Origin of the sequence: Propionigenium maris DSM 9537 (assembly GCF_027925155.1) — a bacterium.
GTDB classification, from domain to species: Bacteria; Fusobacteriota; Fusobacteriia; order Fusobacteriales; family Fusobacteriaceae; genus Propionigenium; species Propionigenium maris.
In genome coordinates this window covers 1-57,671 of the sequence record NZ_BSDY01000005.1, presented here as the reverse complement: position 1 = coordinate 57,671, position 57,671 = coordinate 1, and the positions used below count along the sequence as shown (strand labels likewise).

Below are 57,671 nucleotides of genomic sequence, written 5' to 3'. Positions count from 1 at the left end.
TCCTACTGCTGCTGCAATTCCACTGATTCCCATAGCCTGCATTCCGTCTGCAAGTTTTACTGCGATTACAATTCCGATGTTTGACTTTCCAAATACATATACGAACTGTGCAGATACGAAGATGATTACAAGGATAGCTCCACAAGATGACATTGCCTTAGTCAGTGAAGTAATTACATCTCTGTGAGACTTGATAGTCTTTGCTCCGATACCAAATGCTAGACCTGGCACAAAGAAGAACAGCATTAGGATGTATACGATAGACTCACTGAAGAATGGTCTTAGTATCTCCATAGTTTCAGGTTTTCTTCCGTTAGCTTCTACGAAAGCTGCAATCTCTGCTGGTGTCCATCTTAGTAGTCCAGACTCAGGTACAGTCATTAGAGCTACTAGGGCTATAAATCCAACAAATGCCACACCTGCAAATCTCATTCCCTTCTTTTCAAGGTCTGTAAGCTCAGAACCAGAATCCATGTCTAGGCTAGGTCCCTCATACTTTCCAAGTCTTGGCTCTACAACCTTATCTGTGATGAAAGCTCCTACAACTGTTACAAGAACTGTAGAAACTACCATGAAGAAGAAGTTCGCTGTTGGTGTTACTGAATATCCAGGTAATACGATCTGGGCTGCTTGAGTAGTGATTCCTCCAAGTAGCGGATCTGTAGTACCAACAAGAAGGTTTGCTGAGAATCCTCCAGATACTCCTGCAAAGGCTGCTGCCAGACCTGCAAGAGGGTGTCTTCCAAATGAAGCAAATATTACTGCTCCAAGAGGAATAAGTACAACATATCCTGCATCTGAAGCGATATTTGACATAACTCCTGCAAATACAACTATTGCTGATACCATATTCTTAGGTGTTGAAAGAACAACCTTCTTAATTACTGCATTGATAAGTCCAGATCCCTCTGCAAGACCTACTCCTAACATTGCTACGATGATAGAACCAAGAGCTGCGTGGCCTGTAAAGTTCTTTACTCCAGAAGTAAATACTCCTCTAAGTCCTTCTGCTGTTAATAGGTTAACTACTCCAGTAGTTACATGAGTTACCTCTCCCCCTGATATTCTCTGGTAGGTTACCCCTACACCCATTGCCGATAGAATTGCCGATAGAATTAATGTCCCCACAAAGAATCCAAAAAACATTGCTACAGGGTGAGGCAGCTTATTTCCAGCTACTTCTACAAAAGTAAGAAACTTATCAAAAGCTCCTTTCTTCTCTCCCGTTTTTACACTCGTGCTAGTATTCATCTTTCCCTCCTTAACTTTCTATATACAAAATATATGAATGACCATAATTTCATATAATAGATTTCGACTACTGTTTTTTATTCGTCTTATATGTTTGTAATATTATCACAAAATTGAAAAGAACGTCAAGAGAGCTTTTTGTTCTTTTTATCCCTGTTTCACAAGTATAATTAGGCTTAAAATGAATAAAATGAATGTGCGTATCTTTTTAAACCCTTCTATTCTACCAAATATTAAAGTTTGATTAAAAAAAGAACCATTCATATAATGAATGGTTCTTCGGTGATATATTAGTTTTTTCTATTATATCTTTGTATAATTTTCTACTACTTTAACTATTACTTCTACTGATTTTTTCATAGACTGAACTGGGATATATTCGAACTTTCCGTGGAAGTTATGTCCTCCCGTAAAGATATTTGGACAAGGTAGTCCCATGTAGGAAAGTCTAGCTCCATCTGTTCCACCTCTGATTGGCTTTATTATAGGAGTCACTCCAGCTTCCTCCATAGACTTCTTAGCTATCTCCACAACCTCCATTACAGGCTCTATCTTCTCTCTCATATTAAAGTATGAGTCCTTGATCTCTAGCTCCACACATCCTGCTCCATACTTCTTGTTCAGGTATTCAGCAACATCTCCCATAAGTTCCTTTTTAACAGCAAACTTTTCCTTGTCGTGGTCTCTTATGATATATGTCATACTTGTATTTTCAACTGTTCCAGACATGTTGATAAGAAGGAAGAATCCCTCATACTTTTCAGTGTGCTCAGGTCTCTGATCCGATGGAAGCATAGCATTTAACTCCATACCTATTAACGCAGAATTAACCATCTTGTTCTTTGCAGTTCCAGGATGGATGTTTCTACCGTTTATCTTTATAGTTGCAGTTGCAGCATTGAAGTTTTCATACTCAAGCTCACCAATCTCTCCCCCATCTATTGTATAAGCATACTTAGCTCCAAACTTCTCTACATTAAATAAGTTAGCTCCTCTACCGATCTCCTCGTCTGGAGTAAATCCTACCTTTATCTCTCCGTGCTTTATCTCTGGGTGCTTTACAAGGTAGTCCATTGCTTCAAGTATCTCAGCTATTCCTGCCTTATTATCTGCTCCAAGAAGAGTTGTTCCGTCTGTTACTATAAGGTCCTGCCCCTTGTAGTTTGGAAGCTCAGGGAAATCCACTGGAGACATAACTGTATTGTCTGCTTCATTTAATACTATCTCTCCTCCGTCGTAGTTCTCAACTATTCTAGGCTTTACATCCTTTCCAGAGTAGTCTGGAGCAGTATCCATGTGAGCTATGAATCCAACTGTAGGAACCTCCTTATCTACATTTGAAGGAAGGGTTGCCATAATATAACCATTTTCATCCATGGATACATCCGACATTCCTATCTCCTTTAGATCCTCTATTATTACCTTTGCCAGGTCAAATTGCTTCTCCGTACTTGGACAAGTAGTGCTCTCCTCATTAGACTGAGTGTCTATCTTTACATACTTTAAGAATCTTTCTACCAACATCTGATACCTCCGCTTTTTCTAGTAAATTTCGTTAAATTTTTAAAGTTTATCTTGTATCCAAACAAAACTTTTTGAACATTAGCTGTATTATACCTATTTTTATGGTATTGTGCAATGAAAAAGGGTAGATTTTTTGTCTCCTCTATAATCTACGGAATAACCTCAACTCCAAAATTCTTATCACTCCTTCATGAGATGAACGCTGAAACCATAATCTATTAAAGGAGAACCTCTGAATAAGATTAAAGGTAAAAAACCTCCAGGTGGGTTGTTAAGTAACTATTCATTCTTCTGTATTATATCTTTCCTAGACGGGAGCTTAGACTGGATAAAAAAAGGAGAAGACCATCCACTGGCTTCTCCTATCTTTTTTATGCACCCTTCTTTATTATTCCTGCAAACTTATTTGCCCTTAGGGTAGTTCCATCGTTCAGGTGATAAATCCCCTCATCATAGGTTGCTGGAAGAAACTTTCCTTCCCTCAGCTCACAAATAAGCTCCTCCACGCTTGAAATCTTCCTTGAAAACTTAGTGGCATACCTTCCCACTTCGTGTTTGTAGTGAGCATCACTTGCTCCTACCCTTCCAACCTCCAACCTTCTGGTAAGGTTGTCCGCCTCTATATTTAGCTCTATGGGGGTATTTCCATTTAATACCTCTACCCCTGTAAGCCTCTCATAAACATCCTTTATACCCTCTCCCAGGCCTCTGTTGTTTCTTCTGAATGGGTGGGCCACTATAGCTGCTCCCCCTCTTTTTTCTACAAGGTCTAAGAGTTCCCCTACGTGAAGCATCTCCTCTGGAACCTCATCCAGACCAAAGACTACAACATCTCCCTGATATGTAAGTATCTCCACCCCCACAAAAATAGGGTATCCTGTTTTTCTGCTATATTCAGCAGCTCTCTCCCTGATCTCCAGGTTGTCATGATCTGTTACACAGATCCCGTCAAGTCCAAGCTCTCTTGCCTGGTCCACTGCATCTTCCAGTGTCATATGGCTATCTCTAGATGTAGGCCATATGTGCATGTGCATATCCAGTAACATTCTTCCCTCCCTTAAGTAAATCTCTTTAAATCAACAGAAAGCCCCCACTTTCTACGACCTCATTAAGGTTAGGGTTTTACCATTGGGAAACACTCTTCCCTGCCTCTACTTTACCTTCACCGAAGGTCGGTTCCAACTCCCTCATCCAGGGACGTTTGTCTAAATTCTACTCCTATTGTACCCCTTTTTTGCTCCTATGAAAAGTTTTTTTTGCAGAGCTCCTTCATGAGGTTCAGATACCTTTCTCCAACCCCCTCCCAGCTAAGCTCTGAAAGGGTTGGGGTGATCTGAGACCTCTCTCCCTCTATGACCTCCTCCAGCTTCTTTCTGAGCTCCTCCACATATCTCTCCCTGTGAAGAGGAGAGATCTTATCCACCCCCTCCAGTTCAGGCATAGGAAGGAAGTGTACTCTTCCGCTGTCAAGGACCCCTTCTCCAAGGCCCTCCCTTAAACCAGGAAGGTCATTTACCACTACCTCCATTCCACATGCCAGGGCTTCCACAACCACCATGGGAAACCCCTCATAGTAGGAGGGAAGAACCAGGATATGTCCCTTTCTTAGCCCCTTGGCCAGCTTCCTCTGCTCTACCTGGCCAAGGAGCTCCACCTCTTCTCCAAGTTCTTTTGCTTTCTTCTCCAGCGCTCTTCCCTCTTCTCCACCAATACCTCCTGCCAGCTTGAGCTTCACACCCTCTCTGCAGCCAAGTCTGTCATAGGCCTCTAGAAGCTCCTCTACTCCTTTGGCCCGGGAGATCTTTCCCACATACCAGACCTCTATATCCTTCCCCTTGCTTCCCTGGAAGTTAAAGAGGTTTTTATCATACCCGAGGCCCATAATCTCTATCCTCTTCTCATCTATGGAGAAGACCTCGCCTATCCTTCTCCTCTGCTCCCTGTGAAGAGCCAGAATCCTGTCCACTTTGGGTATCTGCTCCCCTATATACTCCCTTTCCAGATCGTGGGAGTGGAGCTGCCTAAGATCCGTTGCATGACACACCCCTATCACCTTGGAATCTGAAAAGATCTCCCTCACCATGGATGTGAGGAGGTAGAGGTGGTGGCTCACCACGATATCCGGTTTAAACTCCTCCCTTACCTCAAGGAGCTTTTTTCTATAGACCCTCTTCCACGCCTCCAGCCTTTCTCCCCTTAGCTCCCTATAGGTTGTGCTCTCATAGGGCATCCTGTCGGACATCCCTACCACTGGAAACTCCAGCTCTCCCCTCCTGAACAATACAGGGTAAAAGGGGATATCTGAATGAATCTCATCCTCCGCGTCTATTCCAGCTATGAGAGCCTGGTCGAATCCCTTAAGGTGCTGGATGAGGTTTTTTACATATACCCCGCTCCCTGTATCCTGGGGTTTTTGTGCTATTACATGCAGTATCTTCATACTTTAATCTCCCTTTATTAAACCATACCTTTGAAATACAGAAAATCCCCGAACCTGTCGGGGATTTCTATCTTAAGAAAGTTTCTTTATCAGTAGTTCAGTTACGATAGTTGGATTTGCCTTTCCCTTAGAGGCTTTCATTACCTGCCCCATAAGTCCCTTCATAACTCTTGGTTTTCTTCCCTCATCTGCTTCCTTATAGTCCTCTATAAGCTTAGGGTTGTTAGCCAGCACCTCATCTACCATTGCCTCAATAGCTCCAGTATCTGCTACCTGTGCCATCCCCTCTGCCTCTACTATCTCTGCAGGGGTTCTCTCATCTGTTAACTTTATCTCAAATAACTTCTTAGCTATCTTACTTGAGATCTTTCCACCATCGATAAGCTTTATGATCTCCCCTAAGTCCTCAGAGGTAATTGAGAACTCAGTGATATCCTTGTTCTCCTCCTTCAGCACTCTCAGTACCTCAGTCATTATCCAGTTAGCTGTAGTCTTAGGATTGTTAGATGCCTTAACTGCTGCCTCATAGTAGTCAGCAAGCTCCATCTCCTCACAAAGGATAGCAGCATCTGTAGTAGAAAGCTTGTAGTCTCTTGCGAATCTTGCCATCTTATCTACCTTGGACTCAGGCATAGTCTCTCTTATAGCTTCGATCTGCTCATCTGAGATAACAAGTCTTACAAGGTCTGGCTCTGGGAAGAATCTGTAGTCCATAGCCTCCTCCTTACTTCTCATTACTCTGGTAACCTGAACCTCATCATCCCAAAGTCTTGTCTCCTGATCGATACTACCGCCCTCTTCGATAGTTTCTATCTGTCTTCCAATCTCATAGTCGATGGCTCTTGCTACAGCCTTGAAGGAGTTCAGGTTTTTAACCTCTACCCTTGTTCCAAACTTCTCCTCTCCCTTAGGCCTTACAGAGATGTTTGCGTCACATCTAAGAGATCCAAGTTCCATGGATACATCTGAGATCTCAGTATACTTTATTGCATCCTTAAGAAGGTTAAGGTACTCATAGGCCTCCTCAGAGGATCTCATATCTGGTTCAGATACGATCTCAATTAGAGGCATAGAAGCTCTGTTGTAGTTGATAAAGGACTCATCCCCTGCATGCATGGATTTACCAGTATCCTCTTCTATCTGGATCTTAGTGATCCCAACCTTTCTTTCCTTTCCAGATTTAAGAGTTACATCTATATGACCGTGCTCAGCATATGGGTGATCAAACTGAGTAATCTGATACCCCTTTGTCAGGTCTGGATAGAAGTAGTTCTTTCTGTCAAATCTGCTTACCTTGTTTACATCACAGTTAAGGGCAAGGGCAGCTTTTATTGCATACTCTACAACCTTTTCATTTAACTTTGGTAGTGCTCCTGGGTGCCCAAGACATATAGGGCATGTATGTGTATTAATTGGTGAGTTGTCGTAGTCTGCACTACATCCACACCATACTTTAGTTCCTGTATTTAGCTGTAAGTGAACCTCTAGTCCAATTACCGATTCCCATTCTCTTGCCATTTTCTTCCTCCATTCCTCTCTTTAGTAAGTTTCTGGGAGCTTCCACTCTCCACGTACTCTTTCAAATGCATCTCCAGCTCTTAGTATGTCAGCTTCTCCAAAGGCTTTACCAATTAACTGTACCCCTACTGGCATACCCTCTGCAAGTCCTGCTGGTACAGAAATTCCTGGAAGTCCTGCAAGGTTTGCACTGATTGTGAAGATGTCCTCTAAGTATAGCTCGATTGGAGTCTTCTTGTCGTCTAGTCTGAAGGCAACACCTGGTGCTGTTGGTGCCAGGATCATATCAACCTGCTCAAAGGCCTTTTCAAAGTCTTCCTTGATAAGTCTTCTTACCTGCTGTGCTTTTCTATAATATGCATCGTAGAATCCTGCACTCAGTACATAGGTACCTATCATTATTCTTCTCTTTACTTCATCTCCAAAGCCTTCACTTCTGGATTTAATGTATAGGTCATCTACTCCATTAATATCTGCAGCTCTGTGACCGTATCTTACTCCGTCAAATCTTGCAAGGTTTGAACTTGCCTCTGCTGGTGCTAAGATATAGTATACAGATACTGCATACTTAGTGTGAGGAAGACTTATATCTACGATCTCCGCTCCCATCTCTCTATACTTCTCTATAGCATCATCTATTACCTTCTTTACCTCTGGCTTGATTCCCTCGATGAAGTACTCCTTAGGCACACCAATCTTCATACCCTTTACATCTCCAGTAAGAGCCTCTGTATAGTCAGGTACTTCTACGTCCTCTAAAGTTGAATCGTAGTCATCCATTCCTGCGATTACATTCATAGTAAGAGCTGCATCCTTTACAGTCTTTGTAAATGGTCCGATCTGGTCTAGAGATGAGGCAAAGGCCATGATCCCGTATCTGGATACCCTTCCATATGTAGGCTTAAGTCCAACTATACCACAGTATGAAGCGGGCTGTCTGATAGATCCCCCTGTATCCGATCCAAGAGCCATGAATGCCTGAGAAGCTGCCACTGCTGAAGCTGATCCTCCTGATGATCCTCCTGGTACTCTTGTAGTATCCCAAGGGTTTTTAGTCTCCTTGAAGCAAGATGTCTTTGTGGAAGATCCCATGGCAAACTCATCCATGTTAGTCTTACCTATGATGATAGCATCTGCTTCCTTTAGCTTTGTTACCACTGTAGCATCGTAGATCCCCTCATATCCCTCTAGGATCTTAGAGCAAGATGAAGATGGGTCTCCGTAGGATACCATGTTATCTTTAAGGGCTACTGGCACCCCTGCAAGGGCTCCTACCTTTTCTCCCTTGGCAATCTTTTCATCAACTGCTGCTGCTGCCTCAAGGGCTTTCTCCTTATTCAGAGATACAAAACTTCCTATCTTATCGTCTGTTGCTTCTATTCTATCGAAAATTGCCTTTACTACGTCCACTGATTTTACTTCACCAGCAAGAATCTTCTCTCTCACCTCAAAAGCAGTAAGGTCGTAAATCTTATCCATTTCTGTTCCTCCCACGCTTACTAGTTATTTTGTCTTTCTATCCAGCCTCTAAAATCGCCGGCACCTTTTTACCTCTAGGCTCCTACTCTCCCACTACCTTAGGTACGATTAGGGCACCATCAGCTGTTTCAGGAGCATTTTTCATAGCTTCCTCTACAGTTAGAGATTTTCTTACCTCATCTGCTCTAAGTCTGTTTATTCCGTCGTGTACAGAGATTAGAGGCTCTACCCCCTCTGTATCCACTTCATTTAACACTTCTACATATCCTAATATATCATTAAGTTGTTGTTGGAATTCACCAATCTCTTCCTCTTTAAACTTTAATCTTGCAAGTTCAGCTACCTTTAGTACTTCCTCTCTTGTTAAAGACATGTCTACCTCCTCTATGATTATCTATATAAAATATAATTTTTTCTTTCTCAGGTCTTTCTCCTACAGGCTGTAGAGGTATCTTACCTCTTCATCTGTAAGCTCTCTGTACTGACCCTCTGCAAGGTCTCTTATGCCTAACCTACCGATCTTTTCCCTCTTAAGGTCGTATACAGGGTGCCCCACAGCACTACACATCCTTCTGATCTGTCTGTTTCTTCCCTCTCTTATCTCAATAATAAGACTTGTGGATCTTGGGCTGCTTTTAACTAGCCTTACCTTAGCTGGAAGGGTTCTTCCGTCCTCTAGCTCCACTCCCTCTGCAAGTTTTTTGAGGGAGGTATCTTCCATCTCTCCCTTTACTACTACAAAGTAGGATTTATACACTGTGGATCTCGGGTGGATTATTCTGTTAAAGAGTTCCCCGTCGTTTGTCAGAAGGATTAGGCCAGTTGTGTCAAAGTCAAGCCTTCCAATGGGATAGATCCTCTGCTTGGTGTCTATCATATCCACCACAGTTCTTCTTCCTCTGTCATCCTTGGCTGCACTAATTACTCCCTTGGGCTTATTAAGAATATAGTAAACCTTCTTCTCCTGGGAGGTCTCTATAACCTTTCCCCTTACCTCTATCTCATCCTCAGATGATACCTTCATTCCGCTTGTAGCCGGCTCTCCATTTACCTTTATAAGGCCCTCATCTACAAGCCTGTCTACCTCTCTTCTGGATGCAACACCCAGGGAGGAGAGGTATTTATTTATCCTCATCTTTTCCGTCAATTCTATCTCTCACCTCTCTATAGTTGGGAAGTTCTTCCACACTCTCTATTCCCATATATGCAAGGAAGGTATCCGTTACCTCATATAGGTTTGGTCTTCCAATTCCCTCCCTCTTACCACATACGGCAATCAGCTTCTTCTCCTCTAGGGAGCTCATAACTCCGTCTACAGCTACTCCCCTTATATCCTCTACATCCCCCTTAGTTACAGGCTGCCTGTAAGCTATTATGGACAGGGTTTCCATGGCTGCTGCCGACAGTTTCTTAGGTCTGCTCTCCTGATTAAAGAAACAGTGTACCGTCTCGCCGCTCTTGGGATTGGTGGCCAGGTATACCCTGCCACCCTTTACATAGAGGTTTATTCCCCTGTCTCTCATCTCCTCCCTTATATCGAAGAGGATATCCTTAATGGTATCCATCCCCTTCTTAAAGTACTTGGAGAGCTCCTCTATCTGAAGATCGTCTCCAGAAAGGAGGAGTATAGCTTCTATATCTCTTTTCATTATCTCTCTATTTTTGACCGCCTTGGTCTCTGGAATCTCTATCTGCTCCAGATTTTCCAGCGGCTCAAAGGATCTGTCCTGTTCTATCATCTGCTACTCTATCCCCCTAAAGTAATTTGTTATTAAATAGGAGAATATCAAATCTCCGTATATCCCTGCCTCATTATTTTCATTGGGATACATCCGAGGGGTAATATAGTTGTTATTTTTATCTACCATCTCCCTCACCCTTGCAAATAGCATCTCTCCCCTCTGTTGAAAATCATTGTCAAGGAGGTGACGGGCAAAGGTCAGGTTGTAATCTGTATCCACAAAGTCATCCCCTGGAAACATTAGAAAACCTAATCTGCTGTTATAGTATTTCTTGTACTCCTCATCCAGAATAGCTCTTCTCACATCCTTGGGATAGAGGTTTATATAGGCTATATTCCTTGGGTTTGCCTCTAGAGAGCTTGGAGTATCCTTTAGACCGTCTGGGGTCATGTAGTTTTTTTCAACATTCTCCCTCAGAAGGACAAGTTTCCTCTCCACCGTCTCCTTAGGAAGATAGTCCACTGTCTGAATATCTTTCAGAACATCTTCCAGCACACTTATGAGGTAGAAGTAGGTTTCTATCCTCTCCTCCTCTACTTGGAACCTTCCCTCATCATCTATCCCAGCAAGTATCCTCTGGAATATAGGGTAGATTGTAGTTCTTATATAGGTCTCCCCCACCACATCCTTGGAGTACTCCCAGCTCTTCACCAGAGACATAAGAATAGCTACATCCTCAGGGGTGTTCTTCCTGCTGAACCTGTAATTTCTCAGGATAGCCAGAGCCTCCCTGTCCTTTCCGTAGTTGGCAAGGAGGGTGGACAGCTTCATATTTGTAGTCAGCTGCTGCTCACTGGCTGTATAGGAGATGGTTCTTGGAATTGGAAACCCCATGGTTATCATCTTCAGCTGGGTCAGCTGCTCCCTTACCTCCCTGGGATATCCCTGGAAGTCCCAGTTCCAATCCTTCCAGAAGGTATATTCTTCCTTTAATATTCCGGGATTCAGCTCTATCCTGTTCTCCCACTTCTCCTTCCCGAAGTTGAGGATGAGGATATCCGACCCCCTCTTACTATTACCCCTTATCTCTGAAGCTAAGAGCAGTTTCACATCCTGATACCTGATGGTTCTACGTCTTACCTCCTTAAACTTCAACTCCTCCATAAATTCCTGGTTGGAAAGATACATCCCCATGGGATTGTTTAGAGACTTCATTCTGAAGTCATCTAAAAAATAGTAGTCCTTGGGACTGTTATAATCTAAGATATTTATATTCCTGTAGGGGTATATCCTGTAGAGAAGCTTTACCGTGGTTTCCTCTCGAACCTTTCTCACTGCTGTAGTTATATACAGCTTGTCCCTCTCGATAACCGACGGAAAGATAAAGGTGGCAAACTTTACGTCTGCCACTTCACTGACAACCATTATTATGTTTGTATTGGATAATATTCTTGCCGACTTTATATGCTCATTTAACAGGTAGGGTTTATTGTCGATAAGGACTCCAACATCAAGGATGGATATATCCGGCTGTTCAAAGACAGATCCCTTGATACTGTGTATTCTCATCTCGCTTTCATCTAGGTAAAGTCCGATTTTACCGTTGGTAGTTACCAGATTGGCATACAGGTTGATACAGAGGGCTAGAAATATCAAAATTAATTTCATACCTTCCCCTCCTTCACTTGGAATTAGTAGTCTATTTCAGGAGAAATTATTACCTCTCTATACATTTCAAATCCTTTTAATAACTCCTCTATACCTCTTACCACAGCATTTAATGGTTCCTCTGTTATAGTTACATTTATATGAAGAGCATTGGCGATCTTTCTGTCAAGTCCCCTGATCATAGCTCCTCCCCCTGCAAGGACAAGCCCCTTTCTCTTGATATCTGCTGAAAGCTCAGGCGGGGTCTTTTCAAGGATTACCTTGATCTCCTCTATAATCTGGTGCATCAGTTCCTCCAGTGCTTCCCTTATCTCTGTGGATCTTATTACCACATTTTTAGGAAGACCGTTTAGTACATTTCTTCCGCTTATCTCAATGCTCAGCTCCTCTTCCAGTTCAATAGCTGTTCCCACATTTATCTTTATCTCCTCTGCGGTTCTGTCTCCGATAAGAAGGCTGTGCTTCTGTCTTACATACTGAACTATGGCATTGTCAAACTTGTCCCCTGCCACTCTTAGGGAGCTTGTCTTAACTATTCCTCCAAGAGATATTACAGCTATCTCTGTAGTACCTCCTCCGATATCTACAATAAGGTTCCCCTCTGGTTCAAAGATATCCAGACCTGCTCCTATTGCTGCCGCCATAGGTTCCTCTATAAGGTAGGCCTCTCTTGCCCCAGCTTCCCTTGTTACGTCTATTACAGCTCTCTTCTCTACCTGGGTAACTCCAGCTGGTACACATATTACCACCCTTGGGTTGGTAAGAAACTTCCTCTTGTGCACCTTCTTATAGAACTCACGAAGCATTTTTTCAGTTACCTCATAGTCTGCTATTACTCCGTTTTTAAGGGGTCTTATAGCTGAAATGGATGCCGGTGTTCTACCGATCATCTTCTTAGCCTGCTCCCCTACCTCATATATCTCCTTAGTTCTCTGTCTCACTGCTACTACCGAGGGTTCATTGAGCACTACCCCTTTATTCTTAACACATACCAGAGTATTAGCCGTTCCAAGGTCTATCCCTAAATCTTCAGAAAACATTCCGAAGACCTTATTCATCTTTTTCTTAAGCATCCTTTCACCTCTACATCATTCTTATATTACTTATATCCATCCCCAAAGATTTCAGGTCATCGTAAAACTTACTCAGAGGAAATCCCATTACATTGTAAAAATCCCCCTCTATCTTGTCCACAAGGATTGTTCCCTTTCCCTGTATTCCATAGGATCCCGCTTTATCCATGGGTTCCCCAGTTGCTACATACCATTCTATCTCTTCGTCGCTCAGTTCCTTAAAGTAGACCATAGTTGTATCGTAGTGGCTGTGCATAACCTCCTTAGATAGATTGAAGAGGGTATAGGCTGTTATTACCTCGTGTGCCCTCCCGGAAAGTTCCCTCAGGGTCCTCTTAGCTTCCTCTTCATCCCCTGGTTTTCCCAGTACTCTTCCATCTATTATTACGGCTGTATCTGCTGACACTACATATTTATCTGGATTTCTTTTGGCTACCTCCTGGGATTTCTTCCTGGAGATGTCCATGAGCTGATCCACAACTTCCTTCTCGTCGCTTACCTCTTCCACATCTACACTGTCTATCTCTATGTCAAATCCAAACTGGGAGAGGATCTCCCTTCTTCTAGGTGATTTAGATGCTAGTATCATTTCTTTCCCCCTTGTTATCGGTGTCTTCAGCGGCTGTAGTTCTATCCTCCAGCCTGTTGTCTTCATCCTTTTTTTCCTCTTGGCGGTGTTCCTTCTCTGAAGGGTCAACGTCTCTCTCTGCCTGATCCCTTTGCTCCTCTACAAGGTTCAATAGGTCATCTAGACTAAGAGTTTCACCTGCAGAACTTTCACAAGAAATCTCCTCTTTCAGAGGTTCTTCAACTGTCTCATCCTCTGCTGTTTCATCCCTTTGCATAAAAAGGTCCACTCTCTGCTGAATCTTCTCCTCCTGCTGCTGGAGACTCTTCTGCTTCTTGAGAGCCATCTTCTTGTCGATCTCTTCCTTTATAGTTATCTTTGCCTGAAGCTCCTCTTCCTTTCTTCTAAGCTCCCTTCTCTCCCTGCTTTTAGCAGCCATTCCCAGTATACTTCTTATACTCTCGGTAACTGCCTTTGCAAAAAGGATAAAGGCGGTGAAAGATATTCCCCCGATAACTGTTCTGTAGAGTATCTGGGTGTCCATATTAAAGTAGAGGAAGTGCATTATAGATGTAGAGACTCCTCCAAGGTTCATCTGGGTCCAAGCTACCTTTACAAGCTGCTGTTCAAGATCCCTTCCAGTAAGAACAGAGGTCTGAAGCTCACCCATAAGGATGTAAAATGTGCAAAAAAAGAAAAAAAGAATTCCTGAAAAAAGACGTATCTTTAAGACGCTCTCCTTTTTTTTGTTACCTATAAACAGGGAGGAGGTCAGGAGTAGGGGATACAGTATTAAAAAGTAATAGTATACTCCAAAAATCAGGTTTAGGTGATCGTAGAGATCACTTTCACCCAAAAGCCTTCCCTTTATAAAAAAATACAAAAAAAATAGAGATATGGTCAGAGCCTTTAATACAGGCCACCTGTATTCCTCTAATTTTTCCATCTTTCCTCCTATTAAGCTTTTGTCTTAATTTTATCATATCTGAGTGCCTGTTTTCAAGGATTAATAAGGACACTTTCCAAAAGAAATCCCATATGTTATAATCTATTCATTCAGCAACTTATGGTTTTTTATTCTGAATTTTTAAGGAGAAGGTTCGATGATAAATAAGGGAATTGTTAGAGAGGTTAAAGGGGATATTATCAAGGTTCACCTGTACAAGGAGAGTGCATGTGCCCACTGCTCTGGATGTGGTAACAAGGAGAAGATGGGAAGTACCTTTGAGTTTAAGTGCAGCGAGAAGGTAGAGGTGGGAAATGTCATCACCTTTGAAATAGAGGATAAATCCCTGTTAAATATTGCAGCCTTAGTTTACCTCCTTCCTATCCTGCTTATGATAGGGGGATACTTTTTAGGTGAATTCTTAGGATTTACAGAGGGGAAGAGGGTTCTTACAAGCTTCATGGGGCTCATACTATCCTTTGCTTTTATATATACCTTTGACAAGGTGAAGGGAAGCAAGATAATCGATCAGAAGATAAAGCTTGTGGGAATAGAGGAAGCTCCCTCAGAGGACGGTTCCTGCTCCATAGATAAATAGCAGCGTGACGTTGCATCCTAATAATTAATTGAAACACTAATTGCTTCAAGAGATTTTTTATAAGTTCTATACTTTTCTTAATAATAAAAAATGAGCCTTAACGGCTCATTTTTTATTTTAGTAGTTTTCCGGGAACATGATCTTCTCTACACCCTCGATTATAATGTGAAGGATCATCATGTGGATTTCCTGGATTCTGTCTGAAGTTGCTCCTGGGATTACGAATTCATAGTCGCACATCCCCTTAAGCTTTCCTCCGTCCTTTCCAAGAAGTACAATTGTTTTCATTCCAAGTTCCTTAGCTGCCTCTACAGCCTTTATCACGTTAGCTGAGTTTCCGCTTGTAGAAAGACCTATAAAGAAGTCTCCCTCCTTACCATATGCCTCGACTCCCCTTGAAAAGATGTAATCAAATCCAAAATCGTTTCCCACACAAGTAATGTGAGAGGAATCCGACAGTGATATTGCCGGAAGGGCTCTTCTGTTTCCTCTGAATCTTCCAGTAAACTCCTCTGAAAAGTGAAGGGCGTCACAGTTACTTCCACCGTTACCGGCAATAAGCACCTTGTTCCCTGCCTGGAATGCTGCTGCCATATCCACAGCTATCTTCTCAGTAATATTTTCTTTTCTTTCTATTTCAATAAAATCCTTTAACAGCTCATAGGTTGTTACATAAGAATCTATAAGGTTCATACCTTACCTCCTATTTTACTAATTTATAGTTATTAAATGAATTATCAGCATTTTTTTGCGTAGATAATTCATATCAATACACGAGTTTATTTATTTTGCCATCCATAAAGAGATAAACTATAAAACAGACAGTAGTTCCTACATTATCTTAAAGTTTTGTGTAAAGTTTATAAATTTAATTATCTCAAGAAGGGCTCTCTTGTCCTTGGTAATTACCATGTGGTAGGAGTCGCTTACACTCTCAACTCTCTCTATCACCTTAAACTCTCCAGCCTCGATCTCCTTATATACAGAGTAGTATGGAAGGATTACATTTCCTACTTCCTCTCTTACCATCTCCTTGATAACCTCAAGACTTCCCCTTACTGGTACCCTGTTTTCAAAGGACACCTTATACTTGCTCTCTAGAGTTGCTATTGCTTCCTCATTGTTTGGAATGTAGTTTCTTGTAATAAGAGTATCCTCAGTAACATCTTCAAGACTTGTGTAGTCTCTCTTACTTACAAGCACATAAGGGAACTCCTCTACATCGATTACCTCCAGGTTGTTATCTGTGATGTGCTCAGCATCTAGAAGGATTACATCCAGCTCTCCCTCCCTCAGAAGCTTTAGAAGAGTCTTCTTCTCAGCTATTCTGATATCATACTCTATCTCAGAGTGGACCATAGAAAATCCCTTCATAAGCTTTGGAATAAGCGGCTCTCCTATTACAGGGCTTGCACCTATGGAAATTTTTGCCTTGTCTAGTTCAATAATTCTAGACATCTCCTTTTCCGCTCTCTTTACCTTCTGAAAGATCTCCTCTGCCATCTTGTAGAGTACCTCACCAGAGTATGTAAGCTTGATCTTCTTAGAACTTCTATCAAATAACTTGGTATTTAATAGCTCTTCAAACTTCTTTACCTGAATAGAAACTGCAGATTGATTTATATAAAGTCTGTTAGCTGCCTTTGTGAAACTACCTTCTTTTGCTACCTCATAAAATATTCTCAAATAATGCAAATCCAATATACTCACTCCTAAAAAATCATAAATTTGAAATCTTATTTATTATACTACTTAAAATAGCCTTCTTCAAGAATTTATAATATAAATTTTAAGAATATAATATTTTTATACTAATTCCTCAACAAAGTGATTGATTTCGAAACTCATAGTTATAAAAAACTAGGCTATTTCTTTTAAATCTGCCCTCTGATTTATATAAATAGCCCCTGAAGAATCAGGGGCTTACTTATTACATAAATGCCTTTAAGTTTTCCTCTAGTTTATCTAGCTTGTCCTGGAACTCCTGTTGGATCCTCTTCTCTCTCTCTAAGATGTGAGCAGGTGCCTTGGATACAAACTTCTCATTGGATAGCTTGTTAGTTACCTTATCTAGGTCCTTCTTCACCTTTTCGATCTGAACATTGATCTTCTTGATCTCTACCTCTGGGTTCAGCAGCCCCTCAAGAGATACATATAGCTCAGAGTTTGCTGCTACTCTAAAGCTTGACTGTGCCGGCTTCTCTACTTCCTTACCACACTCAAGGCTCTCTAGGTTGGCAAGCTTCACTAGGAACTCCTTGTTCTTCTCGATTATCTCAAGCTCAGCTTCATCGTTAGTTCTGATAATAGCTACTACTGGCTTAGCTGGAGATACTCCTACCTCTGCTCTTATGTTTCTTACAGATGAGATCAGAGTCTGAAGGTACTCGAATGACTTCTCAGCCTCCTCATTTACCATAGCTTCCTCTCTTACAGGGAAGTCCTGAAGCATGATAGTTTCTCCCTCTGCTCCAAGCTTCTGCCAGATCTCCTCAGTGATGAATGGCATGAATGGGTGAAGTAGTCTAAGTCCCTTTTCAAGAACTGTCCACAGTACGTATTGAGCTGTCTTCTTAGAAACCTCGTCTGCATCCTCTCCAAGTCTTCCCTTAGCCATCTCTACATACCAGTCACAGAAATCTCCTCTTAGGAACTCGTACGCAGATTTTGCTGCCTCGTCTAGAGTAAACTTATCCAGCTTCTCAGCTACGTCGGCTGCTGTCTTGTTAAGCTTAGAGTAGATCCACTCATCCACAAGCTCAAACTTCAGCTCATCCTTGTTTACAGTCTTTATGTCAAACCCTTCAAGGTTCATAAGTACAAATCTAGATACATTCCATACCTTGTTTGTAAAGTTTCTTCCCATCTCAAGAAGCTTCTCAGAGAAGTGTACATCCTGTCCCTGTGAAGTGTTGTATACCATTGTAAATCTTATTGCATCTGCTCCATACTCATCGATAAGCTTTAGAGGGTCTGGAGAGTTACCTAAAGATTTAGACATCTTTCTTCCCTGCTCATCTCTTACGATACCGTGAAGATATACATCATCAAATGGGATATCATCCATCTCATATAGCCCCATCATTACCATTCTTGCTACCCAGAAGAACAGGATATCTGCTCCAGTTACAAGAGTATTTGTAGGGTAGAATCTTGCAAGATCTTCATTCTTCTCAGGCCACCCAAGGGTAGAGAATGGCCATAGAGCAGATGAGAACCATGTATCCAGTACATCAGTTTCCTGTCTAAGCTCTACCTCTCTTCCATAGTGAGCTGTAGCCTGCTCTGCAGCTTCCTTTTCATCTCTTGCAACGAAGATGTGGTTGTCTGGACCATACCATGCTGGTATTCTGTGTCCCCACCAGATCTGTCTTGAGATACACCAGTCTCTGATATTCTCAAGCCAGTTGTAGTATACCTTCTCCCATCTCTTAGGTCTGAGCTTTACCTTACCGTTTCTTACTACCTCTAGAGCTTTTTCAGCAAGAGGCTCCATGCTTACAAACCACTGATTTGATACTCTTGACTCTACTACAGTATCACATCTGTAGCACTGTCCCACCTTGTTGTCGTGAGCCTCAGTTTTTTCCAGGATTCCCTTCTCCTCAAGCTCTCTTACGATGGCATATCTAGCATCGAACCTGTCCATTCCCTCATACTTTCCAGTAAGCTCATTCATCTTACCAGCTTCAGTAAGGATGTTTATAATCTCTAAGTTGTGTCTCTTTCCGATCTCAAAGTCATTAGGGTCGTGAGCTGGAGTCATCTTTACCACACCAGTTCCAAACTCCATATCCACATAGTCATCAGCAAAGATAGGGATCTCTCTTCCAACTAGAGGAAGGATTACAGACTTACCAATAAGGTGAGCATATCTCTCATCCTCTGGGTGTACTGCTACTCCTGTATCTCCTATCATAGTCTCAGGTCTAGTAGTTGCTACAACAAGTACCTCATCTGAATCCTTTACAGGGTATCTTAGGTGCCATAGCTTACCCTTTTTCTCGTGGTGGTCTACCTCGTCGTCAGCAAGAGCTGTTCCACATCTAGAACACCAGTTTACCATGTACTCTCCCTGATAGATAAGCTTATCGTTGTATAGCTTGATGAAGATCTCCTTTACTGCATCTGAACACCCCTCATCCATTGTAAATCTCTCTCTGTCCCAGTCAAGAGATGCTCCAAGCTTTCTCAGCTGAGTTGTGATGAGGTTACCGTGCTCCTCCTTCCACTTCCAAGTCTCCTCTAGGAACTTCTCTCTTCCAAGATCCTCCTTAGTTAGTCCCTGGTCAGCCAGCTTTCTCTCTACCTTGTTCTGAGTAGCAATTCCTGCGTGGTCTGTTCCTGGCATCCACAGTGTGTTGTGTCCAGTCATTCTCTTGAATCTGATTATAGTATCCTGGATCGTATTGTTAAGCACGTGTCCCATATGAAGGATTCCAGTTACATTTGGCGGCGGCATAACTATTGAATAGTTGTGCTGCTTATCTGTTGTTGCTGCAAAGTATTTCTTTGCTTCCCACTGCTCATACCACTTATCCTCTATCTCTTTGGGAGAATAGCTCTTGCTTAATTCGTTCATAAACTCCTCCTAAAATCTCTAAAACTTTATTTTTTTCAACTGCCGATCTCTGCCATAGCTTCCATTGGCAGCTTATCCTACTTCCTTACTGCTCCTCTGTAACCTCTACTGTTTCCACAGCAGCTCCCTCTTCTGTCTCTTCCAGTTCTCCTACACCCTCTGCAAGAGTCTCTCCTATATAGTTAAGAAGCTCCTCCCTTCCACTGTGCTTGAGAGCTGAGTAGAAAAATACATCTGAGTTTTTAAAGGCCACCTTTTTCTTTATCTGCTTAAGCTGCTTAAATTTTTCATTGTTTGACAGCTTGTCTACCTTGGTAAAGATTATCTTAAATGGAACATCAAAGTGATCTAGCCATCTAAGCATGTCCATATCCTCACCACTTGGTATCCTTCTTATATCCAGTAGCACAAAGACTAGCTTGTTTCTCTGAGAGGAAAGGTAGATCTCCATTGTCTTTCCCCACTCCTTCTTCATAGCCTTAGGTACCTTGGCAAAACCATAACCTGGAAGGTCTACAAAGAAACATTCATTGTTTACTTCAAAATAGTTTATTAACTGAGTTCTTCCTGGAGTTTTACTGGTTTTAGCCAGCTTTCTTCTTCCAGTAAGACTGTTAATAAGAGAGGATTTCCCTACATTTGATCTGCCTACAAAGGCAAACTCTACCGAGTTGATCTCCTCTGGATAATCTTTTTCATAAACAGCTGATTTTACGAAATCTGCATGTTTTATTACCATCTACTCCTCCTCATCCTCATAAAAAAAACTCAGACTTAACAATTTAAGTCCGAGCTATAAATCTAACTTTCTTAATCTATCACGCTCAAACCTCTTTAGTAATGTAATTTAAACAAGGCATGAACTAAAGAGTTTTTTAACTCTATCCTTCAGGCCTAACATCGACTATTGAGACTGTGACTTCCTTATGAGCATTCTTATACATCTAATTCCTCCAAAATATGGCAAATATTTAGATAAACTAAAATAATTATAAAATATAAATGCTGTCGTGTCAACCTCTATTCTGTCACAGGCGGTCACATCACCTAAGATTTAAGCCTCTTTTTTCAATACCTCTACCACTTCTCCTATATACATATAGTGGTAGTCATTGTCGTAGTTCTTCTCTATACTTGGGTCAAGAAAGCATTCCCTGTCCAGTCTTTGCTTGTATATCTTCTTGCATTTTATTACAACATCACTTTCCTCAAAGTAGGGAAACTCCCCTTCTGTCACAGGGGTAAGGCTGGTTTCACCTATCTTGTCCTCATCCCTGCCGGAAACTGTTCCCAGGTAGGTGAGGTCATTTCTGTACTTTTCTGGAAAAAATGTCAGGGTAAAGTTATCACTCTTTTCCACAAAGTTAAGTGTATGTCTCTGAGGCCTTATAAAGATATATACCACATCTCTATTCCATAGATGGCCCATACCACCCCATGAGGCTGTCATGGTGTTTAGTTCATCCCCAGCTTTAGCTGTGATGAGCATCCAGTCCCTTCCTATAAGCTTAAATGCATTACCTAAATCTTCCGACTCTATCTTCTGAAACATGGTAACCTCCCTTAATAAAGCAAGTAGAGGGGGATGACTCCCCCTTATCCTGCAAATACTAGTTTTTCTACATCTTCATAGGATTTTGCAAAGTGGATCTTCATATCTTTGGATACTTCCTTAGGGATATCCGCTGCATCAGCTTCATTATCCGCCGGCAGGATTACCTCTCTGATTCCTACTCTGTGAGCTCCTATTACCTTCTCCTTGATTCCTCCAACTGGAAGAACCTCTCCTCTGATGGTGATCTCACCTGTCATGGCTATATCCTGTCTTACCTCTTTTCCGCTGAGGATAGAGATAATTGCTGTGGTAATTGTGATACCTGCTGATGGACCATCCTTAGGAGTTGCTCCCTCTGGGAAGTGAAGGTGGATATCCTTGTTCTCAAAGACCTTTTCATCCTCTATTCCACGCTCTGCTGTAGTTGCCTTTACATATGTAAGAGCTACAGCTGCTGATTCCTTCATAACATTTCCAAGGGTTCCTGTTAGGGAAAGCTTACCCTTACCTGGAGTGGATACTCCCTGTACCTCTAGAGAAACTCCTCCAACTGCTGTCCAGGCAAGTCCATTTACTACTCCCAGCTTAGGTGCTTTTTCTCTCAGCTTCTCTGGTCTGAACTTCACTTTACCCATGTATTTTCCAAGGTTGTTTACATTGATTCCAACCTTCTTCTTATCCTTCTCAAGGACCTCTCTGGCAACTCTTCTGAATAATCTGTAGATCTCTCTCTTTAGAGTTCTTACTCCAGCTTCTCTGGTGTATTCATCGATAAGTTTAAGTATTGCATTATCAGATACCTCAAGACTTATCTTGGCAAGTCCGTTCTCCTCCTTAGCCTGAGGTATGAGGTACCTCTTAGCTATGTGAAGCTTCTCATACTCCGTGTATGATGTAAGGTTTATTATCTCCATTCTGTCTCTCAGTGGCCCTGGGATAGTTCTCAGGTCATTGGCTGTAGCGATAAAAAATGCATTGGACAGGTCAAATGGCATATCCAGGTAGTGATCCTCAAAGTGGTTGTTCTGCTCTGGATCCAGTACCTCAAGCATAGCCGATGACGGATCTCCCTTAAAGTCACTGGACATCTTATCTATCTCATCTAGAAGGATTAGAGGATTCTTTGTTCCTGCGTCCTTCATAGCCTTTATTATTCTTCCTGGCATAGATCCGATATATGTTCTTCTGTGTCCTCTGATCTCAGATTCATCTCTTACTCCACCAAGGGAAACTCTTACAAACTTTCTTCCCATGGCATCTGCTACCGATCTCGCAAGGGATGTCTTACCTACTCCCGGAGGTCCTGCAAGACAGATGATAGAACCCTTCATATTTGGATTAAGCTTCTTTACTGAAAGGTACTCAAGGATTCTTTCCTTTACTTCCTTCAGTCCGTAGTGATCCTCATCTAATAACTGAGATGCCTTGTTTACATCCAGGATATCCTTAGATGACTTGTTCCAAGGAAGGTCCACTACAGTTTCTATATATGTTCTTGCCACAGTTGCCTCTGCTGAGAATGCAGGCATCTTGCTAAGCCTCTTTATCTCTTTTTCCACCTTTTCCTTGGCGTACTTTGGCATCTTAGTCTTCTTTATCTTCCCCTTTAACTCTGCTATGTCGTCATCTTCAGGTTCCCCCTCAAGCTCCTCCTTCATAGCGCTTATCTTTTCCTTCAGGTAGTAGGACTTCTGTGCCTGGTTTATCTTGTCCTTTACCTTGTTGTCTATTCTCTTCTCTATGCTGGCTATCTCAGTTTCCTTGGAGATAACCTCCATAAGCTTGTATCCCCTCTCCTCTGTATCAAAGGTCTCAAGGATATTCTGCTTTTCATCGCTGCCTATTTGCAGGTTAGAAGCTATCATATCCAGAGCCTTCTCCACATCGGATATACCTCTTAGGTTGGCAATAAGGTCGGGCATTATCTTGCTGTTTAGCTTGGCATACTTTTCAAAGGAATCCAGTACCTTTCTGTAGAGGGCTTCCCCTGTGGCTTCCTCTATATCGCTGCTCTGTACAATAGTGTACTCAGCCATATAGTGTCCGTCCTCCTTAAATGCATCCTCTAGTATTACCCTCTCCTGGGCTTCCACAAGTACCTTTATGGTATTGTTTGGCATCTTTACCGTTTGAAGGATATTTACAATTACCCCTACTTTATGTACATCTCCTGGCAGCTCAGGCTCCTCCTTAAGGAAGTCCTTCTGCATACAAAGGATTATCTTGTTGTCATCTAGCATGGCCTTTTCCAGGCTGCTTACACTTTCTTCTCTTCCTACAAAAAGAGGTGTTATTATTCCTGGGAAGATAACCAGATCTCTCGTTGGTATAAAAGGTTTAGTGTTCATAGAGTTATCCCTCCTTTTTTTCGATTATTACATCCTTACTGTTTAGTACTCCTTCAGCTGTTATAGTTACCTTCTCTATATCCCCTTTAGAAGGTATCTCATACATCAGCTCAAGCATTGTATTTTCTAGAATCGATCTCAGTCCTCTGGCACCGATCTTTCTTTCAAGGGCTAAGCCTGCTATCTTCTTCAGTGAATCATCTCTGAATTCTAGCTCCACTCCCTCTAGCTCAAAGAATGTCTTGTATTGTTTTACTATTGAGTTTTTAGGCTCCACAAGGATGCTCATAAGAGCTTCCTCATCTAGGTTCTCAAGGGTAGAGATTATAGGAAGTCTACCGATAAGCTCTGGAATAAGTCCGTGCTTTACAAGGTCCTGAGGCAGTACCTTTGCTAGTGTCTTACCCTCGCTCTCCTCGCTTTCCTTCTTTATCTCTGCTCCGAATCCCATTACCTTCTTATTTGTTCTGGACTTAATAAGCTTGTCCAGCCCCTCAAAGGCACCTCCTACGATGAAGAGGATGTTTGCTGTATCTATCTCTATAAGCTCCTGGTGAGGGTGCTTTCTTCCCCCCTGAGGCGGAACCTGAGCCTTTGTTCCCTCTATTATCTTAAGGAGAGCCTGCTGTACTCCCTCTCCCGATACATCCCTTGTGATGGATGTATTTTCAGATTTTCTCGCTATCTTATCTATCTCATCTATATATATTATTCCTCTCTCAGCTGCATCTACGTCGTAGTCTGCTGCCTGGAGAAGTCTTACTAGAACATTTTCTACGTCATCTCCCACATATCCTGCCTCTGTAAGGGTAGTTGCATCTGCTATTGCAAATGGAACGTGTAAAACCTTAGCAAGGGTCTGAGCTAGAAGGGTCTTTCCGCTTCCAGTTGGTCCTATAAGAAGTACATTGGATTTCTGAAGCTCGATATCCTCCTCTGTTCTGTTCGTCCTGTGCAGGATCCTCTTATAGTGGTTGTATACAGACACTGCAAGAACCTTCTTTGCATGTCCCTGTCCAATTACATATTCATCCAATTTATCCTTAATTTCCTTTGGCTTCAAAAGGTTGATCTCCGAGAAAGCATCTGCCTCATAGGCCATTCCCTCTATAGGAAAGTCCAGCATCTCTGTACAAGCCTCTACACACTCGTTACAGATATATGCTCCTCCTACTCCTGAGATCAGCTTTGCTACCTCTCCCTCTCTTTTTCCACAAAAAGAACATCTAGTATCTCTTTCCATAACTATTATTCACCTCGTCTATTTGCTGAAAACTTTATCTATGAGTCCGTATTCCTTAGCTTCCTCTGCACTCATAAAGTTATCTCTTTCAGTATCATCCATTATTTTTTCAATGCTCTGTCCAGTCTGTCTGGCCATTATCTCAGCCATAGCTTCCTTCATTCTCAGGATTTCCTTGGCCTGGATAGCTATATCTGTAGCCTGACCTCTGGCTCCTCCTAGGGGCTGGTGGATCATTATTCTGGAGTTCTCCAGCGCGTATCTCTTCCCCTTAGTTCCAGCAGTAAGAAGCAATGCTCCCATACTAGCTGCCTGACCTATACACACAGTCTGTATATCTGGCTTTATATAGTTCATAGTATCATATATTGCCATCCCTGCAGTGATTACTCCCCCTGGGCTGTTTATATACATAGTTATATCCTTCTCTGGGTCCTCTGCTTCTAGAAACAGCAGCTGAGCTACCACTGAGTTAGCTACTTGGTCATTTATCTCGCTTCCTAAAAATATTATTCTATCCTTTAGTAGTCTGGAATATATATCGTAGGCTCTTTCACCCTTCCCTGTATTCTCTATGACTGTTGGATTAAACATATTGTGCCTCCTTAGATCAATAATTAAACAAATAAAGTTAAGCCTCTAACTTTATTTACTCATTTACTCATCTTTTTATTTCTAATCTAGGGACAGAAGAACCTCCTGCCCCTAGAATATAATAATTTATTGATTTCTACGATTACTTAGCGTTAGCTACTACGAAATCTACAGTTTTCTGCATTACAGAGTCGATCTTTACGTTCTCTTTGAATGCGTTTAGATTTCCAGCTTTAGTAAGCTCTTCCTCTAACTTAGCTGTATCCATTCCATACATCTTAGCTACATCTTCCATCTTAGTTGCTAGCTCTTCCTCAGTAACCTCGATAGCCTCAGCCTTTGCGATAGCATCTAGTACGATGTCCATCTTTATCTTGTTTGCTGCCATTGGTTTGATCTGGTCAGCCATCTTATCCATAGTCATTCCAGACATCTGCATGTACATGTCCATAGTCATTCCCTGCTGGCTTAGCTGCTGCTCCATCTCAGAGATTCTAGCTTTTACTTCTCTGTCGATCATAGAAGTTGGGATAGATACCTCTGTGTTAGCTGCTACCTGCTGAAGAAGCTTTCCTCTGTACTCGTTAGCGATTCTAGCTTCCTCTCTTGCTTTGATCTCGTCAGACTTCTTAGCTCTTAGGTCCTCTACAGACTCAAATCCTTGCTCCTTAGCGAACTCTTCGTTAAGCTCTGGAGTTGAACTCTTCTTGATAGCGTTGATCTTTACCTTGAATGTAGCTGGCTTTCCTGCAAGGTTCTCTGCGTGGTACTCAGCTGGGAAGTTAACTTCTACTTCTCCCTCTTGTCCTGTAGTGTATCCTACAAGCTGCTCCTCAAATGTATCGATGAACATCTTAGATCCAAGCTTTAGAGTGTGTGAGTCAGCCTTTCCACCTTCGAATGCTACTCCGTCAACAAATCCTTCAAATGCAAGATCTACAGTATCTCCCATCTGAGCTGCGTATCCCTCTTCAGCGTCCTCTAGCTTTGCTCCTCTCTCAAGCATAGCCTTGATCTCAGCCTCTACAGCGTCCTCAGTTAGCTCGAAAGTTTCCTTCTCTGCTTCTAGTCCCTTGTAAGTTCCTAGCTCAAACTCAGGGTATACATCTACAGTGAATACTGCTTCGTACTTGTCTCCCTCTAGAGTTACTGACTTAGGCATGATGTAGTTTACTGGCTTAAGGTTGTTCTCAGAGATGATAGTCTCGTAGTTTGCGTGTAGAACCTTTTCAGTTATCTCTTCCTTGATTACTCCCTCGAACTGAGCTTCGATAGCTGATGCTGGAGCGTGTCCCTTTCTGAATCCTGGAACTTCTACCTTTTCAGCTAGCTTTGCTAGTACTTCCTTCTTGTATCCCTTTACTTCTGCTCCTTCAAGCTTTAGAGTAATCTCAACAACTGAGTTGTCAAGTTTTTTAACTTCGTAGTTCATTTGTTTCCTCCTTGATTATTTAGTAAAAATATTGTAAAAATCGTCTTTTACTTTAAAGTCTTTAATCCTGATCTGAAGAATTTCTTCCCCTCTATAATAAACTTTTTCAGGATGATATACAACATCAAATTTTTGGAGAGCATATCCAAACTCATCTATCTTGTGGGCCAGGTCAAAGGCTACTGCTGAGTACCTCTTTCCACCCTTTCGAATAAAGGTTTTAAAGTGCCTGTTTTCCACACCAAACTTCTTGAGGTTCTCAAAGGAGAGTGCCTCATCGATGAAGAGGGGATGCTCATTTCCAAGGCCATATGGCGAGATGTTGTCCAGGTCCCTCAAAAGAACCTCATCTATATCTTCAATGGAAAATTTCCCGTCTATTCTTAGTACTTTTTCCTCTTTTTTTCTGCCGGTTTTATTTATACTGTGCTTGAGTTTCTCCTCGATCTCATCTAGCATATCTATCTTGGCAATAAATCCAGAAGCCAGATCATGACCTCCAAATCTCAGGAGTTTATCCCCCATATCCTTTAGGATATTGAAGATATTTATCCCCTCTATGCTCCTGCAGGATGCCTTTCCTACTCCGTCCCTGAGGGCTATGAGCACCACTGGAACATTGTATTTCATGGCAAGCCTAGATGATACCACACCGATCACTCCAGGATGCCACCTGTCGGATCTCAGGAAAAGATACTTAAACTCCTTGTCCTTCCTTCTCTGAATCTCACCGTCTATCTCACTAAAGATACTTCTCTCTAGCTCTCTTCTCTTTTTATTGGATTTCTTCATCTCCTCGATAATATTGTATATCTCAAAGTCGTCCTCTCCAATAAAAAAGTCTGCTCCCACCTTGGACACTCCTATCCTCCCTAGGGAGTTTAGCAGAGGTGAGATAAAGAAGCTTACATCTGTAGTGTTGATATCCTTATTCTGAAGCTTCAGGTACTTTAGAAGGTAAGTGAGTCCCTTAACACGGGTATTTTTAATTACTTCCAGCCCTTTTTTTATAATGATTCTGTTTTCATCTGTCATAGGTACTACATCAGCTACAGTCCCTATCATAACAATATCTATGTATTCATAGAGCTTCTCCAAAGGGATATCAAGTTCCATATATACTGCCTGAGCTACTTTTAGAGCTACTCCGGCTCCGGCCAGGTATTTAAATGTATATCTGTCGCTTAGCTTGGGATTAATTATAAGGAGCTTCTCATCCCCTTCTTCCTTTACTATCTTATGATGGTCCGTTATCACCACATCTATTCCCAGGTTCTTGGCATACTCCACCTCTTCCACAGAGTTAACCCCTGTGTCCACTGTGATAATAAGCTTACCGCCCCTTTTATGAATATAGTTGATGGCCTTTTCATCTAGGCCATAACCCTCCTCCATCCTGTTGGGGATGTAGTAGTCCACATCTATTCCTATCTCCTTGAATACGTGAACCAGGAAGGCTGCAGCGGTGATGCCGTCTACATCATAATCTCCATATATATACAGTTTTTCTCCTCTGTCTCTGAGGGAACAGATCTTCTCTACAACTTCATCCATTCTCTCAAATTCAAAGGGATCCCTAAATTTTTGCACATGCGGTTCTATGAACTCCTCTATCTTTTCCTTTGTATCTACTCCCCTATTCAATAGAAGCCTAGTGAGACTCTCAGAAAATCCCCACTCTCCCATTCTTTTCTTAACAAGGTCGTTGGTCAGTTCACTGTATTCCCACCGCATACCAATCACTATCTCTTTACTTCATCAAGTATCTTTGAGATATTAACTGCATGCTCTATACTGTCATCTAGCTTTACTCTGATCTCAGGAGTGTATCTTAGACCAAGCTCCTCTGAAATCCTTTTTCTGAAGTAACCTTTTACTTCATTAAGTCCTTCTAGGATTAGCTCTTTGTTTGTTTCTTTTCCAGGTACTGGAAGAGCACTAAAGCTTACATCTGCAAACTTCGAATCAGGGGTTACCCTAACGTGAGTTACAGAAAGCATTCCTTTTATCTTAGTGTTCTTGATCTCCTCAAAAAGTACCTGTGATATGATCTTAGATATCTCTTTTTCTATAGCTCCAAGTCTCTGTTTTCTCATGTTATCACACTCACTTTCTACTAGAATTTAAGGTTTGGCGGGAGGAACCCTCCCTGCCAAGTTCCAATTATCTAAGTGTTCTCTTTATTTCTTGAACGTCAAATGCCTCTACGATATCTCCCTCTTTGATATCGTTGAAGTTCTTAATTCCAAGTCCACACTCTTGACCTGCTACAACTTCCTTAGCATCGTCCTTATATCTCTTAAGAGTGCTCAGTGCACCTTCATATACTACTACTCCGTTTCTAAGTAGTCTGATGTTAGAGTCATTCTTAACCTTTCCATCTACTACGAAACATCCAGCAACTTTACCGAATCCAGTGATGTTGAACACCTTCTTGATCTCGATTCTTCCAAGGTAGATCTCCTTGAACTCAGGCTCAAGCATTCCAGTAAGTGCCTTCTCGATATCCTCAGTGATGTGGTAGATGATAGAAGATGTTCTGATCTCTACTCCTGCTGCTTCTGCATCCTTAAGGGCTTTAGTTGTAGGTCTTACGTGGAATCCGATGATGATGGCATTTGATACCTCAGCAAGTCTTACGTCTGACTCAGTGATAGCTCCAGATGCCGCCTGGATGATGTTTACTGCTACCTCATCTGTTGAGATCTTGTTTAGAGAGTCCTTAAGAGCCTCTACAGATCCCTTTGAGTCTGCTCTAAGGATGATGTTAAGCTCCTTAATTGCTGCTTCCTCAAGAGTCTGAGATAGTGATTCTAGAGTGATAGACTTCTTAGCTGTTGTAGCCATCTTTCTCTCTCTAGCCATCTCCTCTACGATTCTCTTTGCGTGCTGCTCGTTCTGGATTACATATACTACGTCTCCAGCTCCTGGTACAGCGTTGAATCCGATTATCTCAGTTGGCTGAGATAGTCCGATATTATCTACTCTGTCTCCCTTATCGTTGATTAGGGCTCTTACTCTACCGTTAGCTTCTCCAGCTACGATGATGTCTCCTACCTTTAGCTCTCCCTCTTGGATAAGTACGTCAGCGATAGGTCCTACCTTAGGATCTAGTCTAGACTCTAGTACGATACCCTTAGCTCTCTTCTTAGGGTTAGCTCTAAGCTCAAGGATCTCAGAAGTAAGAAGGATAGTCTCTAGTAGACCGTCTAGGTTGATTCTCTGCTTAGCAGAAACCTCTACGAACTCTACGTCTCCTCCCCATTCTACAGGAACGATTCCGTGCTCCATAAGCTCATTCTTTACTCTGCTTGGGTCAGCTTCTGGCTTATCGATCTTGTTTACTGCGATGATGATAGGTACATTAGCTGATTTCGCGTGAGCTAGTGCCTCTACAGTCTGTGGCATTACACCGTCGTCTGCTGCTACTACAAGGATTGCAATGTCAGTTACCTGCGCTCCTCTTGCTCTCATGTCAGTGAAGGCTTCGTGACCTGGAGTATCTACGAATGTGATCTTCTGTCCATTCTTAGTGATCTGGTAGGCACCAATCTTCTGAGTGATTCCTCCAGCCTCTCCGTCAGCTACGTTTGCAGCTCTGATTGCATCTAGAAGGGAAGTCTTTCCGTGGTCAACGTGTCCCATGATAGTGATTACAGGTGGTCTTTCCTGTAGCTCCTCTTCCTTGTCCTCTATCTCAAGGGCAAACTTCTCTCCAAATTCTAACTCTTCTGGTTCCTCTATCTCGATGATTGCGTCGTACTCCTCTGCAATCTCCTCTGCGATCTCCATAGGAAGAGTGCTGTTTATAGTTAGCATCTGTCCCTTAAGGAATAGCTTCTTGATAAGCTCAGTAGATGAGATCTTCAGCTTAGTTGCGAAGTCTCCAAGAGTAATCTCTCCAGCAAGCTTGATTACCTTTAATCCATCTTCCTCGATTACTACTTCCTCTACTTCCTCTGCTTTGTTTACAATAAAGTCAGATCTTCTTCCCTTCTTCTTCTTGTGGGAAGTCTTCTCCTTAGTCTCCTTAGAAGTTTCCTTCTTAGATTCCTTAGCACCCTTAGATCTCTTCTTTTTCTTCTTCTTTTTCTTATCCCCAGAAGAATCCTCTTCCGTCCCTAAGTGCTTTGCAATTCTCTCGATGTCGCTGTCCTCTAATCCACAAAGATGTGAGTTTGCATCTATTCCCAGTTCGTGCACTAGATCTAGAAAATCCTTGTTAGACATATTATATTCTTTTGCTACTTCATGTACTCTTTTTTTCACACTAACACCTCCTAGTACGCCTACTCTATGAGCCCACGTGCTACTTTCTTATTTTTCACTCCAACCACAGTTACTTCTGCTTTTCCGAAGATGTCACCTAACTGGCTCTTGCTTCCAGAGTGAACATAGCTTATCCCCATCTCCTTTGCTTTGGAGATTATCTTCTTATCATTTTTGTCGCTGATATCCTCAGCTATAATGATAAAGTGAACCTTCTCTATATCCTCAAACACCATGTTCATACCAAAGCTCAGAAACTCAGATGTCTTCATAGCCCTTAGGATTCCAAGGTAGTCCTTGGCTCCCTTTTTAAGGTCCTCAAGCATCCTGCTAAGCTCTGCTATATCCATATTGTATTTTCTATGCTTGGACAGACGCTTTACACACTCATGGGTTTTGCATATATATGCTCCCCTGGTCTGCATCTTTTGCTCCCTGTCATATACATATTTAGAACCCCTCTTAGCTATTCTGAAGAGATTTTTCTTCTCATTCTTCTCTCTACATACTATACAGGTTCTTTCAGTTTTATTCTCCATCTACTGGAGCCTCCACTGCTTCAGCCGCTTCTGCTTCTGCTTCCATAGCCTCTGCCTCAGCTGCTGCTGCCTCGATTGTTTTGATATCTACTCTCATTCCAGTAAGCTTTGCAGCAAGTCTTGCGTTCTGACCGTTTTTACCGATAGCAAGGGAAAGCTGTGAGTTATCTACGATTACTCTTGCAGTTACCTCGTCCTCTAGAAGCTCAACACTTGTAACTCTTGCTGGGCTAAGAGCTGCCGAAACAAACTCCTCCTTAGCTTCCTTCCACTCTACGATGTCGATCTTCTCACCGTTTAGCTCATTTACAACGTTCTTGATTCTAAGTCCTCTCTGACCGATACAAGCTCCTACAGTATCCACTTCAGGGTTAGGCGAGTATACTGCAACCTTCGCTCTTGAACCAGCTTCTCTGGATACAGCCTTTAGCTCGATTGTACCCTCTTCAATCTCAGGAACCTCAAGTTCGAATAACTTTCTAAGAAGTCCGTCGTGCTTTCTAGAGATAAGGATCTTAGGGAATCTAGAAGTCTTCTCTACCTCTACAACATACACCTTAAGTCTGTCACCGATTCTGTAAAGGTCAGCTGGAGACTGCTCAGTAATAGGAAGCATAGCTTCAATTCCGTCAAACTCGATGAAGATGTTTCTTCTGTCATCGATTCTTCTGATGATACCGTTTATGATGTCATCCTCTCTGCACTTAAATTTATCATATACATTTTGTCTTTCAGCTTCTCTTACCTTCTGAATTACAATCTGCTTACCGTTTTGGATAGCGTTTCTTCTGAACTCCTCACACTTTACAGGGATCTCCATAACATCTCCAAGCTTAGCTCTCTTCTTAAGCTCTAGAGCGTCCTCAAGGATGATCTCCACTGCAGGGTCGTAAAGGTCTTCCTGAGTTACTACAGTCTTAACCTCGAACACCTCTACGTTTCCAGTGTCTCTATTTATTATAACTTTTACATTATTTTCTTCGTCACCATAGTGCTTCTTGTATGCAGCCAGTAGCGCCTGCTCTACAGTTTCAAGGAGACTCTCTTTGCTTATCCCCTTCTCCTTCTCTAATTCAGTTAGAGCATCAAGGAAGATCTTAGCGTCCTTTTTATTCATTCCAGTTACCTCCTAAAATTTAAAAATCCTCAAATTCAAATACAAGATTGGCTTTCTTAACCTCTGAATAAGGGATCTCTAACACTTTGTCTTCCACATCCAGATAAATAATGCTGTCCTCATATCTTTCAATGACTCCAGTCCAGTTTCTTGAATCTTCCATCTTGTGTTTTAAGATAAGTCTTGCTTTTTGTCCAGTGAATCTTGTGTAGTCACTCTCCTTCTTCAGGGGTCTTTCCACACCTGGAGAGGAAACCTCTAGGAAGAACTTCTCCTCGATTAAAGTATCTACATCCTCATCTATTCTGTTACTTACTTTTGCACAGTCATCAAGGCTTATATCTTCATCTTCCTTCTCCACATAAACTCTTAGATACCAATATCCACCATCTTGAAGATATTCGATATCCACTAGTTCAAGTCCTAATTCCTGAGTTACTGGAAGAACTAATTTCTCTACTCTTTCTAAAAGAGCTGCCTTTGCTTCTCTTTGCATCATTTCACCTCTCTTTCCAAGATTACGAAAGAAAGAGTGGGCTCAAACCCACTCTTGTTCGTGTTCTATATATGTATTATCTAACTGAATTATATCATATCCCCCTATAAAAAGCAAAGGTTTTCCTCACTTTTATCTTTCTAGGAAAATAGCACTGGAATGTAGAGTTTCTGTACCCTTTTTCTGTATCTGAAATCTGTCCCACAAGCGAACTAAGTATGGTCATCTCTGTCGGAAAAAACCTTGTTCTATACCTAAAAAACTATAGGATCTCACCTGGACCTAATTTTTAAAAAAACACCTGAACTCCTTAAATAACCCCCTCCTCACATTCTTGCTTTTTCAGGATAGATACCAGAGTCCCTCCAGCTGCCAGAAGGAGTATCCCAAGGGAGAGGACAACTTCACAGTACCCCAGGGCCTCAAGTCTTGAACTCCCCAGGAAGATTCCTCCCTTGAGGTGGGCAAGGGCTGCAGCAGAGGTTGGAAAGGTTAGAGGTGCCCAGACAGTAGGCGAACTCCCCACAAGGATCGCGGGAAGCAGGAGATACACACTCAGGGTGGTTAGCAGACTAATAAAAAGACCTACCTTGATCAGCACAGAAACCTCCAGGTATATCATCCCTCCCTGAATCCACAGAGCAAGGGGAGCACAGAGTATAGCCATGAGGGGAAGGGGGTTGGATTCCCTAAATCTCCTCCAGTAAAGAAGGAGCCTCCAGGTAATCGCAAGGTAGCCTGCTCCCCCATAGACTAAAAGAAACCTTCCCAGCATATCCATCTGAAGGTGGTGGGCAGCTGGTATATTCACAGCTATCCCCACAAGGGGAATATAGTAGGACACAAGGGGGGCTCCCCTGAATAAAACCCACCTGTAAAAGAATACCCCATAGAAGAGGTGGATCCCCACAAGGAGAAGCCACACTTTTTCCATCTCCATGTGGGCCGAGATATTGGCCAGGGCCATAAAGGCAGTGGGTAGAAGACTGAGAGTTTTATCCCCCGCCTCCAGGATATTCTCTCGGTTTTTACAGACCTCTACAGCAAATAATCCTAAAAGGAGAAGTGCCGACCCCAGAAGGACTACCTCTAAGGCCTGAGCCGCCCCTCCCAGATACTTAAGTATATTAAAGGCTCCTGTGAGTCCAAGGGCCAGACCACAGTAACCCATATTCAAATCTTTTTTCTTCAAAATAATCCCTCCATACTTTCAGGTGGCAGACCACCCCTTATCTCAACCTATCTTAATAGAAGCTGGAAATTCAAGGCTAGGGCAATTGTCATATCCTTCGACTCCTCCCCCCTCTAAAAAGAGGGTTTTAGAGGATGGGGTTGAAGATTAATTATAGGAGGTGATTCTAGATGAGAGCTCTCCTTACAGGGGTAGTTGTTCTCATACTGCTTCTATATGTTGACTGGAAGTTTATAAGGGGTATCTTCAACCGCGCCTCCAGTGCTGGAATTAACGATCCAGAGGAAAAACTCAAAAGGATGATAGTGGATGTGGTCACCAAAAATATCTATGTCCCCGAGGCAGAGGAGTTTGTCTGCTCCAGAGAGTTTCAGAAGCTGCTGGATAACTACAATGGCCAAGAGCTGGATGAGCTTTTAGAGGAGGAGATAGAGGAGGCCTATAGATTATTCCTCAGAGGAAGAGGGGAGGAGTAAGTATGCACCCTGGCCTTGAATGAATGGTGGGAAAGTGATAAAATCTTCCAGGAAATAAAATCAGAGGAGATGAGAAGTTGAAGAAGATAGTAGTATTATTAGTGTGTTTACTCCTGTTTGCTGCCTGCAAGAAGGAAAACACAGTGGAGCACAAGAAAAGAGTGGGAGTTGTTTTTTCCGTGGGAGGTCTGGGAGACCACTCCTTCAACGATTCCACCAATGAAGGAATAAAAGCTGTGGAAGCACAGGGAGTTATAGTTAAGAGGGTAGAACCTGCAAATCCATCGGAGGATGAGATGTACCTGAGGGAGTTTGCAGAAAATAACTTTGATGTAGTTGTGGGGATAGGCTTCCTTATGGAGGATTCCCTGAAGAAGGTAGCAATGGAGTATCCAGAGCAGAAGTTTATGGGAATAGATATGAACCTGGATCTTCCCAATGTAAAATCCCTTATATTTCATGAGAAGCAGGGGAGTTTCCTAGTAGGGGCTCTTGCTGCTATGGTTTCCGAGGGAAGACCTGTAGGCTTTGTAGGAGCTGCCCAGAGCCCCATGATAAATGCCATGGGAGAGGGCTTTGCAGAGGGAGCAAGATATGTGGATCCCCAGATAGAGGTAGTTAGCAGCTATACACCGGGACCCAACCCCTTCAACGACCCTGCAAGAGGATATGAGATAGCCACCTCCATGATCGAGACCCAGGAGGTAGAGGTTATCTACCACGCTGCTGGGGGAACGGGACTTGGAGTGTTCCAGGCTTCCAAGGAGAAGGGTACCTATGCTATAGGTGTGGATACAGACCAGGACGGCTTTGAACCAGGAACGGTAATAACCTCCATGATAAAGTCCCTGGACAGGGTAGCTGAGAGGGAGTTAAACACCATCCTCAGTGGAGATTTCGAGGCAGGGATAGAGATGCAGAACCTTGAAAACGGAGGGGTAAGAATTACAGAAACTCCCTTTGAGCTTGGTGTGATAGGGGATGAGAAAAGATTTAGAGAGATCCAGGAAAAGCTCATATCTGGAGAGATAGTTGTAGAGGACTACAGAAAATAGATTCCATCTGAATTAGCTTCATTTTTTATCTTTTATGGGTGATATAGAGGAGGAAAAGGCATGAGGATATATCTGGTTCAGCACGGTAAGGCAGGGGATAGAGGAGAGGATGGCAAGAGACACCTGACCGAAGAGGGAAAAGTTGAGACCTCCAGGGTAGCATCCCATATGAAGAAGACAGGACTGGAATTGGAGAAGATAATCCACAGCGGAAAGGTAAGGGCCAGGGAAACAGCTGAGATCTTCGGAGGGGAACTTTCTGTGAAAAAGGTCGATTCCACAGAGGGAATGAATCCCCTAGACGACCCTAAGGAGTTTATCCAGGGGATCAAAAAGGGTAATATCATGTATGTGGGACACCTGCCCCACATAGAAAAAATCATATCCCACCTCATTACCGGCAGCTCTTCGGAGACCCTGGTAGAGGTCAGGTATTCTGGAGTTATCTGTCTAGAAAAGACCCATGACGATTGGAAGGTTGCCTGGTATATCACCCCTGAATTGACAGTGGATGATTAGAAGTATACCCAGCAGGTTATGGAAGATTTAAATAAAAAGAGGCTGTCAAAACCGACGTTTTGATAGCCTCTTTCGTTTTCGCTAAAGGGTCTGCCGGCTGTCCCTTTACACTATCTGTAAAAGGAACCACTCCTTATCTCATCTGTCATCCCCTCATAGGTAGCCTGGGAGATTATCTCTTCATTGTCCCTCCCAACATTCTTCACATAGGTAATCTCTGCATAGTGGGTCACAACATGCTTGGGGTAGGTTTCATACTTTTCCCTTGAGCTTTTCATAAGATCGATGTAGTCATTTTGATAGCACACTGTAATCTCAGGGTGCTCCTCTACCCACTTTGGGAAGAAGATTACTCCGTGTACCCTCCCCTCATCCATCATGAAGTCCACACATACATCTGTACCCGTAGGTTCAGTCCAGGAAACCTTGTAGATCCCCTCAACCAATTTTACCATATCCACCTTCTGATCCTTTACCCATCTTCCTCCAACCATACCGCTGTGAATTCTGTAGTCTACAGTGTCCTCATTTTTTATGTATATTTCATACTCCCATCCATTGGCATAGGTATAGATCATCTGAGTTCCGATAAAGTTTTTCATAGCTTCTCCTCCTTAAAATATCTTGCTTCAGCTCATGAGAGCTTTTCCTCACATACTTATTTTAAGGGAGTTTTTCTCAAAACCCCACGCCAACAGTCGCCCTAAAATTTTTCTACAAAAAAAGAGGCCTTTTGGCCTCTACTTCTCAAACTTCTTCTTATATCTCTCCAGCTTCTGAGAATCTTTGAGGGTAAATCTGTCCTCCGTTCTCTCTATAATCTTCCGATCCTGAAGGTTCTTTATAACCCTCTGAAGGGTCCTGAGGTTTATATTGAGATGCTCCGAGATCACCCTGGTGCTCCCCATATCTATAACCCTGTGCTCCTCCAGATACCTTATAAAAAATTCCTCATCTGAGTATAGATTTTTGAGGAGAAGATACTTAGAGTGTTTAAAATGATCCTCCACTCCCATCATCATCAGTTTCTGGAGCACCCTCTCCTTCCCTTTAAATTTCAGATCCATAATCCTGTCCAAGGGGAGGTAGGCAAGCTGGGAATCCTCCTTAGCCACCACATCCACATCAAAGAGACGGAAACGCTCCTGGGACATCTTTTTAGAGAGGGAGAAGTTTACCCCAGTAAGCTCACCCTCATGGAGATCCCTGTAAAACTCGCCTCCCTCAGGGGTATAGATTATATGCTGGACATGCCCCTCTATCACATAACAGGCATCGAACTCCTCCAGCCTCTCATAGCAGGCCAGGTCTCCCCTCATCATCTGAATGATATTAACCTCATCCTCAAAGGGAGTTCCTATCAGTTCCTCCAGTCCCAGTTCAGAGAGTATTTCTCCCACAGTCATAAAGACACCTCCAATTTTTTAAATTAAACAAACTTCACCTCTTCACTTCTACACATGCAATAAAGGATAGGTCTTACTTCTTAAGAATGTCCCACACGAAATCAATATGCTCATCCATCCTCTTAAGGAAGGTCTCCTCCTCACCTTCATCCAATAGAAACTCTATATCTAGCAGGAGTAGAGGGGAGAAGATCAGGGTCCCCATCTGAGAAACTGGATACTCCTTTACAGCCCCTCTTTTTTTCAGTTCTGTAAAGAAGAAATCAGTTATCTCCTGCCCCTTTCCAAGCATCTCCTCCCTGAAGATCTCCTTTGCAGACTCATTATGTACCATCTCCATGAGGATCACCTTGAAAAACTTTCCCCAGTTTTTATCTAAAAACCACGTCCTCAGCTGCTTCTTCAAAAATTTTGGAAACTCCTGGGGATTCTCAGCTAAAAACTGAATGTTATCCTCGTCTGTGAGGGATGCCCTCAGAGTGGAGGAACCATACTTGGAAAAGAGAGACTTCAGTATCTCCTCCTTGGACTTAAAGTGGTTATAGATGGACGCCCCCTTTATCCCCACTCTCTTGGCTATCTCCCTTACAGAGGTTCCCTTAAACCCCTTTTCCGAGAAGAGGGAAAGGGATTCCTCCATTATCCTTATCTTTGTTTCACTATTAATATTTTCATCATTATTTACCACAGTATCTTCAACTCCCAGGTAATTTTTTTCATAATATATCACGGGAGAATGGAAGTTGCAAATGCAAATCCAGATTGACAAATAAATTGAAAAGGGTTAAAATTACACAAAGCTAACAAACGTTAGTAAAATGTGCCAACATTGTAATTTGTTCCTTGTTACTTTATATTTTTTTAATTACTAAACTAACGAATGTTAGTTTGTTGAAGGAGATGAGTATGAATCCAAAAGATATTAATTTTCCTAAATATTCAGATAGCGTCAAGAAGTGGCGAAAAAAGAAGGCAAAGATGGTGGAGGAAGCCCACGAGACCTCTATTACCAGATGGGATCCAGATACCTCCCTCTGGAAGTTTTCTCCCCAAAACCACGGAAAGGAGATTACAGATAACAATCCCTATGTAAATATCGTGGATATAGGGGAGTTCGACAAGATGTCTACCCTCTACCCCTACCCTACCTATCCAAAGTTAATGGCTTCAGAGGAGAGTTTTAAAAGGTATTTTGGACCTATGCATGCAGAGGTAAAGGGAGATCCCTTCCACTATATGGGGTCCATAAAAAAGGGGAAGGAGATTCAGAACAAGCTGGCTTCTGGGGAGATTGTTCCCAAAGTGTCCAAGGAGAGGGAGGAGGACCTCCTAAAGCTGAAGATGGAGATAAAGAGCTACGCCAGGGAGCTTAATATGCCTGCAATGGGTGTAACTAAAGTAGACAGAAGATACATCTCCGATGAAAAGGATCACCTGGTTCCCTATGATACCATAATAATCTTTGCCCCTGAGATGCCCCTTGAGAATGTTAAGGGGATCCCAAACAACATAAAGACTCTCTCGGCCTTCGACTCCTACAGGGAGGGGGGAGAAAACATTCTCAAAATCGCCGATTTCATCCGTTCAAAGGGATACAGGTGCCTTCCAAGGATGTCCTTCGACGGAGAGATAAAACTTCCGCCCCACGCAGTAAATGCAGGGATGGGAAACTACTCCACCTATGGAATATGTATTATCCCAGAGGTGGGAACAAGGAGTAAGCTGGTAGCTCTTCTTATAGATGCAGAGCTGCCCCTGGATGACCCAAGGGACTGGAATATAGAGGAGTTTTGTTCCAGATGCAGGATGTGCCAGAAGTCCTGCCCAGGGGGGTCAATTCCAAAGGAAGAGAAGAGATTCAGGGGAGCCCTCAAAAGACAGGCCGATTACCACAGATGTCTGGAGCAGATGACCACCTCCAAGGAGTGCATGAGGTGTGTAAGGGTGTGTCCATTCAGTATAATAGGATATGAGAAGTGTATGGATTCCCTCCCTCACTACTACAGATATAACCTAGAAAGGGATAAAATTAACAAGTTAAAACTCTTGAAGATGAAGGAGTGTGAATAATTATGTGGATAGATGTAATGGGTAGCGTAAATACAAGGGGAAGATTTGAGGTCTCCTCTGAAAAAACTATAAAGGAGATCCTGGCTGAATACGCCCAGGGAATCAAGGACAGCAAGAGGTTAAAGCTTGTACAGGTTGGAGGTCCCCTGGGAAGGTGTCTTAAAGGGGGAGAGATTAACAATTCCCTCAGCCTCTACAAGGAGGATATGACTGGAGATATGATCCTCTTTTTGGATGAACTTATGTGTCCCGTGGATTATCTGAGGTTTCTCACCAGGTTCCTTATAAGGGAGCTCAGATTGGATAACTCCTTTACAAGAAAGCTGAATGAGCTAGTCGAAAAGATAGCCAACGGCCAGGGGAACAGGCTCACTGTGGAGGAGATAAAAATGGAACTGGAGGAGAGAAGGGTCCAAAACCTTGCAGAGGAGAGAACAAGGGAGATCTTCCACTACTTCCTGGGGAACTTCAAAGAAGAGATAGAGGAGCACATAGTTCAGAAGAGGTGTAGAAACGGTATCTGCAGGGGACTCATGGTAGCCCAGTGTATAAACGCCTGTCCAGGAGAGGTGTTTGTTCCGGGATATGTGGAGCTCATGAAGAGGGGAAGGTATGAGGAGGCCTATGCTCTCATGAGAAGAAATAACCCTCTTTCCTTTATCTGCGGAAAGGTATGTGCCAGACCATGTGAGGACAGGTGCAGAAGGGGAGAGATAGAGGAAACTGTAGGAGTAAGAGCCCTGAAAAGATATGCTGCTGAGATGGCCCTTGAGGAGAGCGAGTATACCGAGAAGAGATTGGAACCCAAGGAAAAAAAGGTAGCTATTGTTGGAGGGGGTCCTGCGGGACTTACAGCTGCCTACTACCTGGCCAAGAGCGGATACGGGGTGACCATATATGAAGCTGAATCCAGGATTGGAGGGATGCTTGCCATGGGAATACCTGAATACAGGCTTCCCCAGGAGAGTATAGACAGGGAGGTAGAGCTTATAAAAAAGGTCGGCGTAGAGATCATCACAGGGATCAGGATAGGAGAGGATATACAACTCAACCAGTTGCGTAGGGAGCATGATGCAGTCCTCCTGGCCACAGGGTGTCATGCGGGGAATGCCGGACCAGGTACAGAGATTCAGGGAGTGGAAACAGCTGTGAAGCTCCTCAAGGAGATCAAGTTAGAGGGAAGAAGGAAGATCGGAAAAAAAGTCCTTGTTGTAGGAGGAGGAGATGTGGCTATGGATGCTGCCAGAAGTGCTCTCAGACTGGGAGCAACAGATGTAAAGGTCATCTCCCTGGAAGACTATACCTCCATGCCTGCAAGCTTAGAGGAGAAGGCGGGAGCTCTCCAGGAGGGAGTAGAATTCCTAAGCGGATACGGAGTACACGGGATTAAATCAGCTGAAGAACAGCTTACAGGAGTGGAGGTAAAGAGGTGTCTTTCGGTAGTGGATGATGACTACAGATTTGCACCAGTTTACGATGAAGGGGAGACCCTGGAGCTGGAAGCAGACAGCCTCATCTACGCCATCGGCCAGGTTCCCGATCTCTCCTATATAGACTGTGTAGATACAGCTAAGATAAGGTTTATAGAGGAGGACTTCTTTGAAACCCCTGTGAAAAAGGTCTATGCTGTGGGAGATATGTGCGGCCCGGGAACAGCAATAGAAGCCATCGCAGCTGCCAAGAGAGCAGCCCAGACTATAGACAGGTACCTGGGAGGAGAGGGGATCTACGACGGGGATGATATAGAGGTCCCTGAAACAAACCTGGACTGCACAACATGGGATCAGAAGGCTACAGAGGAGAAGATCCTTGCGGCCCAGGAGAGGTGCAGCAGCTTCTGTGAGATAGGAGAGAGCTATACCCAGGAGGAAGCTATAACCGAGGCTGGAAGGTGTATGAGGTGTGACAGAAACTCCCAAAGGAGACTCTGGCTTAAATAATTTTAAAGGAACCTCTTTGAGCTGGCTCACCTTTCTTTAACAATTCCCCTACTCCTGCTAATCATTGAATTTAAAGCAGTGGGTATAAGGCCCACACACAAAGAACTTGAAGCGGGATAAAAATTTATTGTAAACTGTTAAAAAAAAGGGGAGGGGCAGATGGAAGTTTCTGAAAGATTAAGAGATATGTTTGAGAAGGTAGAGGGAGTGGCTGAATATACCTTTAAAAAGGGGGATAAGGTAGCTTTTTCAGCGGAGGAGATGGAGATGATCTACCTTATTGTAGAGGGAGAGATCGATATAAACTATGTGGCTGAGAATGGCAATACCATGCACCTTCTCATTGCAGGTAAGGGACAGCTTGTGGGGGCAGTGGACCTCCCCCTTGGCAGCTGGCTTGTAAACATGACAGCCAGAACCAAGGTTAAGCTTCTAGGGGTTAGCATGGATGCTCTTTCAGACCTCGAGGACAGCGCTGTTTTCTGGAAGGCCATGTACCTGGATGTGTCCAGAAAGTTCAGGGAGTTTGGAGAAAGGACCTTCACAAGATCCACAGCTGTGTCCTATGAGACCTTCTTTCTTCTCTACCTCAAGGAGAGGGGATATCAGCTGGAGTTCAACTCTCTGGCCGACCTGGCCTACTGCCTGAATCTGGAGTACAGAAACTTCTTCAGGGTAGTTAAGAAGCTTACAGAGAGGGGAATCATAGTTAAGGAGAGGAACAGGATATCAGTTCCTGATGTCCCCCTCTTTCAAAGCTACCTCAAGGAAAGGTTCTAAGAGATCTTTAATAACAGGGAAAAGTTAAGGGGAGCACCTATGGGCGCTCCTCTTTTTTAATAACTTTTTTCAGATCTATGGTAATTGACATAATTGATTTTTTCCTGGAGATGTTAACCTTTATACATAAATGAAAGGTAGGAGGTTGTCTATGTTAGAGGTTAAAGTATTGGGCGATGTTAATCGCAGAGGAAGCTACTCTGTGGAAGGGGAAACCACCCTTAAAGATCTTCTTGAAGGTTATGCCGGAGGAGTAAAGAATGGAAGAAGGGTATCTGCCATACAAGTTGGCGGGGTACTGGGAGATTTCCTTGGAGTGGATTCCCTGGGAAGATCCCTGGAGAAGTTTGCAGAGGGCAGAAGCCAGGTAGAGGTTATGTATCTAAACGACCTTTTTTGTCCGGTGGATTATGTGAAATTTCTAATGAGATACTGTGTAAATACACTGAAGAGGAGGAGCAGCTCCCTTATAGAGATGAGGGAGATAGCAGAGAAGCTTGTCAGTGAGGAGGGAAATGAGGAAAGCTTCCAGAGGCTGAGGGAGATCACCATAGAATCCTCAGAAGATGATACAGAAAAGAGGATCAAGGATATAGTGTGGGAGATGACGGAGAGATACTACGATATCTTTATGGAGCACGTGAGAGATCACAGGTGCAGAACAACAATATGCAGAAGGCTCTACAGTGCTCAATGTATCAATGAGTGTCCTGCCGAGGTGGATATCCCTTCATATGTGGAGCTTATGGAGCACGGTAGGGTAGAGGACGCATACAGGCTCATGAAGAGGTCCAATCCCCTGGCCTTTGTATGTGGTAAGATCTGCGCCAGACCTTGTGAAGCAAGATGCAGAAGAGGAGAGTTAGAGGAATCGGTGGGAGTTAGAGCCCTTAAGAGGTATGCTTCAGATATGACCCTGAGACTTGGAAACTTTACCGAGGACAGAAGAGAGGATAACGGAAAGAGTGTGGCTATCGTAGGCGGTGGTCCTGCAGGGCTTTCAGCAGCCTACTACCTGGGAAGAAGCGGATACAGGGTTACAGTCTTTGAGGCAAATGAAGTGGTGGGAGGTATGCTGGCTGTGGGGATCCCTGCATACAGGCTTCCCCAGTCTACAATAGATACAGAGGTGGATTATATAACGAAGCTGGGAGTGGAGATCAAGACAGGAGTAAGGGTTGGAAGGGATATCCACATAGATGAGATAAGGTCCAACTACGACTCCATCCTTCTGGCAACTGGATGCCACCTGGGGAATGCTCTTGCTCAGGGAGATGGAATAGAGACAGCTGTAAAGCTTCTGAAGGAGGTCAAGACTGAGGGGAGAGAGAAGATCGGTAAAAGAGTCCTTGTAATAGGTGGAGGAGATGTGGCTATGGACGCTGCCAGAACTACCATAAGACTTGGAGCAGAAAAAGTGATCGTGGCAACCCTGGAAGGTAATATCCATGAGATGCCTGCAACGGAAGAGGAGAAGAGGGAGGCTCTGGAGGAGGGAGTGGAGTTCGCGAACGGTTACTCCCTCAGGGAGACCTTTAAAAGTATAGAGGGATGTGTGGAGAAGGTTACCCTTAAGAGGTGTCTCTCTGTACTGGATGATGAGTATAGATTTGCCCCTGTCTACGACGATGAGGAGGTCCTTGAACTACCGGTAGATTCCCTTATCTTTGCCATTGGGCAGAGACCTGATAACAGCTATTTTACCGAGGAGATAGAGGTAGATGAAAGAGGATGGATAGCAGCTGATCCTGTGACCCTTAAGACCAGTGCTAAGGGAGTCTTTGCTGCTGGAGATATGCTGCAGGTAGGAAGTGCCATAAAAGCCATTGCTGAAGGTAAAAGAGGTGCCGAAGCTATAGACAGATACCTCAGAGGTAGTGGAATCTATACCGGTGAGGAAGTTCAGGTGCCGGAGATCCCCCTGAATATAGATATATGGAATACTTCCAAGGTAGAGGAAGAGATCAGGTGTGTAGATGAGAGGATCAACTTCAAGGAAGCTGTGAGAACCTTTACCGAGGAGGAAGCAAGGTGCGAGGCCAGAAGGTGTATGAGGTGTGACAGAAATTCCAGAAGAAGATATTAAATAGTTGTTGGAGGTAGGAATGAGACCAAGTAAGGAAGCTATGAAAAGGGTAATGGATACAATGCTGGGAGACAAGTTTTTAAAGAGAAAACTTGAGAGTACAGGGGTATTTATGGAGATAATAGAGGAGATGTCCAAAGATATAGAGGGGTTTCAGGAGATCAGGGAGGAGTATGACAGGTATCTCAAAGATATCAGAACTACAAACAGGACAAAGTGGCACACTGAAAATAAAATGGCTGTAGTGGGCAGGGATGACACAAAGCACGATTACATGCTTAGGTGGGACCCCGAGACCTGTCTTACCAAGGCCTCCCCTCTAAATGAGGGGAAGTCCATAACAGATAACAACCACATGTTCAACATCCTCAACCAGGAGGAGATGGATGTGGCCTATGAAAATGAACCTCTCTGGGGGGAGCCAGATGTATGGAAGGATATAAATATGTTTATCTCCTATGTCATGCAGAATATAGAGGATGCCACCGGGGACCACTACAGTTATATACTGAGAATTATGAGGGACAGGTTCAGAATGGAGGAGGAGGTTCACAGGGAACACGACCTCCCTAAAGCTCCCAATAAGGAGAAGAACCTGGTCAAGCTCAAGGAGGAGATCAGGAAAAAAGCCGGTGAGCTGGGATTTGGAGTAGTGGGCTTCACCAAGATAGACAGGAGATTTCTGGGAGATGGAAATGACTCTGTAGCTCCCTACCAGAATATAGTGGTCCTGGGAATGGAGATGGATACAGAGCAGATAGAAGAGATGCCTGCTCCGGGAGCTAAGACGGGAGAGCTATGGGTAATGAGAACCTACGCAGATGCCGGAGAGGGAGCCCATGCCCTGGCTGATTTTATAAGGTCCAAGGGGTGGGGAGCACACCCGAGGATGTCTTTAGACGGGGAGGTGAAGTTCAGCCACCATGCTGTTAATGCCGGTGTGGCAAACTTCGGAACCTCAGCCAATGTTCTCACAAGGGAGTATGGACCAAGGGTGAGGTTCTGTGCAGTAATCTTGGAAGCAGATGTGGAACCAGATGGACCTAAGGATTTTAATGTAGAGGAGTTTTGTTCCAGGTGCAGAATGTGCCAGAAGGCGTGTCCTGTGGGCGCTATCCCAAAGGAAGCTGTGAGGATGAGGGGAGCTATGAGAAGAAGGCTAAACGACAAGAAGTGCTTCTCTTCTATGGTAGGAATGAACAGCGAGTGCGGATGGTGTATCAAGGTCTGTCCCCTGCACAAGATGGGATTTGAAAGAGCCATGGAAGCGATACCGCCATACTACTCATATAACCTGGATTAGAGGAGGACCCTATGAACAGAAAAGAGATGGCTAGGCTAATGCCTGAATTAAACAGGGATGACATAGAGCAGCTTATGAAGGAGGGACTTGAGGGAGAATTTATCCTCCACCACCTGACCAAGAAGGATGCCCTCTTTCCCAAGGATGATAAAGCCTATCTTGTAAAAAGCGGAGATGCCTTTGTCCACGCTTATACCGACGATGGACTGGAGTTTCACATTAGACTTCAGAAAGATGAGGGGATTGGGATGCTGAATATATTTATAGAGGAGGAGCTGGATTTCATCTTAAGGGGAATGGACAGGTGTACCGTCCTTGAGATACCTATAAAAAAGGCCCTCCAGACAACGAGTATCAAGTTCATCCTCTCCCTCTATGAGAAGATGCTTTCAGCTATGTCCATAAACCTATTTAAGATGCTTAAAAATTATGCAGCTAAGGTTAACTACACCAATGAACAGTACCTGCTAAACTTCATAGTGACCAGGGGAGGATCTTATCGCTTCTCATCTTCCGAGGACCTTGCTCACCTTCTCCACATCGATCTGAGAACCTTCCAAAGAATTATTAGGAAACTTTCAGATAGGGGAGTCCTCATTAAGGAAAAAAATTTCATAGAGATCCTGGACTACGATGCTATTCAGAAGATCTAGAGCACCTATAGGTTTAAAACAAAAAAAGGAGGGGATATCCCCTCCTTTTAAGGCATCTATTCTCTTTATGCCCTTTCAGAGCTACCTAAAAAACTCCTCCCTTATCCTGGACAGGAATATGGTTACTGCCAGCAGGTCTGCACACCCTCCCGGACTGATCCTCCGTCTGCTAAACTCCAGGCTCACCTTCTCTATCCTCTCCATATCGAGCTTTATAGGTTTCCCAAAGGATCTAAGGAGTTCACCACTTCTCTCCTTAACCTCCTTTAAGGTTCCCAGATCATGCCTGTGAAGGATGGTAGTATCCTCACAAAAGGCCATAATCTCCAAGAGGGTATACACCAGCCTTTCATTCTCCTCTAGCTCACACTCCCTATAAGCCTTCAGGGCATGATTGAATACTGCAGGAAGCCCCGCTTCCGCCTCTCCTCTGATACCTGTTATTCCATACTCAAGGAATACCCTCTCTCCGTGGGTGAGGTCCTCCTTACCGGTGAGGTGTCTCAGCTCTGCCTCTACTATCCCCATGGTCATCTCCTTGATCACATGGGGGATCTCCTGAAACTCCCCTTTTCTGGCTACTACAACTGAAGATGCAATAAGGGTTAACCCCAGGACAAATATCATCCCCTTGTGGGTATTGACTCCCTTGGTTCTTTTGTACATGGCTGCCTCAGCCTCTATACCAATCTTCCTACACCTCTTAAAGATATCCTCTATCTCAGCCCCGCTCATGGCCACATGGGCCATCTCCAGAAAATACCTCTGAAGGACTGCACTACTCTCTATAAAGGTGTAGTAATCCATATCTGTGTGGGCCCCCTTGGAAACCGGAGATACCAGTCCAAAGGATGGATAGCACGCTGCCTCCTTCACCATGGCTTCCACAGCAAACTCTCCCATTCTGTAAACTTCTTCTCTATACATCTTCTCTACCCCAGACCTTCATCTCAATATATTTTTCCAGCTCCTCCAATGTATGCTTTCTGCTTCTCACACATAGATGGGCTTCCTCCTGGCATATATAGCACCTTCTTGGGGATCTTCCTATCTCCCCTCTGCCTATGCCCCTGCCATCTCCATGATACACATCTATATCGGCAAGCCTCCCGTAGGGATGTCTTTCCTCTAACTCCATCATCTGCTCCTTGAGTCTTCCTGTATCTCCCTCTACCATGTAGATATAGGTTAAGCCCTCAAAGGATTCTATCCTCTCCGTCTTTTTTATATCTGTACCTAAGATCCTCTCCACTTCCTCCCTCAGAGCCTCCACAACTTTTCTTGAGGTAGGGTTGTCCTTCTTTGCCCCAGGATAGTTGCATCTAACTACCACCGATGGCAGGGGGTACTCATCCCTGAGCCTCTCCATCCTTTCCACCCTTGCCTCTCTGGCATCCAGGATCCCCCTTATCTTCTCCTCTAATTCCCTGTCTATCTTCATTCCATCCACCCTTACCTATTGATTTTATCCTTACACCCTAGTGGGCTGTATTACTCACAATTATCTTCTCCACTATTCTGCTTCCCTCTTCCGTTTCCAGGAATTCAAGGGTTGTTTCTGGAAGTAGGTGGATAAGCTCATCTCTAACTATCCCCTTGTTTTCCTTTATGCTTCCCCTTACCCTGGAAGCACTTATAGCTCTGTCATCCTCTTCCTTCCTCTTTACTATCTCCACCTCTACCCCATAGGTCTTCAGGATCCTTTCAAGGGCTTCATTATAGGCTCTTGTCACCTCGCAGTAGGGCTCATCCCCCACCATCCTCTTCTTTATATTAAAGTAGCTGCAGAAGTACCTCCCGAATATCTTGGCATCCAGGGTGGTGTACTCTGTAAGGTGCTCGCCCTTCTCCCTGAGGAAGTATGCCGGGAAGGTAGCGCTGGAGATGATATACTCTCCCCCTGGTACAACCCTTACATTTTCAAGGTCTGCCACTCCCCTTCTTACAAGTTCAAGCCTCGTTTTAAAGGGAAAGAGGGATCTGTCCTCCTCCACTAGGAATACCACAACCTCCTCACTTACCTGGCTGGCTCTCTCTATAAGGTATCTGTGTCCCAGAGTAAATGGGTTGCAGTTCATTACAAGGGCTGTTCTTGAGGTGTCCCCTTTAAGACCATACTTCTTCCCAAGCTCTTTAAGGGATTTCTCTATCCCTCCGAAGCCTCCCTCTAGAAGGGCTACCCTTTCCGACCTCTCAACCTCCTTATACCCCAGACTTTCAAAGGTATTTATATACTCGGGCTTGGTAAAGATGAAGGAGTGAAATATCCCCTCCTCAAAGAGCTTGTCCTGGAGGTTTTTTATCATTATGTTGGTTACACCCTTCCCCTGCATGCTGTCATCCACAGCAAAACACTTGAGTATATTTTTTGCCTTGGAACAGGTTGCCACCACTGCACCATCCCTTCTCACAGCAACGGTGTAATCTATCCCCTCCTCAAAATCCAAGTCAAATTTCCCCAGAAATCCCCTTACCTCCTCAACCTCAAAGGGATTTGTTAAGTTTATCTTTTCAGCCAAATAGCTCACATTATCACCCCATATTCAAATTCTTATCCTTTAATTTCATAACTATATTCTACACGAAAGATCCTTCTTTTTCCCATTTATATTATCTATAGTTTTATCCTCCACTATTTCGTTCATATCTCATATAGATAAAATCTCATTTAGAGAGATACTCTCGGTCTACCACCTTTTTATAAACCCCTTAAAAAATTGACTTTTCTCAAAATAGAAAGTATAGTCTTAATACAACAGCATATATTAAAATTTAAAAGTAAGATAACATCATCTCTTAAATACTGTAAAGGATATGAGTCGGATTTACTTCCCCAAGGGAGGAGTCCGACCTTTTTTATTTTAAAAAAGCGGTAGCGATCTGGAGGGTCAGCTCTAACTTTGAAGTTAATAGGCTCTAAACCTATTGGAAGAGAGGTTTTAGGCAGGTATAACCTTAATAGGAGGGTGGACTTGGCTTCCAACAGGTTCAGCCACACGTCTATAAAATTTCTTCATAAAATTTAATTTTACACTAAGGAGGATACACTTTGGAAAAAAGAATAGTTTATGTATCTGGATATGGAAAGGCTCACGAGAAGTCTGCAATTACCAAGATCTATGGAATTTTTGCTCTGGGAATGACTGTGGATGCCGAGACCGATGAAATACTGGAGGTAGAGGGGTCCTTAGTTCTGGATATAACAAAGAATTTCTTAAAGAATCTCCTTATAGGAGAGAAGATTACCAATGAAAAGGTCATCATCGATAAGATCAACAACCTCTACTTTGGTGCCTCTAAGAAAGCCTTCATCGTAGCTTACAAGGACTCCCTGAGAAGGTACAGGGAAAAGATAATATACTAATTATTTAAGAGTAAGGTACATCAACTACTGATCTATCAAGGTATTTGAGTCGGATTTACTCCCTTGAGGGAGGAGTCCGGCTTTTTTTATTTCAGCTATTACACCACATTAAAGGATATTAAACAGGAGGTTTTTCATGTATAAGATAGGTATTTTTGATTCAGGGGTAGGAGGACTTACAGTTTTAAAGGAGATAAGAAGGAAGGTCCCAGAGAGCCATATAATATATTACGGAGACTGTACCAATGCTCCCTATGGGGACAGGGAGGAGGAAAAGATAAGAGAGCTATGTCTCAGGATAGGTGAGTTCCTCTATAAAAACAAGGTGGATGCCATGGTCATAGCATGCAATACAGCTACAGCAGCGGCACTAAAAGCGCTACAGGAAAGTCTTCCAATTCCTGTTATAGGCACTATACAGCCTGGGGTATAAAGGTCAGCAAAAACAATAATATCGCCGTTATTGCCACACCTGCTACCGTGAAGATGAATGTCTACAAAACCACCTTTGATCTCTATGCTCCCCAGGGATCCACCATTATTCAGAGAGGGTGTAAACTCCTCTGTCCCATGATTGAAAGGAGGTGGGGAAGGATACACGGAGATTATCTTACCGATGAACTTATCAGACTTTACCTGGAAGCTCTCCCAAAAGAAATAGATACACTAATCCTGGGGTGTACCCACTATCCCCTCATCAGGGATAAAATTTCAAAGTATTTCAAAAAAAACATAGTGGATCCCGCTGTGGAAACCACCGAGGACCTCCTAAGGGAGTTAGGGAGGATAAAAATCAAAAATGGTGAGGTTAACATGGAAAAAATAGATTTTATTGTCAGCGGTAAAAAAGAATTTTTCATAGATTTGGCAGAAACTTTTTTGGAAGAAAGGATAGACAACATACGTACTCTGAAGTTGATGTAGCAAAGCCGACAGCAGACTCCTTTCTATTTTTTCCAATAGCTATTTAAAAAAAATTCTATTTATTACTTGTAAAAAAAATTTATAAATGATATATTTCAAATGAAAGATAGCTAGGGGAGTCCCTGTGGACTGAGAAGACTATGTCTGACCCTTTGAACCTGATCTGGATTATACCAGCGTAGGGAAGCAAAAAATATTTTAATTTAAAGTGAGGGGGAAACCCTCGTCTATTAAGATTAATTTTTTGCCGTATACCTGGGTATACGGCTTTTTTATTTATTTAGATACTGGGAGGGAAGATGGAGGTAAGGGTAAACGGAAGGATCAGAGAGTTCTCTGAGGAGCTAAGTGTGGAAAAACTAATCCACCTGGAGGAATCACCCACCGAGGGACTTGTGGTTATGGTAAATGATGAGATCATTGCAAGAGAGGTATGGGATACAAGAGTTATCTCCTCTGAGGATGAGGTGGAACTTCTTTGTTTTGTCTCTGGAGGATAAAACATTTAAATTTTGAGGCTCTATATGAAAATATCAAAAGACAATTCAGCTATTAACTAAATTTAGCAGGAGGAAAGACATGGAAGATAAACTAATACTTGGAGGAGTTGAGTTCAACAGCAGACTCCTCACAGGAACTGGAAAGTTTGCATCAAAATCACTGATTCCCGGAATGATAGAGGCCAGCCAGTGCGAGATCATCACCATGGCCCTTAGAAGAGTGGACAAGACAAGCAGAGATGAAAATGTTTTAAGTTATATACCAAAGGAGATGACCCTTCTCCCTAATACATCGGGAGCCAGAAATGCAGAGGAAGCGGTGAAGATAGCCCGTATAGCAAGAGCTGCAGGATGCGGGGACTTCATCAAGATAGAGATAATCACAGATATGAAGTACCTCATGCCAGACAATGAGGAGACAATTAAAGCTACCAAGATCCTAGCAGATGAGGGATTCAAGGTCCTTCCATATATGATGCCGGACCTTATTGCTGCTAAGAAGCTGGAGGAGGCTGGAGCTGCTGCAGTTATGCCCCTGGGATCTCCCATCGGTTCCAATAAGGGTATACAGACAAGGGATATAGTTAAGCTAATTATCGAAAACTCCAATGTTCCCATCATCGTTGATGCAGGAATAGGAAGACCATCCCATGCAGCTGAGGCTATGGAGATGGGGGCAGACGCTGTCCTTGTTAACTCTGCCATTGCATGTTCAGCTGACCCAGTTAAGATGGCTGCTGCATTTAGAAAAGCTGTGGAAGCAGGAAGGGAAGCTTATCTTGCTGAGCTTGCTGAGGAGCAGGATACAGCCTATGCTTCATCACCATTTACCGGATTCCTGGAGGCCTAGTATGTCCTTTTACAGTGTAATTGAAAGATACAGCGACTTTGATATAGAGGAGTACTTCAGTGGAGTTACAGAGAATATGGTTCTCTCCTCTATGAGGAAGGAGAACCTTAGTTCCAAGGATTTTCTGAACCTTCTCTCTCCAGCTGCCCTCCCTCACCTAGAGGAGATGGCAAGGAAGGCAAACAAGCTTACAGTTCAGCACTTTGGCAGGACTATAAGCCTCTATGCCCCACTCTATATCTCCAACTACTGCACCAACCACTGCACCTACTGTGGTTTCAGTGTGGTAAATAAGATAAAGAGAGCCCAGCTTACCCTGGAGGAAATAGACAGGGAAGCTGCAGAGATGGCAAAGACGGGACTGAAGCACATCCTTCTCCTCACAGGGGAAGCCAAAGGGATCACAGAAATCTCCTACCTGGCCGATGCCATTAAGGTTCTTAAAAAATACTTTTCCTCAGTAGCCCTGGAGGTATTCCCCATGGATGAGGAGGAGTACAGAATCCTCAAAGAAGCCGGAGCAGACTCCCTTACCATCTACCAGGAGGTATATGACAGGGATATCTATAGAGAGGTCCACCTCAAGGGAGGAAAGGCTGACTACAGATACAGGCTGGATACCCCGGAGAGGGGAGCCAAAGCAGGCTTAAGAGCTGTAAATGTAGGAGCTCTCTTCGGACTGGGAGAGCTTGCATCTGAAGCCTTCTACAGCGGGCTCCATGCAAAGTATCTCATGGACAAGTATCTGGAAACTGAGGTAAGCATCTCCCTTCCTAGGATCAACCCTGCAGAGGGGGGCTTCCAGGCCAAATATACCCTGGGTGACAGGAGGTTTGTACAGTTTATCCTGGCATACAGACTCTTCCTTCCCAAGGTTGGGATCAACCTCTCCACAAGGGAAACCGAAGAGTTCAGAGACAACCTCTTAAAACTTGGGATCACAAAGTTTTCAGCGGGATCAAAGACTACAGTTGGAGGATATAACGACAAGAATCAGTCCACGGAACAGTTTGACACCTCAGATAAGAGGAGTGTAGAGGAGATCGTGGCCATGATCAGATCCCAGGGATATCAGGTTGTATACAAGGACTGGGAGGCAATATGGTAGGAAGGATAAAAAAGATCGGTATCGCAGGAGCCGGGGGACTTGGTTCCAATGTTGCAGTAAACCTTGTCCGTTCAGGGGTAGATAATATCAAGGTGGCCGATTTCGATGTAATAGATGAATCCAACCTAAACAGGCAGTTCTACTTCAAGGATCAGGTTGGCAGGATAAAGGTAGAGGCTCTCAGGGAAAACCTCACAAGGATAAACCCGGACCTCTCCATAGAGGTGAGGGATATGAAGCTGGATAAGAGCAATATGAGGGAGTTCTTCTCCGACTGCGACATAGTTGTGGAAGCCTTCGATAAGAGTAAGTATAAGTCCATGCTTCTGGAGCATGTAGGAAGGAAGGAGCTCATCGTATGTGGCAGTGGTATAGGCCACTATAACCTAGAGGAGATCGGTATTAAGAAGATGGGAAAAAATATCTACATTGTAGGGGACTTCTCCTCGGATATAAAGGATTGCAAGACCTACTCCACCAAGGTTCAGATAGTGGCATCTATGATGGCCAATATCGTCATGGAGAGGGGTGGTTTCTATTAATATCTTCAGGATAATAGACGCCAACCTGAACAGAGCCTGTGAGGGGATAAGGGTGGTTGAGGATGTTGCCAGGTTTATCTACTGCAACAGGGAGATGGCCTCTCACCTGAGAGGTGTAAGACACTCCATCAGAAAGAGTACCGACCACCTGAAGGGTAACCTCCTAATATCCAGGGACTCTATTAAGGATGTGGGAAGGGTTATCAGCAGAAGCAACACCCTGGATAAAAAGGAATCTATAGATAAAATCATAAACGCCAACTTCAAGAGGGCTCAGGAGGCTCTCAGAACTGTGGAGGAGATGTTAAAGCTCACAGACTACAACCTTTCCAAGGAGATCGAGGGTGAGAGATTTAAGATATATACGCTGGAAAAGGAGTATAACAGGATGAAGAGAAGCATTCCAAGGGGATTATATGGCATTACCGGAGAGAAGTTTGCCGGGGGAAGAAATAATATAGAGTGTGTAAGAGAGATGATAGCCGGGGGGATAGAGGTTATCCAGTACAGAGAGAAGGAGAAGCCCCTCAGGGAAAAGATAGAGGAGATCAAGGAGATCAGGAAGATCTGCCGGGAGAACAACGTTTTCTTCATAGTCAATGATCACATCGATATAGCCCTTCTCGTCGAAGCCGACGGTGTCCATGTAGGACAGAAGGATATGCATATCTCCGATGTAAGAAGATTAGTGGGAGAGGATATGATAATCGGTCTTTCCACCCACTCACCTGAGCAGGCAAAGCAGGCTGTTTTAGACGGGGCCGACTATATCGGTGTGGGACCTATCTTCCCTACTACAACTAAGGATACACCATCAGTTGGGCTTGAGTACCTGGAGTTTGCCACTAAAAATATAGATATTCCCTTTGTGGCTATAGGGGGAATAAAGCTTCACAATATAGGGGAGATCTCTGTGAGAGATCCCTACTCTATATGCCTGGTGAGCGAAATAGTCGGAGCTGAAGACATAAAGGCTACCGTAGAAAGAATCAAGGCTGCTATTTAGGACTTTATTATCACTTTTTTTAATAGATTAAGGAGAACACTATGAACTACGCAACTCAGATGGAAGCTGCCAGAAAGGGAATCTTTACAAAGCAGATGGAGGAAGTTTTAAGAGAGGAAACTGTATCAAAGGAATTTTTAATGGCTGAGATGGCAGCGGGAAGGATTGTTATCCCTGCCAATAAAAAGCACAAGAATATAGTGGGAAAGGCTGTTGGAAACGGACTTAAGACAAAGGTCAATGTTAACCTGGGAGTATCGGAGGATGAGTGCAACAACCACCTGGAGCTGGAGAAGGTAAGAACTGCCATCGACATGAAAGCCGATGCAATCATGGACCTAAGTATCTATGGAGACACTAAGAACTTCAGAAAGAAGCTGGTGGAGATGTCTCCTGTTATGCTTGGTACTGTACCTATGTATGATGCTGTAGCAAAGTATGGTAAAGATATCGGTAGGATGACTGTAGAGGATCTCTTCGAGGTAGTTGTGGAGCACTGTGAGGACGGTATCGACTTCCTTACCATCCACGCAGGACTTAACCTTGAGTGTGTAAAGAGGATTCAGAACAACCCTAGACTTACTCACATTGTAAGCCGTGGGGGATCTATCCTATATGAGTGGATGCTTATAAACAAAAAGGAAAACCCATTCTATGAGCACTTTGACAGACTTCTTGATATCTGTAGAGAGTACGACGTTACCCTTAGTCTGGGAGACGGTCTGAGACCTGGAAGCCTTAAGGATGCCACAGATGCTCCTCAGATACAGGAACTTCTTATCCTGGGAGAACTCACTAAGGAAGCATGGAAGAAGGATGTTCAGGTAATGATCGAGGGACCAGGACACGTTCCATTTAACGAGATCGCTGGAAATATGATGTTGGAGAAGAAGCTTTGCCACGGAGCACCATTCTATATCCTCGGACCTCTGGTTACAGATATCGCCCCTGGTTACGACCACATCACATCAGCTATCGGTGGTACCCTTGCTGCAACTCACGGTGCGGACTTCCTTTGCTATGTTACACCGGCAGAGCACCTTAGACTGCCGGACCTTCAGGATATGAAGGAGGGGATCATCGCTTCAAGAATAGCAGCTCATGCAGCTGATATAGCCAACGGCGTTAAGGGAGCTATCGACTGGGATCACGAGATGAGTAAGGCCAGAGGAGAGCTTAACTGGGAAAGGATGTTTGAGTTAGCCATAGACCCTGAGAAGGCTCGTGAATACAGAAAATCATCATCTCCTGAAAATGAAGAAGTATGTACAATGTGTGGAGACCTTTGCCCTATTAAGAGAGGTAAGGATCTAAAGGAAGCTTAAAATAAATTAGCAAAGAGTATTAAGCCTTCTCTAGTGTATTAAACAGTAGAGGAGGCTTATCTTAAGTGGAGGTAAACCTATGAACAGATCTATAGACAAGATGGAAGAGGAGTGCGGAGTTTTCGGGATCTTTTCCAGGGAAAAGAAGGATGGGATAGCAGATCTGACCTCTATTGCTCTCCATGCTTTACAGCACAGGGGACAGGAGAGTGCAGGAATCACTGTATCAGACTTTGGGGAGATAGAAACCTATAAGGGGATGGGACTGGTAGGAGATGTATTTATCTCTGAAGTTCTGGAAGGTCTTACAGGGAACTCTGCCATTGGTCATGTGAGGTATTCTACCCAGGGGGGCAGCCTTCTGGAAAATGCCCAGCCCCTTGAATCCCCATATAGATCTGGGAGTGTGGCAATAGCCCACAACGGTAATATTACAAATGCAGGGAAGCTTAGGTCGGCCCTTCTAAAGAGGGACGTAAACTTCTCCACAACCTCCGACTCTGAGGTTATCCTCAGGATGCTCACCCTAGATAAGGGTAAAAATATAGTTGAATCCCTCAGGGATATGACTGGAATCTTAGAGGGATCCTATGCCCTTGTGATCCTTGCAGATAATGAACTTATTGGAATGAGGGACCCTGCAGGAATAAGGCCCCTCTGTTTGGGACAGAACAGCGTAGGGAACTGGTTCCTGGCATCTGAATCCTGTGCCCTGAATTCAGTGGGAGCTTCTATGGTAAGGGATATTGAGCCAGGGGAGATAGTTGTTATCGGTGAGGAGGGGATTAGGTCCACAAGATATGACCTCTCCCACAGCTCCCCCTGCTCCTTTGAACACATCTACTTTGCAAGGCCAGACAGCATCATAGATGGTATAGAGGTATATAGTGCAAGGGTAGAAGGGGGAAGACTTCTGGCTAAGCAGAAGAAGGTAGATGCAGATATAGTGATCGGGGTTCCAGATTCCGGGATACCTGCAGCTATAGGATTCTCAGAGGCAAGCGATATCCCCTATGGTATAGGTCTTGTAAGAAACTCATATAGCGGTAGGTCCTTTATTGAACCCTCCCAGGAGATAAGAGAGGATGTTGTAGGTAGGAAGCTATCTACCATTAAGGGAAGCATAGCTGGAAAGAGAGTTGTTGTTGTAGATGATTCCCTGGTCAGGGGGACAACCAGCAGAAAGCTCATAGAGATGTTGAGGGAAGCTGGGGCAAAGGAGGTCCACTTCAGGCTGGCCTCTCCTCCGGTAAAGCACCCCTGCTTTTTAGGGATAGATATCTCAGATAAGGGGGAACTTCTGGCAAATGGGATGAGTATAGGGGAGATGGCAGAGGTTATAGGGGCAGATACCCTTGATTTCCTCTCCCTGGAAAACCTCTACCACTCCCTTGGAAGAGAAGGTTGCTGTACAGGCTGCTTCAATGGAGCATATCCAGCAGCTTCAGCCCCTTCACTCCACAAACTGGTTTCAGCCAGTTAAACCCTTAGATACTCTGCTACTTATAAAGTTAAATAGGTTAAAATAAAAAGTAGCTGCCTACGGGCAGCTTTTTTTGTACTTGCAAGTTTGATACCATATAGGGATGAGTTCTTTAAATAAACCCTTAAAACAAATTCTTTCAAAATACTTCTTTGATTATTGGAGAT

At 43.5% G+C, this 57,671-nt stretch carries 55 protein-coding genes and 1 riboswitch (1 of these 56 running past the window's edge); of the genes, 20 read left to right on the top strand and 35 right to left on the bottom strand.

Translation table 11 applies throughout. The features are described from left to right. From QMG11_RS06300 to QMG11_RS06240, 13 genes are all read right to left on the bottom strand, one after another. Positions 1-1,251, bottom strand: partial view of an AbgT family transporter gene (locus QMG11_RS06300; RefSeq protein ID WP_281834410.1) — the 5' portion only. The gene continues 363 nt to the left of window position 1, outside the view; the window shows 1,251 of its 1,614 coding nt (coding positions 1-1,251); its start codon is at positions 1,249-1,251; its stop codon lies beyond the left edge, outside the window. A 303-nt stretch (positions 1,252-1,554) separates the two neighbouring features. After that, entirely contained in the window at positions 1,555-2,775 is a 1,221-nt protein-coding gene (pepT, locus tag QMG11_RS06295) for a peptidase T (protein WP_281834409.1), read from the bottom strand. A 371-nt stretch (positions 2,776-3,146) separates the two neighbouring features. Further along, positions 3,147-3,821, bottom strand: coding sequence for a PHP domain-containing protein (locus tag QMG11_RS06290; RefSeq protein ID WP_281834408.1), 675 nt, complete (start codon positions 3,819-3,821; stop codon positions 3,147-3,149). 194 nt (positions 3,822-4,015) lie between these two features. Continuing rightward, positions 4,016-5,215 carry a glycosyltransferase family 4 protein gene (locus QMG11_RS06285; RefSeq protein WP_281834407.1) on the bottom strand — a complete coding sequence of 400 codons (1,200 nt, stop codon included), beginning with the start codon at positions 5,213-5,215 and terminating at the stop codon, positions 4,016-4,018. Positions 5,216-5,287: 72 nt separating this feature from the next. Further along, positions 5,288-6,733 carry an Asp-tRNA(Asn)/Glu-tRNA(Gln) amidotransferase subunit GatB gene (gene gatB, locus QMG11_RS06280; protein WP_281834406.1) on the bottom strand — a complete coding sequence of 482 codons (1,446 nt, stop codon included), beginning with the start codon at positions 6,731-6,733 and terminating at the stop codon, positions 5,288-5,290. A gap of 21 nt (positions 6,734-6,754) precedes the next feature. Next, a complete protein-coding gene (gene gatA / locus QMG11_RS06275; RefSeq protein WP_281834405.1) occupies positions 6,755-8,212 on the bottom strand; it encodes an Asp-tRNA(Asn)/Glu-tRNA(Gln) amidotransferase subunit GatA in 1,458 nt (485 codons plus the stop codon). An 82-nt stretch (positions 8,213-8,294) separates the two neighbouring features. Beyond that, positions 8,295-8,585 carry an Asp-tRNA(Asn)/Glu-tRNA(Gln) amidotransferase subunit GatC gene (gatC, locus tag QMG11_RS06270; RefSeq protein ID WP_281834404.1) on the bottom strand — a complete coding sequence of 97 codons (291 nt, stop codon included), beginning with the start codon at positions 8,583-8,585 and terminating at the stop codon, positions 8,295-8,297. Between the two features lie 60 nt (positions 8,586-8,645). After that, positions 8,646-9,347 (bottom strand): pseudouridine synthase, encoded by a 702-nt coding sequence (locus QMG11_RS06265; RefSeq protein WP_281834754.1) that lies wholly within the window; start codon positions 9,345-9,347, stop codon positions 8,646-8,648. Further along, positions 9,334-9,951, bottom strand: a complete 618-nt coding sequence (gene scpB, locus QMG11_RS06260; protein ID WP_309302085.1) for an SMC-Scp complex subunit ScpB — start codon at positions 9,949-9,951, stop codon at positions 9,334-9,336. The genes QMG11_RS06265 and scpB overlap by 14 nt, the downstream gene beginning before the upstream one ends. 3 nt (positions 9,952-9,954) lie before the next feature. Next, on the bottom strand, positions 9,955-11,562 hold the full coding sequence (locus tag QMG11_RS06255) for a hypothetical protein (RefSeq protein WP_281834403.1): 1,608 nt from the start codon (positions 11,560-11,562) through the stop codon (positions 9,955-9,957). Between the two features lie 23 nt (positions 11,563-11,585). Then, positions 11,586-12,635, bottom strand: coding sequence for a rod shape-determining protein (locus QMG11_RS06250; protein ID WP_281834402.1), 1,050 nt, complete (start codon positions 12,633-12,635; stop codon positions 11,586-11,588). A gap of 10 nt (positions 12,636-12,645) precedes the next feature. Continuing rightward, a complete protein-coding gene (locus QMG11_RS06245) occupies positions 12,646-13,224 on the bottom strand; it encodes a Maf family protein (RefSeq protein ID WP_281834401.1) in 579 nt (192 codons plus the stop codon). Further along, the gene (locus tag QMG11_RS06240; protein WP_281834400.1) at positions 13,208-14,149 is read right to left on the bottom strand and encodes a hypothetical protein; all 942 of its coding nucleotides are present in this window, start codon (positions 14,147-14,149) and stop codon (positions 13,208-13,210) included. Before QMG11_RS06240 ends, QMG11_RS06245 begins: the two co-directional genes overlap by 17 nt. A 157-nt stretch (positions 14,150-14,306) precedes the next feature. Here QMG11_RS06240 and QMG11_RS06235 point away from each other — a divergent pair, with 157 nt between their 5' ends. Next, positions 14,307-14,747 (top strand): SoxR reducing system RseC family protein, encoded by a 441-nt coding sequence (locus QMG11_RS06235; protein ID WP_281834399.1) that lies wholly within the window; start codon positions 14,307-14,309, stop codon positions 14,745-14,747. A 117-nt stretch (positions 14,748-14,864) separates the two neighbouring features. Here QMG11_RS06235 and gmhA read toward each other — a convergent pair whose 3' ends face one another. From gmhA to QMG11_RS06155, 16 genes are all read right to left on the bottom strand, one after another. Then, positions 14,865-15,440 (bottom strand): D-sedoheptulose 7-phosphate isomerase, encoded by a 576-nt coding sequence (gmhA, locus tag QMG11_RS06230; RefSeq protein ID WP_281834398.1) that lies wholly within the window; start codon positions 15,438-15,440, stop codon positions 14,865-14,867. Positions 15,441-15,578: 138 nt separating this feature from the next. Beyond that, positions 15,579-16,448, bottom strand: a complete 870-nt coding sequence (locus tag QMG11_RS06225) for a LysR family transcriptional regulator (RefSeq protein ID WP_281834397.1) — start codon at positions 16,446-16,448, stop codon at positions 15,579-15,581. A 229-nt stretch (positions 16,449-16,677) separates the two neighbouring features. Beyond that, positions 16,678-19,329, bottom strand: a complete 2,652-nt coding sequence (locus QMG11_RS06220; RefSeq protein WP_281834396.1) for a valine--tRNA ligase — start codon at positions 19,327-19,329, stop codon at positions 16,678-16,680. Positions 19,330-19,414: 85 nt separating this feature from the next. Further along, complete coding sequence (gene yihA / locus QMG11_RS06215) at positions 19,415-20,068, bottom strand: ribosome biogenesis GTP-binding protein YihA/YsxC (RefSeq protein ID WP_281834395.1); 654 nt, start codon at positions 20,066-20,068, stop codon at positions 19,415-19,417. Positions 20,069-20,383: 315 nt separating this feature from the next. Beyond that, on the bottom strand, positions 20,384-20,881 hold the full coding sequence (locus QMG11_RS06210; RefSeq protein WP_281834394.1) for a flavin reductase: 498 nt from the start codon (positions 20,879-20,881) through the stop codon (positions 20,384-20,386). 44 nt (positions 20,882-20,925) lie between these two features. Then, positions 20,926-23,232, bottom strand: coding sequence for an endopeptidase La (gene lon / locus QMG11_RS06205; RefSeq protein ID WP_281834393.1), 2,307 nt, complete (start codon positions 23,230-23,232; stop codon positions 20,926-20,928). Positions 23,233-23,236: 4 nt separating this feature from the next. Then, a complete protein-coding gene (gene clpX, locus QMG11_RS06200; RefSeq protein WP_281834392.1) occupies positions 23,237-24,475 on the bottom strand; it encodes an ATP-dependent Clp protease ATP-binding subunit ClpX in 1,239 nt (412 codons plus the stop codon). An 18-nt stretch (positions 24,476-24,493) separates the two neighbouring features. Beyond that, entirely contained in the window at positions 24,494-25,069 is a 576-nt protein-coding gene (gene clpP, locus QMG11_RS06195) for an ATP-dependent Clp endopeptidase proteolytic subunit ClpP (protein ID WP_281834391.1), read from the bottom strand. 142 nt (positions 25,070-25,211) lie between these two features. Beyond that, complete coding sequence (gene tig / locus QMG11_RS06190) at positions 25,212-26,501, bottom strand: trigger factor (protein ID WP_281834390.1); 1,290 nt, start codon at positions 26,499-26,501, stop codon at positions 25,212-25,214. A 15-nt stretch (positions 26,502-26,516) separates the two neighbouring features. Continuing rightward, positions 26,517-28,187: a single-stranded-DNA-specific exonuclease RecJ gene (gene recJ / locus QMG11_RS06185; RefSeq protein ID WP_281834750.1), complete on the bottom strand. Its 1,671-nt coding sequence runs from the start codon at positions 28,185-28,187 to the stop codon at positions 26,517-26,519. A 56-nt stretch (positions 28,188-28,243) separates the two neighbouring features. After that, entirely contained in the window at positions 28,244-28,597 is a 354-nt protein-coding gene (rbfA, locus tag QMG11_RS06180) for a 30S ribosome-binding factor RbfA (protein WP_281834389.1), read from the bottom strand. Positions 28,598-28,664: 67 nt separating this feature from the next. Next, positions 28,665-30,770, bottom strand: coding sequence for a translation initiation factor IF-2 (gene infB, locus QMG11_RS06175; RefSeq protein ID WP_281834388.1), 2,106 nt, complete (start codon positions 30,768-30,770; stop codon positions 28,665-28,667). A 20-nt stretch (positions 30,771-30,790) separates the two neighbouring features. Next, complete coding sequence (locus QMG11_RS06170; RefSeq protein WP_281834387.1) at positions 30,791-31,309, bottom strand: DUF448 domain-containing protein; 519 nt, start codon at positions 31,307-31,309, stop codon at positions 30,791-30,793. Further along, the gene (gene nusA / locus QMG11_RS06165) at positions 31,299-32,426 is read right to left on the bottom strand and encodes a transcription termination factor NusA (RefSeq protein ID WP_281834386.1); all 1,128 of its coding nucleotides are present in this window, start codon (positions 32,424-32,426) and stop codon (positions 31,299-31,301) included. Before nusA ends, QMG11_RS06170 begins: the two co-directional genes overlap by 11 nt. Before the next feature lie 19 nt (positions 32,427-32,445). Continuing rightward, positions 32,446-32,922 carry a ribosome maturation factor RimP gene (gene rimP, locus QMG11_RS06160; protein WP_281834385.1) on the bottom strand — a complete coding sequence of 159 codons (477 nt, stop codon included), beginning with the start codon at positions 32,920-32,922 and terminating at the stop codon, positions 32,446-32,448. Positions 32,923-33,232: 310 nt separating this feature from the next. After that, positions 33,233-34,114 (bottom strand): TDT family transporter, encoded by an 882-nt coding sequence (locus tag QMG11_RS06155; protein WP_281834384.1) that lies wholly within the window; start codon positions 34,112-34,114, stop codon positions 33,233-33,235. Positions 34,115-34,284: 170 nt separating this feature from the next. Between QMG11_RS06155 and QMG11_RS06150 the strand changes: the two genes are divergently transcribed. The 3 genes from QMG11_RS06150 to sixA all read left to right on the top strand — a co-directional run bounded on the left by QMG11_RS06150 (position 34,285) and on the right by sixA (position 36,164). After that, positions 34,285-34,590 carry a hypothetical protein gene (locus tag QMG11_RS06150; protein ID WP_281834383.1) on the top strand — a complete coding sequence of 102 codons (306 nt, stop codon included), beginning with the start codon at positions 34,285-34,287 and terminating at the stop codon, positions 34,588-34,590. Between the two features lie 77 nt (positions 34,591-34,667). After that, positions 34,668-35,645 carry a BMP family lipoprotein gene (locus QMG11_RS06145; protein ID WP_281834382.1) on the top strand — a complete coding sequence of 326 codons (978 nt, stop codon included), beginning with the start codon at positions 34,668-34,670 and terminating at the stop codon, positions 35,643-35,645. A 60-nt stretch (positions 35,646-35,705) separates the two neighbouring features. Then, entirely contained in the window at positions 35,706-36,164 is a 459-nt protein-coding gene (gene sixA, locus QMG11_RS06140) for a phosphohistidine phosphatase SixA (RefSeq protein WP_281834381.1), read from the top strand. A gap of 110 nt (positions 36,165-36,274) precedes the next feature. Here sixA and padC read toward each other — a convergent pair whose 3' ends face one another. The 3 genes from padC to QMG11_RS06125 all read right to left on the bottom strand — a co-directional run bounded on the left by padC (position 36,275) and on the right by QMG11_RS06125 (position 38,258). After that, entirely contained in the window at positions 36,275-36,766 is a 492-nt protein-coding gene (gene padC, locus QMG11_RS06135; RefSeq protein ID WP_281834380.1) for a phenolic acid decarboxylase, read from the bottom strand. A gap of 138 nt (positions 36,767-36,904) precedes the next feature. Next, positions 36,905-37,570, bottom strand: coding sequence for a cyclic nucleotide-binding domain-containing protein (locus QMG11_RS06130; RefSeq protein WP_281834379.1), 666 nt, complete (start codon positions 37,568-37,570; stop codon positions 36,905-36,907). Positions 37,571-37,643: 73 nt separating this feature from the next. Next, entirely contained in the window at positions 37,644-38,258 is a 615-nt protein-coding gene (locus QMG11_RS06125; protein ID WP_281834378.1) for a TetR/AcrR family transcriptional regulator, read from the bottom strand. 218 nt (positions 38,259-38,476) lie between these two features. Between QMG11_RS06125 and QMG11_RS06120 the strand changes: the two genes are divergently transcribed. From QMG11_RS06120 to QMG11_RS06095, 6 genes are all read left to right on the top strand, one after another. Then, positions 38,477-39,640, top strand: coding sequence for a reductive dehalogenase domain-containing protein (locus QMG11_RS06120; protein WP_281834377.1), 1,164 nt, complete (start codon positions 38,477-38,479; stop codon positions 39,638-39,640). 2 nt (positions 39,641-39,642) lie between these two features. Continuing rightward, positions 39,643-41,580, top strand: coding sequence for an FAD-dependent oxidoreductase (locus tag QMG11_RS06115; protein WP_281834376.1), 1,938 nt, complete (start codon positions 39,643-39,645; stop codon positions 41,578-41,580). A gap of 159 nt (positions 41,581-41,739) precedes the next feature. Beyond that, positions 41,740-42,360, top strand: coding sequence for a Crp/Fnr family transcriptional regulator (locus tag QMG11_RS06110; RefSeq protein ID WP_281834375.1), 621 nt, complete (start codon positions 41,740-41,742; stop codon positions 42,358-42,360). Positions 42,361-42,511: 151 nt separating this feature from the next. Continuing rightward, positions 42,512-44,446: an FAD-dependent oxidoreductase gene (locus tag QMG11_RS06105; RefSeq protein WP_281834374.1), complete on the top strand. Its 1,935-nt coding sequence runs from the start codon at positions 42,512-42,514 to the stop codon at positions 44,444-44,446. A gap of 19 nt (positions 44,447-44,465) precedes the next feature. Continuing rightward, positions 44,466-45,749, top strand: coding sequence for a hypothetical protein (locus QMG11_RS06100; protein ID WP_281834373.1), 1,284 nt, complete (start codon positions 44,466-44,468; stop codon positions 45,747-45,749). Between the two features lie 11 nt (positions 45,750-45,760). Next, entirely contained in the window at positions 45,761-46,402 is a 642-nt protein-coding gene (locus tag QMG11_RS06095) for a Crp/Fnr family transcriptional regulator (protein ID WP_281834372.1), read from the top strand. Between the two features lie 81 nt (positions 46,403-46,483). Here QMG11_RS06095 and citG read toward each other — a convergent pair whose 3' ends face one another. From citG to citC, 3 genes are read right to left on the bottom strand one after another with little or no spacing between them, the layout of a single operon-like run. Next, on the bottom strand, positions 46,484-47,329 hold the full coding sequence (gene citG, locus QMG11_RS06090) for a triphosphoribosyl-dephospho-CoA synthase CitG (protein ID WP_281834371.1): 846 nt from the start codon (positions 47,327-47,329) through the stop codon (positions 46,484-46,486). Next, positions 47,322-47,843, bottom strand: coding sequence for a citrate lyase holo-[acyl-carrier protein] synthase (gene citX, locus QMG11_RS06085; protein ID WP_281834370.1), 522 nt, complete (start codon positions 47,841-47,843; stop codon positions 47,322-47,324). The genes citG and citX overlap by 8 nt, the downstream gene beginning before the upstream one ends. Before the next feature lie 37 nt (positions 47,844-47,880). Continuing rightward, complete coding sequence (gene citC / locus QMG11_RS06080) at positions 47,881-48,930, bottom strand: [citrate (pro-3S)-lyase] ligase (RefSeq protein WP_281834369.1); 1,050 nt, start codon at positions 48,928-48,930, stop codon at positions 47,881-47,883. Positions 48,931-49,451: 521 nt separating this feature from the next. On the opposite strand from citC, the gene QMG11_RS06075 reads away from it, so the two are divergent. The 10 genes from QMG11_RS06075 to purF all read left to right on the top strand — a co-directional run bounded on the left by QMG11_RS06075 (position 49,452) and on the right by purF (position 57,504). Continuing rightward, positions 49,452-49,766: a DUF3870 domain-containing protein gene (locus QMG11_RS06075; protein ID WP_281834368.1), complete on the top strand. Its 315-nt coding sequence runs from the start codon at positions 49,452-49,454 to the stop codon at positions 49,764-49,766. Between the two features lie 136 nt (positions 49,767-49,902). Beyond that, positions 49,903-50,199 (top strand): aspartate/glutamate racemase family protein, encoded by a 297-nt coding sequence (locus tag QMG11_RS06070; RefSeq protein ID WP_281834367.1) that lies wholly within the window; start codon positions 49,903-49,905, stop codon positions 50,197-50,199. Beyond that, the gene (locus QMG11_RS06065; protein ID WP_281834366.1) at positions 50,112-50,690 is read left to right on the top strand and encodes a glutamate racemase; all 579 of its coding nucleotides are present in this window, start codon (positions 50,112-50,114) and stop codon (positions 50,688-50,690) included. The genes QMG11_RS06070 and QMG11_RS06065 overlap by 88 nt, the downstream gene beginning before the upstream one ends. A 102-nt stretch (positions 50,691-50,792) precedes the next feature. After that, positions 50,793-50,892: riboswitch (TPP riboswitch) on the top strand. Positions 50,893-50,989: 97 nt separating this feature from the next. Next, positions 50,990-51,190: a sulfur carrier protein ThiS gene (gene thiS / locus QMG11_RS06060; RefSeq protein ID WP_281834365.1), complete on the top strand. Its 201-nt coding sequence runs from the start codon at positions 50,990-50,992 to the stop codon at positions 51,188-51,190. A gap of 79 nt (positions 51,191-51,269) precedes the next feature. After that, positions 51,270-52,040, top strand: coding sequence for a thiazole synthase (locus tag QMG11_RS06055; RefSeq protein ID WP_281834364.1), 771 nt, complete (start codon positions 51,270-51,272; stop codon positions 52,038-52,040). Position 52,041: 1 nt separating this feature from the next. Beyond that, complete coding sequence (gene thiH / locus QMG11_RS06050; protein ID WP_281834362.1) at positions 52,042-53,148, top strand: 2-iminoacetate synthase ThiH; 1,107 nt, start codon at positions 52,042-52,044, stop codon at positions 53,146-53,148. Further along, positions 53,142-53,690 (top strand): sulfur carrier protein ThiS adenylyltransferase ThiF, encoded by a 549-nt coding sequence (gene thiF, locus QMG11_RS06045; protein ID WP_281834361.1) that lies wholly within the window; start codon positions 53,142-53,144, stop codon positions 53,688-53,690. The genes thiH and thiF overlap by 7 nt, the downstream gene beginning before the upstream one ends. Further along, positions 53,677-54,696 (top strand): thiamine phosphate synthase, encoded by a 1,020-nt coding sequence (gene thiE, locus QMG11_RS06040; protein ID WP_281834360.1) that lies wholly within the window; start codon positions 53,677-53,679, stop codon positions 54,694-54,696. The genes thiF and thiE overlap by 14 nt, the downstream gene beginning before the upstream one ends. 41 nt (positions 54,697-54,737) lie before the next feature. After that, positions 54,738-56,021 (top strand): phosphomethylpyrimidine synthase ThiC, encoded by a 1,284-nt coding sequence (thiC, locus tag QMG11_RS06035; RefSeq protein ID WP_281834358.1) that lies wholly within the window; start codon positions 54,738-54,740, stop codon positions 56,019-56,021. A 79-nt stretch (positions 56,022-56,100) separates the two neighbouring features. After that, on the top strand, positions 56,101-57,504 hold the full coding sequence (gene purF / locus QMG11_RS06030) for an amidophosphoribosyltransferase (RefSeq protein WP_281834354.1): 1,404 nt from the start codon (positions 56,101-56,103) through the stop codon (positions 57,502-57,504). Positions 57,505-57,671 lie beyond the last annotated feature (167 nt).

Excerpts from the sequence above, each read along its gene's own strand:
- recJ (WP_281834750.1), bottom strand. The coding sequence starts at position 28,187 with ATGGGAGAGTGGGGATTTTCTGAGAGTCTCACTAGGCTTCTATTGAAT.
- QMG11_RS06110 (WP_281834375.1), top strand. The coding sequence starts at position 41,740 with ATGGAAGTTTCTGAAAGATTAAGAGATATGTTTGAGAAGGTAGAGGGA.
- QMG11_RS06245 (WP_281834401.1), bottom strand. The coding sequence starts at position 13,224 with ATGATACTAGCATCTAAATCACCTAGAAGAAGGGAGATCCTCTCCCAG.
- QMG11_RS06255 (WP_281834403.1), bottom strand. The coding sequence starts at position 11,562 with ATGAAATTAATTTTGATATTTCTAGCCCTCTGTATCAACCTGTATGCC.
- QMG11_RS06220 (WP_281834396.1), bottom strand. The coding sequence starts at position 19,329 with ATGAACGAATTAAGCAAGAGCTATTCTCCCAAAGAGATAGAGGATAAG.
- rbfA (WP_281834389.1), bottom strand. The coding sequence starts at position 28,597 with ATGAGAAAACAGAGACTTGGAGCTATAGAAAAAGAGATATCTAAGATC.
- QMG11_RS06210 (WP_281834394.1), bottom strand. The coding sequence starts at position 20,881 with ATGTTTCAGAAGATAGAGTCGGAAGATTTAGGTAATGCATTTAAGCTT.
- QMG11_RS06095 (WP_281834372.1), top strand. The coding sequence starts at position 45,761 with ATGAACAGAAAAGAGATGGCTAGGCTAATGCCTGAATTAAACAGGGAT.
- QMG11_RS06130 (WP_281834379.1), bottom strand. The coding sequence starts at position 37,570 with ATGACTGTGGGAGAAATACTCTCTGAACTGGGACTGGAGGAACTGATA.
- QMG11_RS06170 (WP_281834387.1), bottom strand. The coding sequence starts at position 31,309 with ATGGAGAATAAAACTGAAAGAACCTGTATAGTATGTAGAGAGAAGAAT.
- sixA (WP_281834381.1), top strand. The coding sequence starts at position 35,706 with ATGAGGATATATCTGGTTCAGCACGGTAAGGCAGGGGATAGAGGAGAG.
- padC (WP_281834380.1), bottom strand. The coding sequence starts at position 36,766 with ATGAAAAACTTTATCGGAACTCAGATGATCTATACCTATGCCAATGGA.
- QMG11_RS06150 (WP_281834383.1), top strand. The coding sequence starts at position 34,285 with ATGAGAGCTCTCCTTACAGGGGTAGTTGTTCTCATACTGCTTCTATAT.
- pepT (WP_281834409.1), bottom strand. The coding sequence starts at position 2,775 with ATGTTGGTAGAAAGATTCTTAAAGTATGTAAAGATAGACACTCAGTCT.
- QMG11_RS06055 (WP_281834364.1), top strand. The coding sequence starts at position 51,270 with ATGGAAGATAAACTAATACTTGGAGGAGTTGAGTTCAACAGCAGACTC.
- QMG11_RS06265 (WP_281834754.1), bottom strand. The coding sequence starts at position 9,347 with ATGAGGATAAATAAATACCTCTCCTCCCTGGGTGTTGCATCCAGAAGA.
- gmhA (WP_281834398.1), bottom strand. The coding sequence starts at position 15,440 with ATGAACCTTATAGATTCTTATGTAACAACCTATGAGCTGTTAAAGGAT.
- tig (WP_281834390.1), bottom strand. The coding sequence starts at position 26,501 with ATGAACTACGAAGTTAAAAAACTTGACAACTCAGTTGTTGAGATTACT.
- nusA (WP_281834386.1), bottom strand. The coding sequence starts at position 32,426 with ATGAATAAAAAGGACGCTAAGATCTTCCTTGATGCTCTAACTGAATTA.
- QMG11_RS06250 (WP_281834402.1), bottom strand. The coding sequence starts at position 12,635 with ATGCTTAAGAAAAAGATGAATAAGGTCTTCGGAATGTTTTCTGAAGAT.
- QMG11_RS06100 (WP_281834373.1), top strand. The coding sequence starts at position 44,466 with ATGAGACCAAGTAAGGAAGCTATGAAAAGGGTAATGGATACAATGCTG.
- QMG11_RS06065 (WP_281834366.1), top strand. The coding sequence starts at position 50,112 with ATGCAATACAGCTACAGCAGCGGCACTAAAAGCGCTACAGGAAAGTCT.
- QMG11_RS06285 (WP_281834407.1), bottom strand. The coding sequence starts at position 5,215 with ATGAAGATACTGCATGTAATAGCACAAAAACCCCAGGATACAGGGAGC.
- scpB (WP_309302085.1), bottom strand. The coding sequence starts at position 9,951 with ATGATAGAACAGGACAGATCCTTTGAGCCGCTGGAAAATCTGGAGCAG.
- thiF (WP_281834361.1), top strand. The coding sequence starts at position 53,142 with ATGGTAGGAAGGATAAAAAAGATCGGTATCGCAGGAGCCGGGGGACTT.
- gatA (WP_281834405.1), bottom strand. The coding sequence starts at position 8,212 with ATGGATAAGATTTACGACCTTACTGCTTTTGAGGTGAGAGAGAAGATT.
- QMG11_RS06235 (WP_281834399.1), top strand. The coding sequence starts at position 14,307 with ATGATAAATAAGGGAATTGTTAGAGAGGTTAAAGGGGATATTATCAAG.
- QMG11_RS06290 (WP_281834408.1), bottom strand. The coding sequence starts at position 3,821 with ATGTTACTGGATATGCACATGCACATATGGCCTACATCTAGAGATAGC.
- clpP (WP_281834391.1), bottom strand. The coding sequence starts at position 25,069 with ATGTTTAATCCAACAGTCATAGAGAATACAGGGAAGGGTGAAAGAGCC.
- thiS (WP_281834365.1), top strand. The coding sequence starts at position 50,990 with ATGGAGGTAAGGGTAAACGGAAGGATCAGAGAGTTCTCTGAGGAGCTA.
- thiC (WP_281834358.1), top strand. The coding sequence starts at position 54,738 with ATGAACTACGCAACTCAGATGGAAGCTGCCAGAAAGGGAATCTTTACA.
- lon (WP_281834393.1), bottom strand. The coding sequence starts at position 23,232 with ATGAACACTAAACCTTTTATACCAACGAGAGATCTGGTTATCTTCCCA.
- citX (WP_281834370.1), bottom strand. The coding sequence starts at position 47,843 with ATGAAGATAGACAGGGAATTAGAGGAGAAGATAAGGGGGATCCTGGAT.
- rimP (WP_281834385.1), bottom strand. The coding sequence starts at position 32,922 with ATGCAAAGAGAAGCAAAGGCAGCTCTTTTAGAAAGAGTAGAGAAATTA.
- citG (WP_281834371.1), bottom strand. The coding sequence starts at position 47,329 with ATGTATAGAGAAGAAGTTTACAGAATGGGAGAGTTTGCTGTGGAAGCC.
- yihA (WP_281834395.1), bottom strand. The coding sequence starts at position 20,068 with ATGGTAATAAAACATGCAGATTTCGTAAAATCAGCTGTTTATGAAAAA.
- QMG11_RS06105 (WP_281834374.1), top strand. The coding sequence starts at position 42,512 with ATGTTAGAGGTTAAAGTATTGGGCGATGTTAATCGCAGAGGAAGCTAC.
- QMG11_RS06240 (WP_281834400.1), bottom strand. The coding sequence starts at position 14,149 with ATGGAAAAATTAGAGGAATACAGGTGGCCTGTATTAAAGGCTCTGACC.
- thiH (WP_281834362.1), top strand. The coding sequence starts at position 52,042 with ATGTCCTTTTACAGTGTAATTGAAAGATACAGCGACTTTGATATAGAG.
- purF (WP_281834354.1), top strand. The coding sequence starts at position 56,101 with ATGAACAGATCTATAGACAAGATGGAAGAGGAGTGCGGAGTTTTCGGG.
- QMG11_RS06070 (WP_281834367.1), top strand. The coding sequence starts at position 49,903 with ATGTATAAGATAGGTATTTTTGATTCAGGGGTAGGAGGACTTACAGTT.
- gatB (WP_281834406.1), bottom strand. The coding sequence starts at position 6,733 with ATGGCAAGAGAATGGGAATCGGTAATTGGACTAGAGGTTCACTTACAG.
- clpX (WP_281834392.1), bottom strand. The coding sequence starts at position 24,475 with ATGGAAAGAGATACTAGATGTTCTTTTTGTGGAAAAAGAGAGGGAGAG.
- gatC (WP_281834404.1), bottom strand. The coding sequence starts at position 8,585 with ATGTCTTTAACAAGAGAGGAAGTACTAAAGGTAGCTGAACTTGCAAGA.
- QMG11_RS06120 (WP_281834377.1), top strand. The coding sequence starts at position 38,477 with ATGAATCCAAAAGATATTAATTTTCCTAAATATTCAGATAGCGTCAAG.
- QMG11_RS06115 (WP_281834376.1), top strand. The coding sequence starts at position 39,643 with ATGTGGATAGATGTAATGGGTAGCGTAAATACAAGGGGAAGATTTGAG.